This is a genomic window from Noviherbaspirillum album, from assembly GCF_035916955.1.
Classification (GTDB): Bacteria; Pseudomonadota; Gammaproteobacteria; order Burkholderiales; family Burkholderiaceae_D; genus Noviherbaspirillum; species Noviherbaspirillum album.
Map to the genome: position 1 here is coordinate 1 of NZ_JAWIIV010000005.1, position 57,671 is coordinate 57,671.

At 62.8% G+C, this 57,671-nt stretch carries 51 protein-coding genes and 1 riboswitch; of the genes, 27 read left to right on the plus strand and 24 right to left on the minus strand.

What is annotated here, in order from left to right; genetic code table 11:
• From RY831_RS07670 to RY831_RS07690, 5 genes are all read right to left on the minus strand, one after another.
• Positions 1-739: contractile injection system protein, VgrG/Pvc8 family (locus RY831_RS07670; protein ID WP_326505743.1), on the minus strand; the 739-nt coding region annotated here is incomplete at its 3' end.
• Positions 740-1,039: 300 nt separating this feature from the next.
• Positions 1,040-1,243, minus strand: a complete 204-nt coding sequence (locus RY831_RS07675) for a hypothetical protein (protein ID WP_326505744.1) — start codon at positions 1,241-1,243, stop codon at positions 1,040-1,042.
• A gap of 74 nt (positions 1,244-1,317) precedes the next feature.
• Positions 1,318-2,661 carry an ATP-dependent protease ATPase subunit HslU gene (gene hslU, locus RY831_RS07680; protein WP_326505745.1) on the minus strand — a complete coding sequence of 448 codons (1,344 nt, stop codon included), beginning with the start codon at positions 2,659-2,661 and terminating at the stop codon, positions 1,318-1,320.
• A 27-nt stretch (positions 2,662-2,688) separates the two neighbouring features.
• Positions 2,689-3,225, minus strand: a complete 537-nt coding sequence (gene hslV / locus RY831_RS07685; protein ID WP_326505746.1) for an ATP-dependent protease subunit HslV — start codon at positions 3,223-3,225, stop codon at positions 2,689-2,691.
• A 128-nt stretch (positions 3,226-3,353) separates the two neighbouring features.
• Complete coding sequence (locus RY831_RS07690; protein ID WP_326505747.1) at positions 3,354-4,622, minus strand: hypothetical protein; 1,269 nt, start codon at positions 4,620-4,622, stop codon at positions 3,354-3,356.
• On the opposite strand from RY831_RS07690, the gene RY831_RS07695 reads away from it, so the two are divergent.
• Positions 4,615-4,926, plus strand: coding sequence for a hypothetical protein (locus RY831_RS07695; protein WP_326505748.1), 312 nt, complete (start codon positions 4,615-4,617; stop codon positions 4,924-4,926). The two genes, RY831_RS07690 and RY831_RS07695, sit on opposite strands and share 8 nt — an antisense overlap.
• Positions 4,927-5,339: 413 nt before the next feature.
• On the opposite strand, the gene dksA is transcribed toward RY831_RS07695, so the two are convergent.
• From dksA to RY831_RS07740, 9 genes are all read right to left on the minus strand, one after another.
• The gene (dksA, locus tag RY831_RS07700) at positions 5,340-5,834 is read right to left on the minus strand and encodes an RNA polymerase-binding protein DksA (protein ID WP_192804995.1); all 495 of its coding nucleotides are present in this window, start codon (positions 5,832-5,834) and stop codon (positions 5,340-5,342) included.
• A gap of 620 nt (positions 5,835-6,454) precedes the next feature.
• Positions 6,455-7,519 (minus strand): CobW family GTP-binding protein, encoded by a 1,065-nt coding sequence (locus RY831_RS07705; protein ID WP_326505749.1) that lies wholly within the window; start codon positions 7,517-7,519, stop codon positions 6,455-6,457.
• 20 nt (positions 7,520-7,539) lie between these two features.
• Complete coding sequence (locus RY831_RS07710; RefSeq protein ID WP_326505750.1) at positions 7,540-8,049, minus strand: Fur family transcriptional regulator; 510 nt, start codon at positions 8,047-8,049, stop codon at positions 7,540-7,542.
• A 167-nt stretch (positions 8,050-8,216) separates the two neighbouring features.
• Entirely contained in the window at positions 8,217-9,419 is a 1,203-nt protein-coding gene (locus RY831_RS07715; RefSeq protein ID WP_326505751.1) for a class I SAM-dependent rRNA methyltransferase, read from the minus strand.
• Positions 9,420-9,503: 84 nt separating this feature from the next.
• Complete coding sequence (locus tag RY831_RS07720; RefSeq protein WP_326505752.1) at positions 9,504-10,472, minus strand: tyrosine recombinase XerC; 969 nt, start codon at positions 10,470-10,472, stop codon at positions 9,504-9,506.
• Between the two features lie 20 nt (positions 10,473-10,492).
• A complete protein-coding gene (locus RY831_RS07725) occupies positions 10,493-11,161 on the minus strand; it encodes a DUF484 family protein (RefSeq protein ID WP_326505753.1) in 669 nt (222 codons plus the stop codon).
• 200 nt (positions 11,162-11,361) lie between these two features.
• A complete protein-coding gene (dapF, locus tag RY831_RS07730) occupies positions 11,362-12,213 on the minus strand; it encodes a diaminopimelate epimerase (RefSeq protein WP_326505754.1) in 852 nt (283 codons plus the stop codon).
• Between the two features lie 38 nt (positions 12,214-12,251).
• Complete coding sequence (locus RY831_RS07735; RefSeq protein WP_326505755.1) at positions 12,252-13,157, minus strand: LpxL/LpxP family acyltransferase; 906 nt, start codon at positions 13,155-13,157, stop codon at positions 12,252-12,254.
• Positions 13,154-14,008 (minus strand): lysophospholipid acyltransferase family protein, encoded by an 855-nt coding sequence (locus tag RY831_RS07740; protein ID WP_326505756.1) that lies wholly within the window; start codon positions 14,006-14,008, stop codon positions 13,154-13,156. Before RY831_RS07740 ends, RY831_RS07735 begins: the two co-directional genes overlap by 4 nt.
• A gap of 224 nt (positions 14,009-14,232) precedes the next feature.
• Between RY831_RS07740 and metK the strand changes: the two genes are divergently transcribed.
• The 5 genes from metK to metF all read left to right on the plus strand — a co-directional run bounded on the left by metK (position 14,233) and on the right by metF (position 19,273).
• Complete coding sequence (gene metK, locus RY831_RS07745) at positions 14,233-15,396, plus strand: methionine adenosyltransferase (protein ID WP_326505757.1); 1,164 nt, start codon at positions 14,233-14,235, stop codon at positions 15,394-15,396.
• 43 nt (positions 15,397-15,439) lie between these two features.
• A complete protein-coding gene (locus RY831_RS07750; protein ID WP_326505758.1) occupies positions 15,440-16,387 on the plus strand; it encodes a M14 family murein peptide amidase A in 948 nt (315 codons plus the stop codon).
• Between the two features lie 97 nt (positions 16,388-16,484).
• Positions 16,485-16,562, plus strand: a riboswitch (S-adenosyl-L-homocysteine riboswitch).
• 33 nt (positions 16,563-16,595) lie between these two features.
• A complete protein-coding gene (gene ahcY, locus RY831_RS07755; protein ID WP_326505759.1) occupies positions 16,596-18,014 on the plus strand; it encodes an adenosylhomocysteinase in 1,419 nt (472 codons plus the stop codon).
• 81 nt (positions 18,015-18,095) lie between these two features.
• The gene (locus RY831_RS07760) at positions 18,096-18,437 is read left to right on the plus strand and encodes a phage holin family protein (protein WP_326505760.1); all 342 of its coding nucleotides are present in this window, start codon (positions 18,096-18,098) and stop codon (positions 18,435-18,437) included.
• Entirely contained in the window at positions 18,434-19,273 is an 840-nt protein-coding gene (gene metF / locus RY831_RS07765) for a methylenetetrahydrofolate reductase [NAD(P)H] (RefSeq protein WP_326505761.1), read from the plus strand. Before RY831_RS07760 ends, metF begins: the two co-directional genes overlap by 4 nt.
• A gap of 27 nt (positions 19,274-19,300) precedes the next feature.
• Here the strand turns inward: metF and RY831_RS07770 are convergent, their stop codons facing one another.
• On the minus strand, positions 19,301-19,855 hold the full coding sequence (locus RY831_RS07770; RefSeq protein ID WP_326505762.1) for a 5-formyltetrahydrofolate cyclo-ligase: 555 nt from the start codon (positions 19,853-19,855) through the stop codon (positions 19,301-19,303).
• A 296-nt stretch (positions 19,856-20,151) separates the two neighbouring features.
• On the opposite strand from RY831_RS07770, the gene RY831_RS07775 reads away from it, so the two are divergent.
• From RY831_RS07775 to RY831_RS07830, 12 genes are all read left to right on the plus strand, one after another.
• Positions 20,152-22,116, plus strand: a complete 1,965-nt coding sequence (locus RY831_RS07775) for a lytic transglycosylase domain-containing protein (protein ID WP_326505763.1) — start codon at positions 20,152-20,154, stop codon at positions 22,114-22,116.
• A gap of 130 nt (positions 22,117-22,246) precedes the next feature.
• Positions 22,247-22,960, plus strand: a complete 714-nt coding sequence (locus tag RY831_RS07780; protein WP_326505764.1) for a glutathione S-transferase family protein — start codon at positions 22,247-22,249, stop codon at positions 22,958-22,960.
• A 10-nt stretch (positions 22,961-22,970) separates the two neighbouring features.
• Complete coding sequence (locus RY831_RS07785) at positions 22,971-24,206, plus strand: multifunctional CCA addition/repair protein (protein ID WP_326505765.1); 1,236 nt, start codon at positions 22,971-22,973, stop codon at positions 24,204-24,206.
• A 450-nt stretch (positions 24,207-24,656) separates the two neighbouring features.
• Positions 24,657-26,489 (plus strand): thiamine pyrophosphate-binding protein, encoded by a 1,833-nt coding sequence (locus RY831_RS07790; protein ID WP_326505766.1) that lies wholly within the window; start codon positions 24,657-24,659, stop codon positions 26,487-26,489.
• Positions 26,490-26,526: 37 nt separating this feature from the next.
• Positions 26,527-27,375, plus strand: coding sequence for a citrate synthase family protein (locus tag RY831_RS07795; protein ID WP_326505767.1), 849 nt, complete (start codon positions 26,527-26,529; stop codon positions 27,373-27,375).
• A complete protein-coding gene (locus tag RY831_RS07800; RefSeq protein WP_326505768.1) occupies positions 27,372-28,208 on the plus strand; it encodes a citrate synthase family protein in 837 nt (278 codons plus the stop codon). Before RY831_RS07795 ends, RY831_RS07800 begins: the two co-directional genes overlap by 4 nt.
• A gap of 127 nt (positions 28,209-28,335) precedes the next feature.
• The gene (locus RY831_RS07805) at positions 28,336-30,438 is read left to right on the plus strand and encodes a TonB-dependent receptor plug domain-containing protein (protein ID WP_326505769.1); all 2,103 of its coding nucleotides are present in this window, start codon (positions 28,336-28,338) and stop codon (positions 30,436-30,438) included.
• Between the two features lie 127 nt (positions 30,439-30,565).
• Positions 30,566-31,843: a sulfotransferase family protein gene (locus RY831_RS07810; protein ID WP_326505770.1), complete on the plus strand. Its 1,278-nt coding sequence runs from the start codon at positions 30,566-30,568 to the stop codon at positions 31,841-31,843.
• Positions 31,840-32,529 carry an adenylyl-sulfate kinase gene (cysC, locus tag RY831_RS07815; RefSeq protein ID WP_326505771.1) on the plus strand — a complete coding sequence of 230 codons (690 nt, stop codon included), beginning with the start codon at positions 31,840-31,842 and terminating at the stop codon, positions 32,527-32,529. The genes RY831_RS07810 and cysC overlap by 4 nt, the downstream gene beginning before the upstream one ends.
• 192 nt (positions 32,530-32,721) lie before the next feature.
• Positions 32,722-33,750 (plus strand): ABC transporter substrate-binding protein, encoded by a 1,029-nt coding sequence (locus tag RY831_RS07820; RefSeq protein ID WP_326505772.1) that lies wholly within the window; start codon positions 32,722-32,724, stop codon positions 33,748-33,750.
• 60 nt (positions 33,751-33,810) lie between these two features.
• Positions 33,811-38,322: an EAL domain-containing protein gene (locus RY831_RS07825; protein WP_326505988.1), complete on the plus strand. Its 4,512-nt coding sequence runs from the start codon at positions 33,811-33,813 to the stop codon at positions 38,320-38,322.
• Between the two features lie 225 nt (positions 38,323-38,547).
• Entirely contained in the window at positions 38,548-39,237 is a 690-nt protein-coding gene (locus RY831_RS07830; protein WP_437126233.1) for a GNAT family N-acetyltransferase, read from the plus strand.
• A gap of 30 nt (positions 39,238-39,267) precedes the next feature.
• Here the strand turns inward: RY831_RS07830 and RY831_RS07835 are convergent, their stop codons facing one another.
• A complete protein-coding gene (locus RY831_RS07835) occupies positions 39,268-39,759 on the minus strand; it encodes an Lrp/AsnC family transcriptional regulator (protein ID WP_326505773.1) in 492 nt (163 codons plus the stop codon).
• 126 nt (positions 39,760-39,885) lie between these two features.
• Between RY831_RS07835 and phhA the strand changes: the two genes are divergently transcribed.
• On the plus strand, positions 39,886-40,779 hold the full coding sequence (gene phhA, locus RY831_RS07840) for a phenylalanine 4-monooxygenase (protein WP_326505774.1): 894 nt from the start codon (positions 39,886-39,888) through the stop codon (positions 40,777-40,779).
• A 94-nt stretch (positions 40,780-40,873) separates the two neighbouring features.
• Here phhA and RY831_RS07845 read toward each other — a convergent pair whose 3' ends face one another.
• The gene (locus RY831_RS07845) at positions 40,874-41,173 is read right to left on the minus strand and encodes an EF-hand domain-containing protein (protein WP_326505775.1); all 300 of its coding nucleotides are present in this window, start codon (positions 41,171-41,173) and stop codon (positions 40,874-40,876) included.
• Between the two features lie 226 nt (positions 41,174-41,399).
• Between RY831_RS07845 and RY831_RS07850 the strand changes: the two genes are divergently transcribed.
• A complete protein-coding gene (locus RY831_RS07850; RefSeq protein WP_326505776.1) occupies positions 41,400-42,584 on the plus strand; it encodes a GGDEF domain-containing protein in 1,185 nt (394 codons plus the stop codon).
• Here RY831_RS07850 and RY831_RS07855 read toward each other — a convergent pair.
• The gene (locus RY831_RS07855) at positions 42,572-42,901 is read right to left on the minus strand and encodes a hypothetical protein (protein WP_326505777.1); all 330 of its coding nucleotides are present in this window, start codon (positions 42,899-42,901) and stop codon (positions 42,572-42,574) included. The genes RY831_RS07850 and RY831_RS07855 overlap by 13 nt on opposite strands.
• A 329-nt stretch (positions 42,902-43,230) precedes the next feature.
• On the opposite strand from RY831_RS07855, the gene RY831_RS07860 reads away from it, so the two are divergent.
• A complete protein-coding gene (locus RY831_RS07860) occupies positions 43,231-44,004 on the plus strand; it encodes a DUF72 domain-containing protein (RefSeq protein WP_326505778.1) in 774 nt (257 codons plus the stop codon).
• Here the strand turns inward: RY831_RS07860 and queC are convergent.
• The 3 genes from queC to RY831_RS07875 form a co-directional block, all read right to left on the minus strand.
• On the minus strand, positions 43,974-44,681 hold the full coding sequence (queC, locus tag RY831_RS07865; protein WP_326505779.1) for a 7-cyano-7-deazaguanine synthase QueC: 708 nt from the start codon (positions 44,679-44,681) through the stop codon (positions 43,974-43,976). The two genes, RY831_RS07860 and queC, sit on opposite strands and share 31 nt — an antisense overlap.
• A gap of 110 nt (positions 44,682-44,791) precedes the next feature.
• Positions 44,792-45,529 carry a DUF3108 domain-containing protein gene (locus RY831_RS07870; RefSeq protein WP_326505780.1) on the minus strand — a complete coding sequence of 246 codons (738 nt, stop codon included), beginning with the start codon at positions 45,527-45,529 and terminating at the stop codon, positions 44,792-44,794.
• 29 nt (positions 45,530-45,558) lie between these two features.
• Entirely contained in the window at positions 45,559-46,803 is a 1,245-nt protein-coding gene (locus tag RY831_RS07875; RefSeq protein ID WP_326505781.1) for a DUF3108 domain-containing protein, read from the minus strand.
• Positions 46,804-47,029: 226 nt separating this feature from the next.
• On the opposite strand from RY831_RS07875, the gene RY831_RS07880 reads away from it, so the two are divergent.
• Positions 47,030-47,773 (plus strand): PhaM family polyhydroxyalkanoate granule multifunctional regulatory protein, encoded by a 744-nt coding sequence (locus tag RY831_RS07880; protein ID WP_326505782.1) that lies wholly within the window; start codon positions 47,030-47,032, stop codon positions 47,771-47,773.
• A 1-nt stretch (position 47,774) separates the two neighbouring features.
• Here the strand turns inward: RY831_RS07880 and RY831_RS07885 are convergent, their stop codons facing one another.
• Both RY831_RS07885 and RY831_RS07890 read right to left on the minus strand, forming a co-directional pair.
• Positions 47,775-49,022 carry an MFS transporter gene (locus tag RY831_RS07885; RefSeq protein WP_326505783.1) on the minus strand — a complete coding sequence of 416 codons (1,248 nt, stop codon included), beginning with the start codon at positions 49,020-49,022 and terminating at the stop codon, positions 47,775-47,777.
• Positions 49,023-49,166: 144 nt separating this feature from the next.
• Positions 49,167-52,454: a hypothetical protein gene (locus RY831_RS07890; RefSeq protein WP_326505784.1), complete on the minus strand. Its 3,288-nt coding sequence runs from the start codon at positions 52,452-52,454 to the stop codon at positions 49,167-49,169.
• Between the two features lie 299 nt (positions 52,455-52,753).
• On the opposite strand from RY831_RS07890, the gene RY831_RS07895 reads away from it, so the two are divergent.
• The 5 genes from RY831_RS07895 to RY831_RS07915 all read left to right on the plus strand — a co-directional run bounded on the left by RY831_RS07895 (position 52,754) and on the right by RY831_RS07915 (position 57,122).
• A complete protein-coding gene (locus RY831_RS07895; RefSeq protein WP_326505785.1) occupies positions 52,754-53,656 on the plus strand; it encodes a fatty acid desaturase family protein in 903 nt (300 codons plus the stop codon).
• Positions 53,657-53,671: 15 nt separating this feature from the next.
• A complete protein-coding gene (locus RY831_RS07900; RefSeq protein ID WP_326505786.1) occupies positions 53,672-54,364 on the plus strand; it encodes a hypothetical protein in 693 nt (230 codons plus the stop codon).
• 287 nt (positions 54,365-54,651) lie between these two features.
• Positions 54,652-54,822, plus strand: coding sequence for a hypothetical protein (locus RY831_RS07905; protein WP_326505787.1), 171 nt, complete (start codon positions 54,652-54,654; stop codon positions 54,820-54,822).
• A 297-nt stretch (positions 54,823-55,119) separates the two neighbouring features.
• The gene (locus RY831_RS07910; RefSeq protein ID WP_326505788.1) at positions 55,120-55,779 is read left to right on the plus strand and encodes a response regulator; all 660 of its coding nucleotides are present in this window, start codon (positions 55,120-55,122) and stop codon (positions 55,777-55,779) included.
• Positions 55,776-57,122, plus strand: coding sequence for an ATP-binding protein (locus RY831_RS07915; RefSeq protein ID WP_326505789.1), 1,347 nt, complete (start codon positions 55,776-55,778; stop codon positions 57,120-57,122). Before RY831_RS07910 ends, RY831_RS07915 begins: the two co-directional genes overlap by 4 nt.
• 59 nt (positions 57,123-57,181) lie before the next feature.
• On the opposite strand, the gene RY831_RS07920 is transcribed toward RY831_RS07915, so the two are convergent.
• Positions 57,182-57,568 carry a hypothetical protein gene (locus tag RY831_RS07920; protein WP_326505790.1) on the minus strand — a complete coding sequence of 129 codons (387 nt, stop codon included), beginning with the start codon at positions 57,566-57,568 and terminating at the stop codon, positions 57,182-57,184.
• Positions 57,569-57,671 lie beyond the last annotated feature (103 nt).

Sequence of the window (57,671 nt, forward strand, 5' to 3'; positions counted from 1 at the left end):
GGACGATGTAGTTCTCCGGCTCGTACTTTCCGCCGAGGCGGAACTGGACGTCGGCGATGCCCTGGTAGTCCTCGCGCAGAATGCGGTCGATGACTTGCTCGACGGTCTGATCCTGGAAGATGCGGCAGTTGACGCGGTGCGAGAGAAACGACATCCAGGGCAGGACTTCGGCGTGGTAGCAGGCGAAGCCGCCGTCGGCATGGGCGAAGGCGAAGTGATGGATGTAGCCGTTGAGGTAGTGCTCGCTGCCGTCGTCCTGCTCGATGCCGATGGTGACGTTCTTGCCGATGAGTTCCTTGAGTTCGATGCCGGCAGGGGTGGAGAGCAGCTGCAGGCGGATGTGGAAGGCTTCGGACAGCGCGGCATGGGCATGGAGCGTGTCGATGAGGAGCGTCTTGTCGGGCGACAGCGGGGAGTAGAAGCGCAGCAGGCGGTTGTTGTCGGTGAACTGGGGAATGTTGACTAGGGCGGCCAGGCTTTCCTCGGCGGCGTCGGCCTGTTCGGTGTTGGCGAAAGAGGGGAAGAAGGGAGTGGCCGGGGTGGCGAAGTCGCGGATGGCGTGGCCGTGCAGCGGATGGCCGGCGATGTGCAGGACTTCGGCGGCTTTGGCGGCGTTTGAATTGAGCCGGCCGGCGGTTGCGGTGAGGGCAGCGAGTGAAGCCGGCGATGGCGACGAGAAGGGAGGCGCTAGGTTATTGAGCGGATCCTGCTGGGGATCATCAAACGGCGTGAACGACATGTGTTTCTCCGGCGGTATTGCATTCCTACAGCTAGGGTTTGAGCGAGAGCTGCGCGGATGTTAAATGTAATGCAACTTAATAGTTGCCGGAATGGTAACACGGCTCAGGACATGTTATTGTATAAATTGCAACATTAGACGCAGATACGCGACACTTGAACAGGAAGGAAATGTGGGTAGGAGCATAAGCGGAGCCTGTGTGCGCGTTACACGTGGCTCGATGCCGGGTATGGCCCGATTGGAGGGATGTACGGGGATGTGCGGGGAAGCACTATGAAACGCTGTGCTTGGAGATCGGTATTACTTTTCTTCTTCGGATTGCCCCGCAAGCTTGCCGAACAGGCGTGCATGCAGGCTGAGACCGCTTGCATGTTTGGTGGCGGTGGATGCTAGGGCCTTGCGTTTCGCTCCCGCCGCGGTGGCGTTGCGCGCCTTCAGGGGCTGTTGGGACGGTTCGACGCGAATCGTCATTTTCTGCCGTTTTGCGAGCGCCTTGTTTGCCATGAGAGTGTCCTTCATTCCTTCCGCCCTGGTCCGTGACTTGGCAAAGCCTGCCATGGACTGGGGCGGAGTCGCGTTTACAGCACGTAGCGCGACAAGTCTTCGTCAATCGCGAGCGCACCGAGCTTCTCGTCGACATAGGCTGCATCCACAACCACCGTCTTGCCGGTGGATTCGCTGGCCGCATAGGAAATTTCCTCGAGCAGCTTTTCCATTACGGTGTAGAGGCGGCGCGCGCCGATGTTTTCAGTCTTTTCATTGACCGAAAAGGCGATCTCCGCCAGCCGCTTGATGCCCTCGCCGGTGAAGTCCAGCTTGACGTCCTCGGTGCTGAGCAAGGCTTCATACTGCCGGGTCAGGCAGGCATCGGTGCTGGTCAGGATGCGCTCGAAGTCGGCAATTGCCAGTGATTCCAGTTCGACCCGGATCGGAAAGCGGCCCTGCAATTCAGGAATGAGGTCCGACGGCTTGGCCAGGTGGAATGCGCCCGAGGCGATGAACAGGATGTGGTCGGTGCGGATCATGCCGTACTTGGTATTGACCGTGGTGCCCTCGACCAGCGGCAGCAGGTCGCGCTGCACGCCGGCGCGCGATACGTCGGCGCCGCCGACCTCGGAGCGGGTCGCGATCTTGTCGATCTCGTCGAGGAACACGATGCCGTTCTGCTCGACATTGGCAATCGCCTTCTGCTTGAGCTCGTCTTCATTGACCAGCTTGGCGGCTTCCTCGTCGAGCAGCAGCTTCATCGCTTCCCTGATCTTGACCTTGCGCTTTTTCTTGCGTCCGCCGCCCAGGCCGGAAAACATCGACTTGATCTGCTCGGTCATTTCTTCCATGCCGGGCGGGGCCATGATTTCCATGTGGGGCGCCGTCTCGGCCACTTCGATTTCGACTTCGCGGTCGTCGAGCGCGCCTTCGCGCAGCCGCTTGCGGAAGGTCTGGCGCGTCGCATTGCCGCTGTCGCTTTCGGCAGCCGCGCTCGGTGTCGAGCTGAAGCCGAAGTCGCGCGCCGGCGGCAACAGGATATCGAGCACCCGGTCTTCGGCCGCGTCCTGGGCCTGCGAACGCACCTTGCGCATTTCCGATTCGCGGGTCTGCTTGATGCCGATGTCGATCAGGTCGCGGATGATGGTGTCGACGTCGCGGCCGACATATCCGACTTCGGTAAATTTGGTGGCTTCAATCTTGATGAACGGCGCGTCGGCCAGCTTGGCCAGACGGCGTGCGATCTCGGTCTTGCCGACGCCGGTGGGGCCGATCATCAGGATGTTCTTCGGCGTGATTTCATGCCGCAGCGGATCCGCAACCTGCTGGCGGCGCCAGCGGTTGCGCAGCGCAATCGCGACGGCGCGCTTGGCGCGGGCCTGGCCGACCACGTGTTTGTCGAGTTCGGAAACGATCTCTTGAGGTGTCATGTTCATGATGGTTTGCACGACGCTGCGGCCGCGTTATTCCAGGGTTTCGATGGTGTGCGACAGGTTGGTGTAGATGCAGAGTTCGCCGGCGATGGTCAGCGCCTTCTTGACGATCTCGGCGGGCGCCAGGTCGGTGTTTTCCTGCAGCGCCTTGGCGGCGGATTGGGCATAGACGCCGCCGGAACCGATGGCGCCGACCCCGGCCTCCGGTTCCAGCACGTCGCCGTTGCCGGTGATGATCAGGGTCGCTTCGCGGTCGGCCACCAGCAGCATGGCTTCCAGGCGGCGCAGGATGCGGTCGGTGCGCCAGTCCTTGGCAAGTTCGACCGAGGCGCGCATCAGGTTGCCCTGGTGCTTTTCCAGCTTGCCTTCGAAGCGCTCGATCAGCGTGAAGGCATCCGCGGTGCCGCCAGCGAAACCGGCCAGCACCTTGCCCTGATACAGCTTGCGCACCTTGCGCGCGGTGCCCTTCATCACAACATTGCCAAGCGTAACCTGACCGTCCCCGCCTAATGCGACGCTACTGCCGCGGCGTACGGAAAGGATGGTGGTGCCGTGAAATTGTTCCATGGAGAATGCCTCTGATGCCGATAATTTCCCGCAGATGAGGGCAGGGCGCCAGAAAACAAGGTCGAAAAACACCTGCGCCAGCCCCTCGCCGGCGAACCGGCACGCGGAATGCGCGAATCGGCTGCTCGTTAGTTCTTGCGTGGAATGATGCGGATGATTTCGCCGAGGCCAATCACATCCAGCAAGACGCTGACGAGATGATTGACGTGATGGAATTCCACCACCTTGCCGCTGGTGCAGAAAGGGCTGAGGCCGGTAAGAAGCCGGCTCGCGGCGCTGAAGTCCATGCGTTCGAGGCAGGAGCAGTCGATGATCGCAGGGTCGTGTTCGTCGGAGTAGGCGGCGATGGCGAGAATGAGTTCGTCGACCTGGCCGGAGACGAGTGCTGGCATCATGAAATGCTCCGACTGCGAAGCCGATGATCCGGTGGGGGCCGTGACGATGCTTTTCGGTGGCGCGACAAAGGCTGGCGGCGATACCTCGAAGGTCACGCAATAGTCGATGCTCAGCTCTTCGAATTCACTTTCGCGGTTCAGCAGCTGCAGAACCTCGAGCAGCAGCAGCCAACACTCCTCGGTATCGTCGCGGCGGCCGACTTCGATAATGGAGCGAATCCGGTCGGCCAGCTCGGACGCCCCGACCAGCACCAGGTCATGACCGCTCTTCTGCAGCTTGCGCAGCGCGGCGAGAAGCAGGCGGCAGCCGGGCGGGTCCACTTCGGTGACCTTTGCAAATTCCAGGCGCAGGCTGCGGTGTTTTTCCGCCAGATTGCGGATGCGCTCGATCTGTTTCTCGCATCCGCCGTTGAGCTTGCCGGAAAACGGCACCGCCGGCGTCGAGCCCGCTGCATGCGCGGAAGCCTGTGCCTGGCTGCGCGGCTGTCTTGCCGTCCATGCGGGTGGCGAGGTTTCAAACCGGCTCGCATAGCCGACGGCGAGTTCTTCGAAATCGGCCTGCTTGCCGCTCACCTGGTGCAGGTCCAGCAGCATCAGCCAGGCAGTCTGCGGCAGCTCGCCGAAGTCATCTGAGGCGATCGCAGCCTGCAGCATCTGCGTGGCAAGCGAGGCCTGGCCGTTGGCATACATGATCGCAGCTTCCTCGACCACGGCGGCCGCTTCGGATGACGGCGCGGCGATGTTGCTGACCGCGGTCTGGCCGCCGAGCAGGAACTCCGTGGTGCTCCCCGCTTCAGGCCCGAGCGGCTGAAGGGTATCCGGGGCAGCCGAGGTGGCGTCGGGCGAGGACGGTCTGTCCTGCCTCGACGGCTTTTTCGGTGCGCCGTGCGATGCGGACTCCGCCCGGGACCTGGCCGGCGGGGTGTCCGGTGGCGTGTCCGCCGGGCCGGGTTTCCTGCGTGCGCGATGGCTCAGGGGCAGGTTGACGTATTCGATGGACATTTCCGTTTCGATCGCATCGATCTTCAATGCGGTCTGGATCGCGGTGCTGGCATCGCGTTTCGTCGCCGCGGTCTTGCCGGTGTTGCGCGAAGATGTGGACGCCGGGGATGCAGAAGAAGCGGAAGATGATGATGTGCCGCCGGAAGATCCCGAGGCCCGCTTCGCGCGGGAAGCATCCTTCTCAGCCGGCTTGGCCGGCTGTCGGTCCTTCTTCCCGAAAAGCGAAAAAATACCCACGTTATCCCTGGCTGGAAGTGTCGATGTCCAAAGCCTGTACGGCCGGAGGCAAATTACGAGTGTGTAAAGGTATCACATCCCCATGCAGAGTTGTCATAGGGAAGCAGCAAGTGATGACTTTTTGTCACAATAATGCTGGTCCAGATGGTTGGCTTGCCGTAGCTCCAACTTGTACCGGCCAGCGATGTCAGCTGATACCAGTCGCTGTTTTTCCCGGAAGCGGCTGCGCAGCCTGCAACCGGTTTGCGCTTGGACTGTGACGCGATGTCCCGTAGCAGCGAAGATGAACGTAGGGGCGGGCGAGAGCGGATGCAGGCGAAACGGGTGAAGAAGCCAATCCTTATACCAATCCCAAGTCATGACATGGGATGGGTATAAACCCCGCAAAGCAAACAAGCGTACGTGCCTGGGGCATCGTACGCTTGCATTGGGGTGGGAGGCCGGCCGCCGGGTCCCGGCGCTAAATCAGCGATCAGTCGATTAATCGCCGTAGAGTTTTTGCTTCAGTTCGCGGCGCTGCTGCGCCTCGAGCGACAGCGTTGCGGTCGGACGGGCCAGCAGCCGCGGAATGCCGATCGGCTCGCCGGTCTCCTCGCACCAGCCGTAGTCGCCGGCGTCGATGCTGGCGATCGCCTGCTGCACCTTCTTGAGCAGCTTGCGCTCGCGGTCGCGGGTGCGCAGTTCGAGGGCGTGCTCTTCCTCAATGGTCGCCCGGTCGGCGGGATCGGGAACAAGAACGGTCTCGCGCAGATGTTCGGTGGTCTCGCCGGCGTTTTTCAGCAAGTCGCGCTCGAGCTGCTGCAAGCGCGCCTTGAAGAAGGCCAACTGCGCCTCGTTCATGTAATCCTTCTCGTTCATCTGAAGGATCTGCTCTTCGGTCAACAGGGTGCCATCCTGGACGGCCGGTGTGGGTTTAGTTGTTTTGGTAGCCACTTCGCTTACTTTCGAAACTACGGGTTTTTCCATTGTATCCATTAATCCATCCCCTGCATTGTTACCGCTCATGGAAGGGCTGGACGTCTCTTTGGAACCGACTTTTGAAGCGGAATTACCGGAGGGCCGCTTCAAATCCGTCGCTGCCGCCTTGCTCGCTTTCGGGGCCGCGTCGGTCACGGACTTTTTCTGCACCCGGGCGGGTGCCGCCGCTTTCGAAACCGTCCCCTTGGCATTCGCCACGCCCGCCGTCTTCGCGGCGGGTTTTAAGTTGCTTTTTACCGTGCTTTGGGGTGGTTTGGCAATCGATTTTGTTGCCGCAGCGGCAGATTTAACGGCGGAGGCAGTCTTGGGAGCCGGGGCGGCCGCGATCTTTTTCCTGGCCAAGCCCGGACTGCCGGTCTTGGGGGCGGCCGTTCGGACCAGCGCCGCGCTGCTGCCGGCGCTTTTGACGACGCTGCGTTTCGAGGCGGATTTGATGACCGTTGCGTTCATGGTGACCTCGCTAAGTGAACCGCCCGACTGTCAGCTCCCGGCCCGAAATTCTTGTTTTGCCTGCGCTGCCGGCATTTTCGGACTTCATCAAGCGGTATACGACGTCCTTCTCATCTTGCCAAAGCACATTCCCGATTACATAAATAAAAATCAAAACCGGCAGCAGTTTATACCAAACACTGCTCCAGGCCCTGCAGGATGGATTCTTTTGGCAGATTTTTACCGATGAACACCATCTTGCTGCCGCGAACTTCCCCTTCGGCCCATTTAGCGCCGATATCGGTACCCATCATCTGATGTACGCCCTGGAAAAGCACCTTGCGGTCCGCATCCTCCATCCATAACACGCCCTTGTAGCGCAGCATGCGCGGTCCGAACACCTGCACCACGCCGCCGAGGAATTCATCCAGGCGGGAGGTGTTGAAAGGGCGGTCGCTGCGGAAGACGAAGGCGGCGATATCGTCGGAGTGATGGGCATGATGGTGATCGTGATGCGCATGATCGTGCCCGCAATGTTCGCCGCACGCGTGGTCATGTTCATGCTCATGGTCATGATGAGCATGAGCATGCTCTTCGTCGGACAGGAAATCGGGATCGATTTCCAGCTTGTCGTTGAGGTTGAAGCCGCGCAGGTCGAGCACTTCCGAAATCGGCACCTTGCCGAAATCGGTTTTCGATATCGGCGCCCGCGGGTTGATGCGTTTGAGTCGCGCGCCGAGCGCGGCGACGGCATCCTTGTCGACCAGGTCGGTCTTCGACAGCAGCAGCTTGTCGGCGAAGCCCACCTGGCGCTGCGCTTCCTCATGCTCGTCGAGCTGGGACATCGCATGCCGCGCATCGACCACGGTGACGACCGCATCGAGCAGGTAATGCCCTGCCACTTCATCGTCCATGAAAAAGGTCTGCGCCACCGGTCCCGGATTGGCCAGGCCGGTGGTTTCGATGACCACATGGTCGAAGTCGAGCTCGCCGGCCTCGCGCTTCTGCGCCAGCGTCCCGAGCGCGACGATGAGGTCGCCGCGCACGGTGCAGCAGATGCAGCCGTTGCTCATCTCGACGATCTGCTCCCTGCTGTCCTGCACCAGGATTTCATGGTCGATGTTCTCCTCGCCGAATTCGTTCTCGATGACGGCGATCCGGTGGCCGTGCGGCTCGCGCAGGATGCGGTTGAGCAGGGTGGTCTTGCCGGCGCCCAGGAAGCCGGTGAGTATCGTTGCGGGAATCAGTTTCATCGCTTGTTTCCTTGCTTGCTTCACTGGGCGCAGTCGGCGCACCAGCCCTTGATGGTGAATTCGATGTCATGGCTCTGGAAGCCCTTGCCCAGGCTTTCCTCGAGCGCGTCGCGCAGCAGGCCGGCTTCGCCGATGCTGTCCAGGCAGAACACCTTGGCGCAGCGGGTGCACTTGAAGTGGCCGTGCTGGTGGTGCCTTACCTCGGGGTCGGGCGAAGCCGCATGCTCGGTGCCGGCGCTGTAGCGGAACACGCGGTCGTCGCCGGCGATCTTGTGCGCCAGGCCGGCATCGATCAGACAATCGAGCGCGCGGTACAGCGTCACCCGGTCCATGTCGGTGAACGCATCCTGCATGTCCTGGTGGGAAAATGCGCGCGGCGCATCCAGCAGTGCCGCCAGGACATTGACGCGCGCGGCGGTGATGCGCACCGAAGCCTGGCGCAGCTGCGCTTCGGCCCGAGCGGCGGTTGCTGCGGTTGCGGCCTTTGCCGCGCGGGTGACGGAATTTTTCACGTTTGTGGTCTTTGCCATGCTGCAAACAAGACTGGGTGAGGTCGGGCATGCATCGGCATGCACCGGCATGTATATCGCCGGTACCTGTCGTCGGCACCGGAAGGGGAAATTATGACGCAATTTGCAATCCAGTTGCACAAATTGCTGTAAAGCCTGAAATCCCCGCTATGGAAGGAGCATCGATGTTATGCCTTTTGCAATAGAACGCCCTTCAGGTACTCGCCTTCGGGAAAACTGGTTGTCATCGGATGATCGACGCCGGCCGACAGTCTTCTCAATATTCTCGCATCCACTTTCGCGTCATTGGCCGCGCCGGCGACGATCTTCTGGAACAGGTCGGCGCTGATGGCTCCGGAGCAGGAATAGGTGAACAGCAGTCCGCCCTCGCGCAGCAGCTGGAAGCCCAACAGGTTGATGTCCTTGTAGGCGCGCGCGGCGCGCTCGACATGGTCCGGCGATGCGGCGAATTTCGGCGGATCGAGCACGATCAGGTCGAAGCTGCGGCCCTGTTCGCGGAAGGCGCGCAGGGCCTTGAAGACATCGGCATCCTGCCACTCGGCGCGGCCGGCGTCGAAACCGTTCAGCTCGACGTTGCGCCGGCCGATCGCCAGCGCTTCTCCGGATGAATCGATCGACGTCACGCTGGTGGCACCGCCCTTGAGCGCCGCCAGCGAAAAGCCGCCGGTGTAGCAGAAGCAGTTGAGCACCTCGCGCCCGGCCGCGTGCTCCATGACAAGGCGGCGGTTGTCGCGCTGGTCGACATAGAAGCCTGTCTTGTGCCCGGTCTTGATATCGACCGCATAGCGCACGCCATTTTCGGTCACCAGGGTTTCCGCTCCCGGTTCGTCGCCGACAAGGGGGCCGGTGACCAGCGGCATGCCTTCGCGCTCGCGTACCGAGGCGTCGGAGCGCTCATAGACATTGGGGCAGCCGGTCTCGGCGACGAGCGCCTGCACGATCGGCCCCTTCCATGCCTCGACGCCGGCCGACTGGAACTGGCAGACCAGATGACCGGCCTTGCCGGCGTACCAGTCCACCACCAATCCCGGGAAGCCGTCGGCCTCGCCGAAGATGAGGCGGATCGCATCCGTGTCCTTCACCATGTTCATGCGGTGGGCGAGCGCCTTCTTCACGCGGCGCTTGATCATCGCATGGTCGATTGCCTCGTTCTCATTGAAGCTCCAGACGCGCGCGCGGATCTGCGACTTCGGGCTGAAGGCGGCGCGCGCCAGGAACTGGCCGGAGGCCGATTGCACGACGGCGGTGGCGCCGGGCTTGTTTTTCTCATCGGGTTTGCCTTCGACGCGCTCGATCGCGGTCGGGAAAATCCATGGGTGGCGGCGCAGCAGGCTTTTTTCCTTGCCGGGTTTGAGTGTGATGGTCAGCATGGGGAAGTCCGATTCATGAAGGTTGCCGTTCGCGCCAAGTATCGATGGATGATGGATGCGCGCGATGCCGGCGGTTGGACGGGGTCAGCCCTGTGGCTCGGATTTCTTCCTGGCGCGCGGATGGGCTGAATCATAGACCGCGGCGAGGCGCTGGAAATCGAGCGAGGTATAGACCTGGGTAGCGGCGATCGACGCATGGCCGAGCATTTCCTGCACCGCCCGCAGGTCGCCGGACGATTGCAGCACATGCGATGCGAATGAATGGCGCAGCACGTGGGGATGCACATTGGCGGGAATGCCGAGCGCCTGCGCATGCTTTTTCAGCCGCGAGTGCACGATGCCCGGCGTCACCCGCTTGCCGCGCTCGGTCAGGAACAGCGGATGCGGATCCAGCTTCACGTGCGTCTCGCGCACCGCCACCCAGGCGCGCAGCGCTTCCAGCGCCGGCTTGCCGATCGGCACCTTGCGCTGCTTGCTGCCCTTGCCGGTCACGTTGACTTCGGCTTCCGCGAAGTCGATCCAGCCGGCGGATTGATACTCGCCTTCGCGTACATAGCGCAGATCGAGGGAAGTCAGTTCCGAGACACGCAGTCCGCTGGAGTACAGCAGTTCGAACATGGCGCGGTTGCACAACTGGGTGGGCGCCTGCGCATCGCGTCCCGGCGTGCTTTCGGCGACCACGCGGATCGCGTCGTCGGCCGACAGGGCTTTCGGCAGCGGCTTGCTGCGCTTGGGCGCCTTGACGCCGTCGACCGGGTTGGCCGGTAGCGGCTCCTGGTCGGACAGCCATTCGAAAAAGCCGCGCCAGGCGGACAGCTTGCGTGCGATCGAGCGCGGGTTCAGTCCCTGGCCGTGCAGCTGGGAGGCGAACTTGCGGATATGGAAATGCCCGACTTCCGACATGGGCGGCGCGCCGGGCAGCTTGTCGACCATGTCGGCCAGCACCAGCAAGTCATGCCGGTAGCTCGTCACGGTATGCTGGGCCAGCTTGCGCTGCTTTTCCAGGTGATCGAGATAGGCGGCGAGGCGAGCCCGGTTGCTCTCGGAATTCACGATGTCTGGTTCGATTGCCGTCAGTCCAGCAGGCAGGCCATTGCGGCGCTGGCGGTTTCACCGATCTTGGACAGGTAATCGGTGGCCATGTCGGCGGTGAAGCGCTGCGGATCGGCCGAGCCGAGCACCAGCAGGCCGAAGGCTTCCGGCGCACCGCCGATGCGCAACGGCAGCATCGCGATCGACTGTACCGATGCGGCATCCTCCAGCCAGGAAGCGGCTTCGAAATCCTGGTTGGCGCCGCAATAGGGAGCGGTCAGGCCATTGCAGAAGATCTTCGCATCTTCCGAGACCTCGGCAGCAAACCAGGTATGTGCATAATCCTCGGCCACGCCCCAGATGCGTAGCGTCGCCTGCGGCACCGAGAAAATCGACTGCAATCCGCTGATCAGCGTGTGCGGCATGTCGACATCGTTGCGCGCCAGCAGCAGCGAACGGGTCCATTGCAGGAATTTTTGCGTGATGGCATCGTTTTCCTCCGCGATGCGCAGCAATTCCGCCAGACGCAGCTCATGCAGCTTGATCTTCTCGCGCAGCACTTCCATCTGGCGTTCCTGCAGCGACACCGCACGCCCGGCCAGCGGGCTGGTCAGCTTGACCCGGGACAGGAGTTCGCTGTGCTCTTCGAAGAAATGCGGATTGTCGGACAGGAAATTGGCGACGGCGTTGGAATCCAGTTCGTAAGTCATAGGGGAAGGTTCGGTGATGGTCGCAGCATTCAACAGCCGGAAGTTTTTGCAACAGATGCATGCCGGCCAAAGATAGAGCCGTGATTTTACCCGACAACCCGGCCGAAAAGACCGCGCCGGCTGCCGGGCTGCAACATCCCGCATGCAATATGCAGGATGCAATTTGCAATAGTCGGCGGCCCGGAAGCGTTCCGTCTTACTCAGACTTCGATTTCGCCTTCGAACACGGTGACCGCGGGTCCGGTCATCATGACGGGCCTGCCTTCGCCCTGCCAGGCGATCGACAGGTCGCCGCCGCGGGTCGATACCTTGACGGGCGAGTCGAGCAGGCCGCGGCGAATGCCGGCGACCACGGCCGCGCAGGCGCCGGTGCCGCAGGCCAGGGTTTCGCCGGCGCCGCGCTCGTAGACCCGCAGTTTGACCGCATGGCGGTCGAGCACCTGCATGAAGCCGGCATTGACCCGTTTCGGAAAGCGGGGATGATGCTCGATCAGCGGGCCTTCCTGGTGCACCGGCGCGGTCTCCACGTCGTCGACCACCTGCACCGCGTGCGGGTTGCCCATCGAGGCGACCGAGATCCAGCGGTGTTCGCTGTTGATGTCCAGCGGCCACACAATATCCTGATGTACCTGGCTGCCCTGCAGGCCGCCGGCGTCGAACGGAACGCGCTCCGGTTCGAGGATGGGCGCGCCCATGTCGACCGTGATGCCGCCGTCGGCTTCCAGCGTCGGCTCGATGATGCCGGACATGGTTTCCACCCTGATCGACTGCTTTTCCGTCAGGCCCTTTTCCGTGACGAAGCGGACAAAGGCGCGCGCGCCGTTGCCGCATTGCTCCACTTCGCCGCCATCGGCGTTGTAGATCCGATAACGGAAATCCACGCCGGGCGACTGGGACTTTTCCACCACCAGCATCTGGTCCGCGCCGACGCCGAAGCGGCGGTCGGCCAGCGCCTTCCATTGCGCAGGCGTGAAGTCGATGTGCTGGCTGATGGCGTCGATCACGACGAAGTCGTTGCCGGCGCCGTGCATTTTGGTGAATTTGAGTTTCATGACATCGATTATAAACAGGCGCAGACGCGTTCAGGATTTCAGGATTCGAGCGGCATCTGGCCGGGGCCGCCCTTTGCATACACGCTCGGCACGCCCGGCGGGCGCGTCTTGAAGCGCTTGTGCGCCCAGAAATACTCTGATGGCGCTTCCAGGATCCGCTCTTCGATGAAGGCATTCATGCGCCGCGTCGCCTCGACCATGTCGTCGCCGGGATAATTTTCCCAGGCCGGGTAGAAGCGCACCTTCCAGCCGCGGTAATTCGGCAGATAGGTGGCGATCACGGGAATCACCTTGGCGCCGGTCATCGCCGCGATGCGCCCGGGCGCCGTCAGGGTGGCGGCGGGAATGCCGAAGAAGGGAACGAATTCCGCATCCTTCTCACCGAAATCCATGTCGGGCAGCATGAAGAACGGCATGCCCTGGCGCAGCGCGCGGATGATGGGCTTGACCCCTTCGCCGCGCGAAAACAGCTTGATGTCGGCATTGAAGCGGGTGCGCCCCTTGCGCAGCGCCTGGTCGAACACTTCATTCTGCTGCCGGGTATAGATGGAGCAGGCGGTCGGGCCCTCCAGCATCACGGACAGGCCGGCCACGTCCAGGCAGACGAAATGCGGGCAGAGCAGGATGGTCGGACCCGATGTCATTTCGGCCACCGGCATGGCCGGTTCGACCACGATCAGGCGCTCCAGGCGCTGGCGCGGGGCCCACCACAGCAGGGCGCGCTCGAGCACGCTGCGCGCGTAGTTCTGGAAATGCCGGCGAGCGAGCGAGCGCCGCTCGGCCTCGGGCAATTGCGGCATGCACAGGCGCAGATTGGTCAGCGTGATGTCGCGGCGCGCTTTCATTATGAGGAACAGCATGCTGCCAACCGCTTCCCCGAGACGGCCAAGTATGGGCAGCGGCAGCCAGTGCAGCAGCCACATCAATCCAAGCAACAGTTTCATCGGGCGGATTCCTGCAGATCGGGCGCTGGAACGCCGGCCGGCACCTTGTACCGGTTGTAGCTCCAGAAATATTGGGAGGGACAGCGCGCGATCAGTTGCTCCATCGCGGCATTGATCGCGCGCGCATGCTGTTCCGGCGACTCGCCGAGCGCCTGCTCGAAGGGCACGAAACGCATCACGTAGCCGGCGCCGCCCGGCAGGCGCTCCGCATAGGTAAGGATGATGGGCGCGCCGGACATTTGATGCAGCTTGCCGGGAAGCGTCATGGTATAGGCCTGCCGGCCGAAGAAGGATGCCCAGACGCCTTCGCCGTTCTGCGGCACCTGGTCGGGCAGCACGCCCACCGGCTGGCACTGGCGCAGCGCCTTGAGCAGCATGCGCACGCCCGACAGGTTGGCCGGCGCCAGGCGCAGGTCGCCGCGCGCCCGCGCCCCTTCGATCAGCGGCTTGAGCGCCTGCTTCTTCGGCGGACGGTAGAGCACGGTCAGGGGCGTCTTGCTTGCAACGATCTGCGCGGTGATTTCGAAACACCCAAGATGCGGCGTCAGGAATACGACGCCCTTGCCGGCGTCGAAGGCTGCCTGCACCAGTTCCCAGTTCTCGATGCGGGTGCTGGCGATCACTTTCCGCTGCGGCGCACACCAGATGAACGGCAGTTCGAGCACGTTCTTGCCCGCTTCGCGCACGGCGGCAGACAGGTGATCGCCGAAGCCGGCGGCCTCGATGTTGTTTTTCAATCTGCGGCGGTAGGAGGGCGAAACCAGGTACACCAGCCAGCCGAGCGCCGCGCCGACGGCATGCAAAACGGGCAGCGGCAGCCTGGAAAGCAGGCGGAAGAGGGCGACGAGCATCAAATGGGGAGTGAGAAAATTTGTGATTTTTTTCCAGACGCGTAAAATATCACAACGCTGTCCGTTTCCTTTCCGCGCAAATTGTTGCGGCAGGGAATTTTCAGGCAGTGCCGCCGAGTTAATAGACAACTTGCGAGGCGGCTTAAAAATTTCGCTAAAGCGTCGCAGGCTCATTGGTTTGGCCGCGACATGGTCAAATCAATCATTTTCATGGGGAGCCTGCGATGGCAAACGAATATCTCTTTACTTCGGAATCGGTTTCCGAAGGTCACCCGGACAAGGTCGCCGACCAGATCTCCGATTCCATTCTCGATGCAATCCTGACGCAGGATCCGAAAGCCCGTGTGGCGGCCGAAACGCTGACCAATACCGGCCTGGTCGTGCTCGCCGGTGAAATCACCACGCACGCCAACGTCGACTACATCAGCGTCGCGCGCGACACCATCAAGCGCATCGGCTACGACAACGCCGACTTCGGCATCGACTACAAGAGCTGCGCGGTCATGGTCTGCTACGACAAGCAGTCGCCCGACATCGCCCAGGGCGTCGACGAAGGCAAGGGCATCGACCTTGACCAGGGCGCCGGCGATCAGGGCCTGATGTTCGGCTATGCCTGCGACGAGACGCCCGAGCTGATGCCCGCCGCCATCTACTACTCGCACCGCATCGTCGAGCGCCAGTCGCAGCTGCGCAAGGACGGCCGCCTGCCGTGGCTGCGCCCGGACGCCAAGTCGCAGGTCACGCTGCGCTACGTGGACGGCGTGCCGGTGGCGATCGACACCATCGTGCTGTCGACCCAGCATGCGCCCGAGATCGAGCACAAGGCGATCGAGGAAGCGGCCATCGAGGAAATCATCAAGCCGGTGGTGCCGCAGGAATGGCTGAAGAATACCCGCTACCTGATCAACCCCACCGGACGCTTCGTCATCGGCGGTCCGCAGGGCGACTGCGGCCTCACTGGCCGCAAGATCATCGTCGACACCTACGGCGGCGCGGCTCCGCACGGAGGCGGCGCGTTTTCCGGCAAGGATCCGTCCAAGGTCGACCGCTCGGCTGCCTATGCCGGCCGCTACGTGGCCAAGAACATCGTCGCCGCGGGCCTTGCCAAGCGCTGCCAGATCCAGGTGTCCTACGCGATCGGCATCGCCAAGCCGACCTCGGTGATGGTGACCACCTTTGGCACCGGCAAGATCAGCGACGAGCTGCTGGCGCAGCTGGTGCAGGAACTGTTCGACCTGCGTCCGAAAGGCATCGTGCAGATGCTGGACCTGCTGCGTCCGATCTATGCCAAGACCGCCGCCTACGGACACTTCGGCCGCGAAGAGCCGGAATTCTCGTGGGAGCGCACCGACAAGGCGGCCGCCCTGCGCGCGGCGGCCGGACTCTGATACTGTCGGGCATCGCTTGTCCATGCAGCAGTGCCGCTACCCCATGCCGAACCTGCAAGCTCTGCGGGCCGCGGCTGCGGCCATTGGTGTGATTGGTGTGGTCGCAGCATGCCTGCCGGCGCATGCCAAGAACGCGGGCGCCGCAAATCCCTTGCCCGCCAAGCAGGACTGGTGCGAGAGGGTGACGCCGCGCCTGCCAGGCGTCAGCGTCGCGGATTGCCGGGCAAGCGGGCTGCAGCCCACCGGGGCTTCGTCGCGCAAGGGCATTCCCATCCTCATGCGCACCGTGCCGGCGAAAACCGCCCGGTCGGGCGAAGCCAGGCGCGTGCTGCTGCTGGGCGGCATCCATGGCGACGAGCTGACTGCCGCCGCCATCGTCTTCCACTGGATGAAGTGGCTGTCCATGCCCGAGGCGCAGGCAATGCACTGGCATGTGGTGCCGGTCATGAACCCCGACGGCCTGCTTGCGCGGAAGCCGCAGCGCGTCAACGCCAACGGCGTCGATCTCAACCGCAACTTTCCGACGCCGGGCTGGGAAAAGGATGCCCGGCACTACTGGATGAAGACCACCGGCAGCGATCCGCGCCGCTTTCCCGGCCAGTCGCCGCTGTCCGAACCCGAGACGCGCTGGCTCGATGAAGAGATGGAACGCTTCCGGCCGGACGTGATCATTTCCGTGCATGCGCCGTTCGGCGTGCTCGATCTCGACGGCCCTGCCAAGGCGCCGCGCAGCTTCGGACGCCTGTATTTCAATCGCGTCGGGATATATCCGGGATCGCTCGGCAATTACGGCGGCATGCACAAGAACGTGCCGGTCATCACCATCGAGCTGCCCAATGCGCTGGCCATGCCGAAGACCGACGAATCGCGCCGCATCTGGACCGACATGCTGGCCTGGATAGGGCGCAGCGTGCCGCCGCAAAAGTCGAACTCGGCGAATCCGGGCGCGCCAGGCCAGCAGGGTCCGAAGAAGGCGCTTGTCGAGCACTAATCACTAACAAAGCGAAGAAGGCGAATAAAGCGTCACGCAGTCCCCGGTTTTTTCGCAGCCTGCCCTGAACGGCAACGCGACTACGGTATAATCTCGGCTCCAAGGAGCGTTGCAGCACGATGTTTCCGACATCGTGTCAGGCTTGGATATCTTTACGCAACGGCGCTCACGTTACTTTTTTCTATTTTCAACAGGAAAGGAGGGCGTGATGAGCGCCGTTATCTCGAACACAACTTCCCAGGATTTCTTCGTCGCCGATCTCAGCCTGGCCGATTGGGGCCGCAAGGAAATCAAGATCGCCGAAACCGAAATGCCCGGCCTGATGGCAATCCGCGAGGAATTCGCCGGAGCCCAGCCGCTCAAGGGCGCGCTGATCACCGGCTCGCTGCACATGACCATCCAGACCGCGGTGCTGATCCAGACGCTAGAGGCGCTGGGTGCGCGCGTGCGCTGGGCCTCCTGCAACATCTACTCGACCCAGGATCATGCGGCCGCGGCCATTGCCGCCAACGGCACGCCGGTGTTCGCCTTCAAGGGCGAGAACCTCGATGAATACTGGGACTTCACCCACCGCATCTTCGAATGGCCGAACGGCGAGTTTTCCAACATGATCCTCGACGACGGCGGCGATGCGACGCTGCTGCTGCATCTCGGCACCCGCGCTGAAAAGGACATCGGCGTGCTGGCCAACCCGGATTCCGAAGAAGCGGTCTGCCTGTTCAATTCGATCAAGAAAAAGCTCGCCGCCGACCCGACCTGGTACTCGACCCGCCTTTCCAAGATCAAGGGCGTGACCGAAGAAACCACCACCGGCGTGCATCGCCTGTACCAGATGCACAAGGAAGGCAAGCTGGCTTTCCCGGCGATCAACGTCAACGATTCCGTCACCAAGTCCAAGTTCGACAATCTGTACGGCTGCCGCGAATCGCTGGTAGACGGCATCAAGCGCGCGACCGACGTGATGGTAGCGGGCAAGGTTGCCGTGGTCGCCGGCTACGGCGACGTGGGCAAGGGTTCCGCGCAGGCGTTGCGCGCCCTGTCGGCCCAGGTATGGGTAACCGAAATCGATCCGATCTGCGCGCTGCAGGCGGCAATGGAAGGCTACCGAGTCGTGACCATGGACTATGCCGCCGAGCATGGCGACATCTTCGTCACCGCCACCGGCAACTACCATGTGATCACCCATGAGCACATGAAGAAGATGAAAGACCAGGCCATCGTCTGCAACATCGGCCACTTCGACAATGAAATCGAAGTCGCCGCGCTGAAGCAGTACACCTGGGAAAACATCAAGCCGCAGGTCGACCATGTGATTTTCCCCGACGGCAAGCGCATCATCCTGCTGGCTGAAGGCCGCCTGGTGAATCTCGGCTGCGGCACCGGTCATCCGTCCTACGTGATGAGCTCCTCGTTCGCCAACCAGACCATCGCCCAGATCGAGCTGTTCACCAATACCGCGGCCTATCCGGTCGGCGTCTACACGCTGCCCAAGCACCTCGATGAAAAGGTCGCGCGCCTGCAGCTCAAGAAGCTCAACGCGCAGCTGACGGAACTGACGGAAGAGCAGGCCAGCTATATCGGCGTGAAGACAACCGGCCCGTACAAGCCGGATCACTACCGCTATTAAGAAGCGCTCTGGAGGCGGCGCGACGGCCCCTAGGTCATTGCACCGCCTCGTTCCCTGCATCGCCGGCGAGAGGAGGTCGACATGCGTTTGCTGCTTACCTGGCTGATCAATGCCGCGGCATTGTTCGCCGTGCCGTTTCTGATGAAGACGGTCTACGTCGAGAATTTCATCGTCGCGCTCGTCGCGGCGCTGGTGCTGGGCCTGGTCAATGTGCTGATCAAGCCCATCCTGGTGCTGCTGACGCTGCCGGTCACGGTGCTCACGCTCGGCCTGTTCATCTTCATCGTCAACGGCCTGATGTTTTGGGTGGTAGCGAATTTCGTCAGCGGCTTCTATGTCGCCAGCTTCTGGTCGGCGGTCGCGGGCGCGCTGCTGTACAGCCTGATCTCGTGGGCACTCTCTGCTCTACTGCTCAAAAAATGACACAAAAGAATTTCAGCATCGAGTTTTTCCCGCCGAAGACGCCGGAAGGCGCGGAAAAACTGCGCGCCACGCGCGCCAAGCTGGCCGAGCTGCGGCCCAAGTATTTTTCGGTGACCTTCGGCGCCGGCGGCACGACCCAGAAGGGCACGCTGGAAACCGTGATCGAAATCCAGCGCGAAGGCCATGACGCCGCGCCCCACCTGTCCTGCATCGGCAGCTCGCGCGACAGTCTGCGCGCCATTCTGGGCGAGTACAAGGCCAACGGCATCCGCCGCCTGGTGGCCCTGCGCGGCGACCTGCCGAGCGGTTACGGCGCTTCGGGCGAATTCCGCTATGCCAACGAGCTGGTGGAATTCATCCGCGCCGAGACCGGCGACTGGTTCCATATCGAAGTGGCCGCCTATCCGGAAATGCATCCGCAGGCGAAGTCGCCGCAGGACGACATCCAGAGCTTCGCCCGCAAGGTGAAGGCCGGCGCGAATGCAGCGATCACCCAATATTTCTACAATGCCGACGCCTACTTCCGCTTCGTCGACGACACGCGCAAGGCGGGCATCGACGTGCCCATCGTCGCCGGCATCATGCCGATCACGAACTACTCGCAGCTGATGCGCTTCTCGGACATGTGCGGCGCCGAGATTCCGCGCTGGATCCGCCTGAAGCTGGCCAGCTTCGGCGACGACACCGAATCGATCAAGGCCTTCGGCCTCGATGTCGTGACCGGCCTGTGCGAGCGCCTGCTCGACGGCGGCGTGCCCGGCATGCATTTCTATTCGCTCAACCAGGCCGCGGCGACGACGGCATTGTGGAAGCGGCTCGACCTGTCGAATCGTTGATGGATGGAACACCCGGCTGCCGGGTGTTCAAAACTGCATGGACTCGGTGATCACCCGGTCCAGCGCGATATCGAATGCATCGGCTTCGAATGCCGTCAGCGACGATGCATACGCAATTCCCACCGCCAGCGGACGCGGCGCCTGCGCCAGCGTGCGGTCGTAGAATCCACCGCCGTAGCCTAGCCGGAAGCGCTGGGCATTGAATCCCACGCAGGGCACCAGCACCGCATCCGGGCGAACTTCGCTGCCGCGTGCCGGAATGGCTATGCCGTACCGGTCCTTCTCCATTGCATCGCCCGGCGTCCAGGCCATGAAGCGCAGCGGCGCATCCTTGTCCGTTACTACTGGCAGGGCCAGTGCCATGCCGAGTTGGCAAAGTTTTTCATAAACATGCCGCAGGTCGGGCTCGCCGCGTATCGGCCAATACACGCCCAGCGTCTTGACGGGATGTTCAATGCACCACGCTTCGAGATGCTCCGCGATGCGATAGTCCAATGTTTGTCGAACTTCGGTGGACATTGCTTGTCTGTTGGCAAGCAATGTCTTTCGCAAGGCGGATTTGGTCGAAATGGCATTCGGCATGTCGTGGTCGGATGGTCGTGATCGCGCATGCTATTCTAGTGGTGCGAGTTATAAATTTGTTGGTCAAATGATGAGCGAGAATCGTGCCGATACCGCGTCAACAATGCGCGCAAGGCCTCGGCCTTGCTGTGCTTGTTTCCTTGTCTCGGCACGATTTCGCCACGTTTGCCTTCAACAAATTTCCAACTCACCCCACTAGAGCATCCCTTTTGCGCGCAACCCGGTTACCCGGACTGTCCCGGCTGCGGTTCGCGTCATGCTCGAATCAGACACGTATTTTTTGAAAGCGGTTTTAGATGTCTCATATGAAATGGATGGCGGGCGTTGCAATCGCCGCAGCCTCGGTCATGCTGCTGCCGCAGGCAGCCCTGGCGAAGAATCCGGCGCCGCAGCGCGCCGCGCCTGCATTTGCTTCCGATGACGATGTCTTCATTGCCTTGCGCGATGCTTCGCGCGGCGGCGATCTGGCCCGCGTCGAGGAACTCGCTGCCAGGCTTGGCAATTATTTCATGCCTTCCTATGTCGATTACTACCGGCTGCGCCCCCGACTCGCCACCGCTTCGGAACAGGAAATCCGCGGTTACCTGACGCGCTACGACGGCCAGGCCATCGCCGACCGCCTGCGCAACGACTGGCTGCTGGAACTCGGCCGCACTCGCAACTGGGCACTGTTCGACGAGCAGTATCCGCTGTTCGCTCTCAACGACGATACGCAGCTCAAATGCTATGCGCTGATGTCGAAGGCGCTCAAGGGCCAGAACGTCGCCGATGACGCGCGCACCGTGCTGGTCGGCCCGCAGAACTACGGCGAGGCCTGCCCGGCCCTGGTGGCAACGCTGGTCCAGGTCGGGCAGTTCACGCAGGATGACGTCTGGGCGCAGATCAGGTTGATCGCCGAATCCGGCTTCTCCGGCACGATCCGACGCCTCGCGCCGCTGACCGATGCCAGCGAAACCGCGTTGATGCAGGCGCTCGACAAGCCGGACGCAGTCGTTGCGCGCGGCCCCGGCAGCACCCGTGCGAGCCAGGAAGTCTTCATCCTCGCGCTGGGGCGCAGTGCCAAGAACAATCCCGATCGCGCGGTCGATGCGCTGGTTGCCGGCGCCAGCCGCCTGAGCGAACGTGAGCGCGCGCAGGCCTGGGCGCAGATCGCGCTGCCGGCTTCGCTCAAGCTGCTGCCCGAGGCGGCCGTGTACTGGCACCGCACCGCGGGTGCGACGCTGTCGCTGGAAAGCCATCAATGGAAAGCGCGCGCGCTGCTGCGAGCCGGTGAATGGAAACAGCTGAAAACCGCCATCGAAGCCATGCCGACGGCGCTGGCCAGTGACGGGCCGTGGGTCTACTGGCTGGCCCGCGCTTATCGCGCGGAAGGCAAGACCGAGGAAGCGACCAAGCTGTTCGAATCCATCGCCGACCAGAACCATTTCTACGGCCAGCTGGCGCTGGAGGAACTCGGCCGCAAGATCAGCGTACCGCCGCGCGCGCAGGCCGTCACCGCGGAAGAGATTGCGCCAATGGCAAGCAATGCGGGCTTCCAGCGCGCGCTCAAGTTCTTCGACCTGAACATGCGCTTCGAAGGCTACCGGGAGTGGAACTGGGAATTGCGCAGGATGAACGACCGCCAGCACCTGGCGGCGGCGGAATTCGCGCGCCAGAAGAATGTGCTCGACCGCATGGTCAACACTTCCGACCGCACCAAGACGGAATTCGACTTCACCCAGCGCTTCCCGTCGCCGTACCGCGACGTGATGCAGGCGTCCACCGAGCGCCTCGGCCTCGACATGGCCTGGGTGTATGGCCTGATCCGCCAGGAGTCGCGTTTCATCCTGAATGCGCGTTCGCATGTCGGTGCCTCCGGCCTGATGCAGCTGATGCCGGCGACCGCAAAGTACGTCGCACGCAAGATCGGCCTGGACGGCTTCACCCAGAGCCAGGTCAACGACATACAGACCAACATCACGCTCGGCACCAACTATCTGAACATGGTGCTCAACGACCTGGAAGGGTCGCAGGCGATGGCGACCGCGGCCTACAACGCCGGCCCGGGCCGTCCACGCGCATGGCGTTCGACGCTGCAGCGCCAGGTCGAGGGTGCGATCTTCGCCGAGTCCATCCCGTTCAACGAGACGCGCGATTACGTCAAGAAAGTGTTGTCGAACGCGACATACTATGCCGCATTGTTCGAAGGCAAGCCGCAGTCGCTCAAAGCCCGCCTCGGCACCGTCGCGCCCAAGGGATTCGTCCCCACCGAACTGCCGTGATGTCGCTACGGTAGCCGCGCCGGTTTGCAAACCGGCGCAAAAGCATTATCCTCGGATGCCGCGCTGCAGCGAACCTCGCCGCAGCGCGGCATTTTCGCATCGCAGCTTCGTTAAATTTGGGATAAGACGTATGCAAAGCACAGAACTCGATCCAACCCTTGAGCAAACCCTCGACGCCGCAGGCAGGGCAGGCTTGAAACTGGTGATCGGCAACAAGAATTACTCTTCCTGGTCGATGCGCCCATGGGTGGCGATGACCGCGTTCGGCATTCCCTTCGAGGAAGTGCGCATCTCCCTCGGCCGTCCCGACACCTCCACCCGCATCGCCGAACACTCGTCCGCCGGGCGCGTTCCCATCCTGATCTGCGGCGAAACCAAGGTCTGGGACTCGCTGGCCATTTGCGAATACCTGGCCGAGCAGTTTCCCGACAAGGGATTGTGGCCGCGCGACGCCGATGCCCGCGCGATCGCCCGTTCGGTCTGCGCGGAAATGCATTCCGGCTTTACCGCGCTGCGCTCGTCGATGTGGATGAACATCCGCGCCAGCTTTCCGGGCAAGGGCCGCACTACGGAGACGCAGTCCGACATCGCACGCGTCTGCGAACTGTGGGAAGACTGCCTGGCGCGCTCCGGCCCGCACCAGTTCCTGTTCGGCGAGTTCTCGATCGCCGATGCCTTCTATGCGCCGGTGGTGATGCGCTTCCGCACCTACGGCGTCTGGCTGCCGCCGGCGCTGCAGGCGTACATGGACCGCGTGGTCGCGCATCCCGCGGTCGCGCAGTGGATGCGCGAAGCCATGGACGAGACGGACCGTCTCGAAAAATACGACAGCTATCCGGACTGATGGTGCGGCGATGAAGACGTATGTGGTCGGCGGCGCGGTACGCGACGCCTTGCTCGGCTTGCCGGTGCAGGACCATGACCATGTGGTCGTGGGCGCGACGCCGGAACAGATGATCGCAAACGGCTTCACGCCGGTCGGCAAGGATTTCCCGGTCTTCCTGCATCCGAAGACGCACGAGGAATACGCTCTGGCCCGCACCGAGCGCAAGACCGCGCCCGGCTACAAGGGCTTCGTGTTCCATGCCGACGCCGACGTCACGCTGGAGCAGGACCTTGTGCGGCGCGACCTGACCATCAATGCGATGGCGCGCAGCGAGGATGGGAAGGACGGCATCATCGTCGATCCTTTCGGCGGACAGAAGGATCTGCAGGCGCGGGTGTTCCGCCACGTATCGGCGGCCTTCGCCGAAGACCCGGTGCGCATCCTGCGCGTGGCCCGCTTCGCCGCCCGCTTTCACGATTTCACGGTGGCGCCGGAAACCAACCGCCTCATGCGCGACATGGTCGTGGCCGGCGAGGTGGATGCGCTGGTGCCGGAACGGGTCTGGCAGGAATTGTCGCGCGGCCTGATGGAGGCGCGGCCCTCGCGCATGTTCGAGGTGCTGCGCGACTGCGGCGCGCTGGCGCGCATCCTGCCGGAACTCGATGTGCTGTGGGGCGTGCCGCAGCCGGAAAAGCATCATCCCGAGATCGACACCGGCGTGCACGTGATGATGGTGATCGATCACGCGGCGGCGCAGGGATTCGACCTGCCCATCCGCTGCGCGGCGCTGCTGCACGACCTCGGCAAGGGCGCGACGCCGCCCGGGGAATGGCCGAAGCACTACGGTCACGAGGGCCTCGGCGTCAAGCTGGTGGACCAGGTCTGCAAGCGGCTCAAGATTCCGAACGACTGCCGCGACCTCGCGGTGATGGCCGCGCGCGAGCACGGCAACGTCATGCGCGCGCTGGAAATGCGGGCCAACACATTGGTGAGCTTGCTGGAGCGCTGCGATGCCTTTCGCAAGCCGCAGCGCTTTCTCGACATGGTGCGCGCTTCCGAATGCGATCACCACGGGCGCGCCGGTTTCGGCGACGCACCCTTTCCGCAGGCGGCCTTCCTGGAATCGGTATTGCGGGCCGCGCAGGCGGTCAATGCCGGAGAAATCGCCAAGCGCTGCGCCGGAGAATCGCAGCGCATTCCCGAAGCCATCCATGCGGCGCGCGTGGCGGCCGTCGCCGCGCTCGTCCGGCCGCAGGCTCAATAACATGTCGGCAGGGTGCAGCGACTGCTGAGCCTGCTGTCATGGATGCCGTGAGTGTCGTAAGTGTCGTGAGTGTCGTGAGTGTCGTGAGTGTCAAAAGGTCATGAGCCTGATACCGCCCCGTAAAAAATTTCCCTGAATTAAGGTTTCTGCATGGAACGCTTTCGTGCAGGCTGCATCCAACCTCCTTTGTGACTTTCGGTAGAACGCTTTGATGTGTTCCATGTCGCGCCCGCGGCTGAAGATTGTCTTGCCGGCAAAGCATGGGTACGGTTAGAGAGCGAAATAGCGGCGTATACCATCGGTATTGATCGCATGAACATCGCGCGTCTTGCTGTACGATGGCCGCGCTAAAAATTGCGCATACGTCTGCCGGTATCAACGCAATTGCGTGCTATGCCGCCTCGGGCAAGGGGATGCGGCGGCCAAACATCATTCAGGGATAAATTCGACATGCGCATTACCACTCCGCTTGTGTCCGGAACAGCCGACCGGCGGATCTCGACGGAAGGGCAAATCCACGACGCTGCCGATCTGATTGTTGCCGCTCTTGCACAGCTTGGGGTCGAGTATGTGTTCGGCGTGCCCGGCGGCGCGATCGAACCGCTCTACAACGCTCTGGCGCGCAGCAGCAGGCTCGGCGGCCCGCGGCCCGTGCTGGCGCGGCATGAGGCCGGCGCCGCTTTCATGGCCGACGGCTATGCGCGCGAGACCGGAAAGCTGGGCGTCTGCTGCGGCACCTCAGGTCCCGGCGCGACCAACATGATCACCGGCGTTGCATGCGCCTATGACAATGGCGTCCCGATGCTGGTGCTGACCGGGCAGCCGGCGCTGCCGAATTTCGGCCGGCGCGCATTGCAGGAATCGAGCTGCACCGGCATCGATACCGTCGCCATGTTCAGCCACTGCACCCGCTACAACACGCTGGTCACGCACCCCGAGCAGGTGGAGCACAAGCTGGTGGCCGCATTGATGCACGCGACACGCACTCCGAACGGGCCGGCCCACCTGAGCATCCCGCTCGACATCCTGAAAAGCCCCGTGTCGAGGCCCGGCATTGCTTACGACATCAACAGTGTGCTCAAGCCGGCCGCCATGATCGACGAGCAGGCGGTCGGCATGCTGAGCGAGCAATTGGAGCAGGCGAAGAATCCGCTGCTGCTGATCGGCGGCTCCTGCGGCGAGGCGATCGAGGCACTGCTCGGCATCGCCATGCACAGGGAAGCCGGTTTCATTGTCTCTCCCGATGCCAAGGGCTTGATCGACCCGCGCCATCCGCTGTATCGCGGCGTGTTCGGGTTTGCCGGACATGCGTCGGCGGAAATGGCGCTGCGCGACAAGTCGGTCGACCTCATCGTGGCCTTCGGCTGCAGCATGAACGAATGGACCAGCGGCGGCTGGAGCGACGCGCTGCTCAACCACCGGCTGATCCATGTCGACGAATGCGAGGAGCACCTGGTGCGCACGCCGATGGCCAGGCTGCATGTGCGAGGGCGCCTCTCTGCCGTCGCCGCACGGCTGGCCGAACGCATGCGCGTGCCGGTCTCGGCGATGCGTGCATCCCTGTCGGTGCCCGCGTCTACATCTGCACCGGTGCTGGGGCTCGCCGCGCCCGACGGCATCCGGCCGCAGCATCGCGTTGCGCCGCCGTCACTGCATGAAGGCACCCACGGCGGCCCGGTCAAGCCGCAGCAATTGATGCATGAACTCGGCCGCCTGTTTCCCGCGCATACCCGCTATCTGGCCGATTCCGGCAACAGCTTCGCCTGGGCGATCCATTACCTGTCGCCCAGTGCGGTCGAGCCTGGCGCGCCGTCCCTCGGCAAGGGCGGCTGGCTGCGCGTGACCATGGACTTTGCTCCAATGGGATGGGCCATCGGCGGCGCGGTCGGCACCGCGCTCGGCAATCCCGATGCGCCGGTGGTCTGCATCACTGGCGACGGCAGCATGCTGATGAATGGCCAGGAAATCTCGGCTGCCGTTGCGGAAGGGCTGAACGTGGTCTTCGTGGTGCTCAACGATGCGGCGCTAGGCATGGTCAAGCACGGGCAAAGGCTCGCTGGCGCCGAGCGCGTAGCGCACCAGCTTCCGCCGACCGATTTCACCGCGCTGGCACATGCGATGGGCGCCAATGCGCATACGATTCACAGGCTGCAGGATCTGGCCGAGCTCGATATCGATGCGATGTTCGAGCGCCGCGGACCGACGCTGCTCGATGTGCGCATCGATGCGGAGGAAGTGCCGCCGATGAGCCTGCGCATGCGCGTGCTGGGCACCGCGGTCTGATCCGCCCGGTCCGTCCGATCGGCCCATCCGCACAACCATGAAAGACAAAGAAGTGAGCGACAAGCCCCTACCGCTGATCCATACCGAAATCTGGAATGAAGAGCCCGAGCCGGACAACCGCTTCGCCACCCGCGCAGCCTATGTCCGCGGCTACGACGTGTTCGGTGAAATGGTCGGCAACGCGCGCTGGGTCGAAATGCTGTTCCTGCTGCTGCGGCCCGAGCTGCCCGAGCCGTCCGCCCTCGACCTGCTCGAGGCGCTGGCGGTGGCGCTTGCCAATCCGGGGCCGCGCGATCCTTCGGTGCATGCGGCCATGTGCGGCGGCATCGCCGGCTCCAATGCGGCAGCTTCGCTGATGGCGGCGCTGGCGGTCGGCGCCGGACGCTATCACGGCGCGCGCGACGTGCACGATGCGATGCTGGCCTGGGCTGCCTGCGGCATGGACATCGAGGCATGGCGCAGGCACATGCGGCAGGCCATGACCGATAGCGATGGCGATGCCGTGATCGAGGTCTGGCCGGCACGCGAGCATCCTCCCGGCTTCGAGCCGCATGCCCTTGCCTGCGCCACCTCGACGCGGCAACTGCTGGCGGCGCTGGCGCGCATCGGCAACACGCCGCGCCTGAACTGGCTGGCGGAGCATCGGGCGGCGCTCGAGGATGCCGCCGGCATGCCGCTCGAGCAGAGCGGGGTGGCTGCCGCAGCCTTCTGCGATCTCGGGTTTGCGCCGGAGGAGGGCGAGATGCTTTTCCTGCTGCTGCGCCTGCCCGGCGCGGCCATGCATGCGCTCGAACAGCAGCGCAAGAAATACACCGAATTTCCGTTCTACGCGCTCGAGCTGCAGGACGGCAAAACCGAAAGCACGCAGGAAAGCGAGCAACCATGAACACCCGGATGAAAGGCCCCGCGATGAAAGGACCCGAGCTGCTTGCCGCCGAAGCCGGCATCCTGCGCACACGCGTCGGCGCCTGCTGGCCGGGTAGCCACGCGATATTCCGCGGCCACGACCTGCACCAGCAATTCCACGATGCCGACTGGATGGATCTGTATGTGTACGGCATCACCGGGCGCCGCTTCACCCCGCAGCAGCTGCGTCTGCTGCATGGCATCTGGGTCAACACCAGCTATCCTGATACCCGCCTGTGGAACAACCGCGTCGCGGCGCTGGCCGGCAACGTGCGCAGCTCGCCGGTGCTCGGCCTGAGCGCCGCGCTGGCGGTGTCGGAAGCCCGCATCTACGGCGGCGGACCGGGGCTGCGCGCGATCAATTTCTTTTACCGTGCGCGCAAGGCGGTCGACGGCGGCCAGCCGCTGCGCGCATTCGTCGAGAGCGAACTGGCCTCGAAGCGCCATCTTTACGGCTACGGCCGTCCGATCGAGGCGCATGACGAGCGTCTGCCGTTCCTGTCGGGCCTGGCCCGTTCGCTCGGGCTGGCCGACGGTCCGGTCTTCCGCATGGCGCACGAGATCGAGCGCATCCTGACCACCGAGCTCGGCAAGCCCGCGCTGCGCATGAACTATGCGGCAATGACGGCCTCGCTGGGCGCGGACATGGGCCTGTCGGCGCGCGAGTTCCAGATTTTCAGGGTGCCGCTGTTCCTGGCCGGCATGCCGCCATGCCTGGTGGAGGCGGCGCAGAAACCGGAGGGAAGCCTGTTCCCGACTCCCTGCGACGGCATTGCCTATACCGGGGTTGGAAAAAGGGCATGGCGAAAATGATCAGGCTGTCGCGGGAGCGTGACGCAGTGCGGAATATTTGCTTGCGGGAATGGACTGTTACAGGGCGTTGCACTAGACTGTTACCGCCCTGCAACCGCTCTGCACAATCACAGGCCGGAGGAATTCCTTGAAAACCTTGTATGCGCTTCCTCTGACGCTTGCCACGCTTCTGCTCGCCCATGTTCCCGTTGCCCACTCCGCCGATGCCGGCGAAGAGGAAGACCTGGCGCTGGTCTACGGCGACAAATCCACCATCAGCATCGCCACCGGCAGCAAGCAGCAGCTGCGCCGCGCGCCGGCGGTCGCCACCGTCATCACCGCCGAGGATATCGCCGCCATGGGCGCGACCGACCTCGACGAAGTGCTGGAAACCGTGCCCGGCATCCATGTCAGCAACGCGCCCAACACCTACAGCTCGCTCTACCTGATCCGCGGCATCTACAGCGGCCAGAATCCGCAGACCCTGATGCTGCAGAACGGCGTGCCCATGACAACCCTGTTCCAGGGCAACAAGGGCAATATATGGGGCGGCTATCCGGTCGAGAACATCGCCCGCATCGAAGTCATCCGCGGACCCGGCTCGGCGCTTTACGGCGCCGATGCCTATTCCGGCGTCATCAACATCATCACCAAGAACGCGGCCGAGATCGGCGGCACCCATGTCGGCGTGCGCGCCGGTTCGTTTGACACCCGCAGCGCCTGGGTGCAGCACGGCAGCAAGGCCGGCGACCTCGACATTTCCGCCTACCTGCGCGCCGGCAAGACCGACGGCCAGCGCCGCATCATCGAGGCCGATGCCCAGACGGCGCGCGACCGCACGGCGCGCACCTCGGCCAGCCTGGCGCCGGGACCGGTGAATGTCGGCTACGATGCGATCGACGCCAACCTCGGCCTCGGCTACCGGAAATGGCGCCTCAACGTCGGCTACAAGCAGCGCGACGACCTCGGCACCGGCGCCGGCATTTCGTCGGCGCTCGACCCGGTCGGCAAGGAAAAGAGCGAGCGTTTCAATACCGACCTGTCCTGGGCCGATTCCCAGCTGGCTCCCGGCTGGGGAGTGGGTGCCACCGTCAGCTATTTTGAATACCGCCAGCGCATCCCGGTCGATCTGCGGCTGTGGCCGCCGGGTACGCGCTTCCCGACCGGACTGTTCCCGGAAGGGATGATCGGGCATCCCGACACCTCGGAAAGGCAGATGCGGCTGTCCGCCTTCGCCACCTATTCGGGCTTCGACGACCACAGCATCCGCGTCGGCGTCGGCCACGACGACCTGAACCTGTACGAGACGGCAACCTACAAGAACTACATATTCGACGCGGCCGGCATGCCCATCCCGGCCGGCCCGGTGGCCGACTATTCGCTGATCCAGCCCTTCATGCTGCCGCAGCGGCGCAAGCTCGACTACGTCTATCTGCAAGACGAATGGCAGTTCGCGCGCGACCTGACGCTGACCGCCGGCGTGCGCCACGACCGCTATTCCGACTTCGGCGGCACCACCAATCCGCGCGTGGCGCTGGTCTGGGACGCGGCGCTCGACGTCACCGCCAAGCTGCTGTACGGCCGCGCCTTCCGGGCGCCGTCGTTCTCGGAGCAGTACAGCATCAACAACCCGGTCCAGCGCGGCAACCCGGACCTGAGCCCGGAAACCATCAGCACGCTGGAGGCGGCATTCGCCTGGCAGGCGCGGCGCGATCTGCAGCTCAACCTGAGCGTGTTCCGCTACAACATGGACGATATCATCCGCACCGTGCCCAATCCGGCGCCGGCTCCGGGATCGACCTTCAGCAACACCGGCGGCCAGCACGGCCACGGCATGGAACTCGAGGCGGTATGGGATGCCACCCGCACGCTGCGCCTGTCGGGCAACTATTCCTATCAGCGCTCGATCGATGAATCGACCGGGCGCGATGCCGGCTACGCGCCGCACCATCACCTGTACGGGCGCGCCGACTGGCGCTTCGCCAGCGGCTGGATGGCCAGCACCCAGCTCAACTGGGTAGCCGACCGCAAGCGCCCGGCCGGCGACCGCCGCCCCCCGGTTGCCGATTACAAGACCTTCGACCTGTCGCTGCGCAGCTTGCGCGGCAACAACAAATGGGAATTCGGCGCCACCGTGCGCAACCTGTTCAATGCCGACGTCCGCGAGCCCAGCCCCGCTCCCGGCCTGATTCCGAACGACTTGCCGCTCGCCCCGCGTGCCATTTACCTGCAGGCGGTCTACAGCATGTGACGGGCGCGCCCCGCGCAACCTGCATGAACGAAGTATGAATGCATCAACCGCGGATGGGCCCATGCCCCGCCCATCCGCATAGCCAGGAATGGCCGCTGCGATCCAGCCCCGCCTTCCACGAAAAAACATGGATACCAAACCCAGCACCGCCTATCAGCCGCCATTCGTCCGCCAGTTCAACCGCCGCACACGCGCCTGGAACGTCTTCGGCATGAAGAAGATCGACCTGTCCGAAGCGTCGCTGATCGCCGCCGCGCGCGCCGAGACCGGCCTCGAACGCTTCGGCGACGAAAGCTTCCTGGCGCCGCTGCGGGCCCTGCTGCATTCGCTCGAGACCGAAGCGCAACTCAATCCCTTCGGCCGCTTTAATGCGCGCATGCGCACCATCCGTTCGCTCAAGAACCGGCTGTGGGCGAATGCCTGTTTCGAGGCGCATCCGGAAATCCTGGAGCGCGAGATCGAGGCGCCGATCGTCATCGTCGGCCCGCACCGCTCCGGCACCACGCGGCTGCAGCGCATGATGGCCACCGACGCGCGGCTGCAGCATCTCTCCACCTGGGAAGGCTTCAACCCGGCGCCGCGTCCCGGCCAGCCCGACATGGGCCGGCAGGCGCGCTACGAGGAAGTGAAGAACTTCCTGGCGCTCGGCCGGCAGGTGTATGCCGGCGGCTATGTCGCCCATCCGATGGACGCCGACTGGCCGGAAGAGGACATGCTGCTGATGAACCATTCGTTCTGCGGCTTTTCGGTGCTCGGCATGTTCAACATTCCCGGCTATTACCGCTGGTTCCTCGACTATGACAAGAGCGACGTCTACCGCTATACCGCCAAGCTGCTCAAGCTGATCGCGTGGTCGCGCGCCCGGGAACAGGAGCAGAATCAGGAGCAGAGCGCGCGCTGGGTGCTGAAGAATCCGCAGCACATGCTCGATCTCGGCACGCTGGTCAAGGTCTTCCCGGATGCGAGGCTGGTGTTTACCCACCGCGACCCGATCAAGACGGTCGGCTCGGTGATGTCGCTGATGTGGCATTTCGCGTCCCAGCACACCGACCTGCCATGCCGGGCATCGACGCGCGACATCTGGATGGACTTCTGCGAGCAATCGGCGCAGCGCGGCATCGCGGGACGCGAACACATTCCCGCCGCTCAGCAGATCGACGTGCATTACGAGGAAATGAACCGCGACTGGCGCCTGGTGATGCGGCGCGTCTACGCATTCGGTGGCGTCGAATTCACGCCGGCCGTCGAGCAGGCCATGGCGCAGTGGCTGGCCGACAGCGACAGGGACAATCTGCATGGCGGCCATCGCTATGCGCTCGAGGACTTCGGCACCAGCGCCGCCGAGGTCGACCGCCGCATGATGTTCGTGCGCCGGCGCTACGACATTGCCTACGAGGGAAAATGAACAAGGTCACGATCATGCGCCAGCCGGCGAAGGTGCAGCCGGAACAGGCTCCTGGCACACGGGAGCAGCCGGTCGCCGGCCACATCGCCTGGCAGGAGGGCAAGGTCGACGCCGCGCAGCGCGCCTGGCTGCTGGGGCAGTTGCCCGCCACCGTCTGGCTGACCGGCCTGTCGGGTTCCGGCAAGTCGAGCATCGCCTTCGAACTCGAGCGACGGCTGGTGGCCGCCGGCCATGCCGCCTATGTGATGGATGGCGACAACGTGCGTCACGGGCTGAGCCGCGATCTCGGCTTTTCGCCGCAGGACCGCAATGAAAACATCCGCCGCATCGCCGAGGTGGCCAAGCTGTTCAACGAAGCCGGGCTGATCGTGATCACCTCCTTCATTTCCCCGTATCGCCAGGACCGCGACATGGCCAGGCAGATCATCGGCGAGGAACGCTTCATCGAGACCCACCTGTGCACCTCGCTGGCCGTGTGCGAGCAGCGCGATCCGAAGGGCTTGTACCGCAAGGTGCGTTCGGGAGCGATCACGGAATTCACCGGCATCAGCGCACCGTATGAAGCGCCGCTGGAGCCCGCATTGCGCATCGATACCGAACAGTCGTCGCTTGCGCAATCGGTCGATGCCATCTTGCACAGGCTGCAGGATTTCCTGGGAAGCGCGCCGACGATGCAGGCCGTCTGAACGGCAGAACGGCACAACGGGTGGCAGCTGCCCCATGGCATCGACCCAGGCAAGACGGCTTGCGCGAAGCAACCGGAGAAATTGCAGGGTTGTTGCAGAAGGGCATGTTTTATCGGCTATGCTGTTCTGTCTTCGGCTGTCTTCGGCTGTCTTCGGAACAGAGTGACTCTTAGTTTTAACAAGAATATGAAAATGACCGGGAAGATGTTCAGACGCAGGGCGTGGTCCCGCGCACGCGCATGCTGCGCGGCGCTGGGCCTGCTGTCGGCCGTCGTTTCCGGGCAGGGCATGACCGCGCCGCAGGGCGCCGCGCAGGCCGAGGCCGGCGAGACAAGACGAATGGAGCCGCAGGCTCCCGGTTCGATTGCGGTGGTGTATCCGATCCTGGGCGAGCCTTATCACAGCATCTTCGCAAGCATCATTGACGGCATCGAAGACAATGCCAAGTCGGCAATGCGCACCTACCCGGTCGCCGCCAATACCGATCCGGCCGAACTGAATGCGCAGCTCAGGCGCAACGGCGCCAAGGTCGTGATCGCCCTCGGCCGCCAGGGACTCAAGGCGGCATCCGCGCTGGACCGCGAATTGCCGCTGGTCGCCGGTGGCGTGCTGTCCGTGCCGGAAGCCGACAGCCGCGCGATGACCGCCATCAGCCTGACGCCCGATCCGGCACTGCTGTTTGCACGCCTGAGAAGCCTGCTGCCCGGCATCAGGCGAGTCGTCGTCGTCTATCATCCGCAGAACAATGAATGGCTGATCCGCCTGGCCCGCGAAGCGGCGCGCGCGCAGGGCCTTGAACTGGTGGCGCACGAGGCGCGCGATCTCGCCAGCGCGGCCCGCCTGTACGAAAGCACTTTCGCATCCAGCGACAGCAAGCGCGACGCCATCTGGCTGCCGCAGGATTCCACGACAGTGGATGAAACCACCATCCTGCCGCTGGTGCTCAAGGAGTCGTGGAACCGCAATATCGCCGTCTTTTCCAGCAGTTTCCTGCACGTGAAGAAGGGCGCACTGTTTGCGCTCTATCCGAATAACCTCGAACTCGGGCGCTCGCTGGCCTGGTCTGCGCTCGCCCATCTGTCCGGCGACCCGCGCCGGCGGGGCATGCTGCCGCTGCGCGATGTCCACATTGCGGTCAACGTGCGTACCGCCGGCCACCTCGGGCTATCGCTCAGCTACCAGCAGCAGCGCGCCTTCGATGCGATCTTTCCCGAACCATGATGGAACGGAGTTTCGATATGTCCAGCCAGCAGCGCAGCAAGCTGCAACACCGGCGTGACGATGCGCCTCATCCTGTTTTTCCTGCCGTCCATGTTTCGTAACTATCTCAGTCGCACCGGCTTCCGCCGCCAGCTGACCGTCGTCGTCAGCGCCGCCATCCTGGGGCTGGCCCTGTTTTCCTCCCTGATGAATTCCTGGGAAGCTAGCCGGCGCATGGAAGACTACATGGTCGAGCAGGGCCAGCGCATCGCCGAGAACCTGGCGCGCCAGAGCATACTCGCGCTGCTGTACCGTTCGCCCGACAACGTGCGCGAGGGCATCGCCACCACGCTGGCTTTTCCGGACGTGCTGCGCGTCGAGATCACCGACACGGCCGGCGCCTCGCTGCATGCGCAAAGCAAGCCGGGGGTCACCGTCGAGACTGTTGCCGCCCAGCAGGCGCAAGGCTTGCGGGCGCCGTCCACGCGCGCAGTCCTCGCCGGAGATACCAGCGGCGAGTGGCATTTCAGCGCGCCGGTCTACGGCGGCCAGTCCGACAGCTCGCCCTTCGAAATGCAGGAGCGCGAACCGCAGCTGCTGGGCCATGTGCACGTGGTGGTCGGCAAGGGCACCCACAACCGGCTGGTCGCTTCGCTGCTGGTTGGCAATCTCGCCATCACGCTGTCCTTCGCCGCGGTCCTGCTCGGCATCATGCGCCTGCTGGCGCGCCACATGATCCGGCCGCTCAATGCCCTGTCCAAGCTCATGGGCCGCGCCGAATCGGGGGAATCGGGCATGCGGGCCGTGCCCGGCGGGCCGCGCGACATCGTCGAGATGGCGCATGCGTTCAACAAGATGATGGACGTGCTGGAAGAGCGCGAAGCCGAGCTCAAGCAGTCGCGCGACGAGGCGGTGCGCACCGCCCTCGGCAAGACCCAGTTCGCCGCCACCGTCAGCCATGAAGTGCGCACGCCGCTCAACGGCGTGGTCGGCATGCTCGACATGCTCAAGGAAATGCGCCTGCCCAAGCGTCAGCAGGAATGCGTGGACATCGCCTGGAATTCGGCGCGGTCGCTGGTCGAGCTCATCAACGACATCCTCGATTTTTCAAAAATGGAAGCCGGCAAGCTGGAGCTCGAAGCGATTGACTTCGACCTGCGCAAGGTTATCGAGGAAGTCATCGAACTGCTGGCCAAGCAGGCGCAGCAGAAGGGGCTCGAGATCGGCTACCTGATGGCGCCCGGCGTGCCGGAGCGCATACGCGGCGATTCGCTGCGCATGCGCCAGGTGCTGCTCAACCTGATCGGCAACGCGGTCAAGTTCACCGAACACGGCGAAGTCTCCGTACGCATCCTGGCGGCGCCCGACCGCGAAGAACATTTCGGCCTGCGCTTCGAAGTCATTGATACCGGCATCGGCATGAACGCCGATGCGGTCAAGCACATCTTCGAATCCTTCGCCCAGGCGGACCGTTCAACAACCCGCAAATACGGCGGAACCGGCCTGGGCCTGGCCATCTGCAGGCAGCTGGTGGACCTGATGCAGGGCGACATCGGCGTTTCCAGCGAACCCGGCAAGGGCAGCACCTTCTGGTTCACCGTCCGCTGCGCGGCCGCCGCAACCCAGCCTCCGGCCCGCGAATATCCTGGCCTGCAGGGCATGCGCGTGCTGGTGATCGACTCCAGCCTGATCGTGCGCAGCTTCATTACACAGAGCCTGGAAGCGGCCGGCATGCGCTGCAACACCGTGCTGAACGGACCCGAAGCGATGTCCGAACTCGCGCGCGCGGAGCAGGCGAGGGCGCCCTACGCGCTGGTGGTGATGGATGCGGAGGTCACCGACGACCGCGGCACCGACCTGGTGCGCCGCCTTCGAATCGAGATCGGCGCGGTGGTGCCGCGCATGCTGGTGCTCGACCGCTACGCCACGCCGATGGGCAACAGCGCGCTCGGCGCCGATCTTTATCTCGGCAAGCCGCTGCGCCTGGAGCGGCTCATGGATGCGGTGCAGCGCCTGCTGCCGCAAGCGCCGGCGGTAACGTCCGCCCCGTTGCAGACTGCACCCGCGCTTGCTGTCGCCGCCAAGGATTACCGCGTGCTGGTGGCCGAAGACAACCGCACCAATCAGATGGTGGCGGGCGGCATGCTGTCGATGAACGGCTGCGAATGCCAGTTCGCCGCCAACGGACGGGAAGCCGTGGAAGCCGCCCGCACCGGCCGCTTCGACCTGATCCTGATGGATTGCAGCATGCCGGAAATGGATGGCTACGAAGCGACCGCGCATATCCGCAACTTCGAGGAAACGCTGGGGCTGCGCACGCCGATCATTGCCATGACGGCCAATACCCAGCCGGGCGATGCCGACAAGTGCCTGGCAGCCGGCATGGACGATTACCTGGCCAAGCCGATCACGCTGGCCGAAGTGCGCCAGAAACTGGAACGCTGGCTGTCCCGTCTCGAGCCGAGCGGCCGCGCCATGCTGCCCGAAGTCGAGACCGGCGACGGCGACGGCAGTCCCATCAATGACGAAGTCTTCGAGAAACTGCGTGAAATCCTCGGTCCGGCGCTGCAGCAGACCGTGACGCCCTTCCTCGAAGACACTCCTGCTTACCTGGACCAGCTCGAACAGGCGGTCCGGGACGGCAACGCCGACGGCGCGCGCGCCATGGCGCACTCGATCAAGGGCAGCAGCGGCAATCTCGGCGCGATAGCGCTGGCGCAACTGGCCAAGGAGGCCGAGGAGCTTGCCATCGACCGCAGGCTCGATGCCATCAAGCCGCTGGTGTCACGCCTGCGCTCGGCCTTCGACGCCGTATCGGCAGTGCTCGGCGTGGAAGGCATGATCACGGAGCGGCACAGTGCGCGCGATGCGGAAGACCTGCCGCTGGTGCTGGTGGTCGACGACGATCGCAGCACGCGCAGCTCGCTGCGCCACACCCTGCAGCGCGACGGCTTCCGGATCGAGGAAGCGGCAGACGGCGCGCAGGCCCTGCATATGCTCAAGCGCATCCAGCCCGACGTGATCCTGATGGACGCGGTCATGCCGGTAATGGACGGCTTCACCGCCTGCGCCCGGGTGCGCGAACTGCCGAACGGAAATGCCATCCCGGTGTTGATGATCACCGCGCTGGAAGACAACAATTCCGTCGAGCGCGCCTTTGCCGCCGGCGCCAGCGACTACATTCCCAAGCCGATCCATTTCGCCGTGCTGTCGCAGCGCGTGCGCCGCATCATCGAAGCCAACCAGGCGGAAAAACGCATCCGCCATCTCGCCTACAACGACCTGCTGACAGGCCTGCCCAACCGTGCGCTGTTCATGGATCAGCTTGGCCGCCGCATCGAGCAGGCGCGCGTGGCCGGCGAAGCGGTGGCGGTGCTGTTCCTCGATCTCGACCGCTTCAAGAACGTCAATGATTCGCTTGGCCATGATGTCGGCGACCGCCTGCTGATCGCCGTGGCGCAGCGCCTGCGCCGCAGCGTGCGCAATGCCGACTGCGTCGCCCGTCTCGGCGGCGACGAGTTCACCGTGGTGCTGGCCGAAGTGATCGGGCCGAATGCGGCCGTGTCCGCGGCGCAGAACATCTGCCGGGCATTGTCGACGCCGTTCCAGATCGACGGCCATGACATTTTCGTTTCCACCAGCGTCGGCATTTCCATGTATCCGCATGACGCCACCGATGTCGGCACGCTGCTCAAGCACGCCGACACCGCGATGTACCGCGCCAAGAAGACCGGCAGCGGTTTCCAGTTCTTCGAAGCGTCGATGGAGCACTCGATTTCCGAGCATGTGCGCATGGAAAACGATCTGCGCCGGGCGCTCGAACGCAACGAGCTCGAGGTGTACTACCAGCCGCAGGCGCGCGTCAACAGCGGCAGGATCGTCGGCGCCGAGGCGCTGGTGCGCTGGCGCCATCCGACGCGAGGCATGGTCTCACCCGCCGAATTCATCCCGCTGGCCGAGGAAACCGGCCTGATCAATCCGCTCGGCGAATGGGTGCTGCGCACCGCCTGCCGCCAGCTGCAGGCCTGGACAGAGGCGGGGCTGCCGCCGATCCGCGTGGCGGTCAACCTGTCGGTCAAGCAGTTGCTGAAGAAGGATTTCGCTGCCAGCGTCGAGCAGGCGCTCAACGACACATTCGTACATCCCAGCATGCTGGAACTTGAAATCACCGAAAGCACACTGATGGAGAATGCCCAGGATACGCTCGAGGCATTGCACCGCCTGCGCGACCTCGGCGTGCGGCTGTCGATCGACGATTTCGGCACAGGCTATTCCTCGCTGTCCTACCTGAAGCGCTTCCCGGTCGACATCATCAAGATCGACCGCTCCTTCGTGCGCGATGTGCCGCACGACGCCGACGATGCCGCCATCGTCACCGGCATCATCGCGCTGGCGCACAGCCTGCGGCTGGAAGTCGTGGCCGAAGGCGTGGAGACGGCGTCCCAGCTGGAATTCCTGCAGGAGCGTTCGTGCGACATGATGCAGGGGTATTACCTCAGCAAGCCGGTGCCGGCGGAGCAGTTCGCGCGCGAGATGCTGGCCACGGAATCGCCGCGATGGCAGAGCGCGAGTCCGACGCTGCCGGGCTTCTGACAGGAAAATTGAGAAACAGCATGGTTCAGGCTTTTCCGGTCTCCCGCTTCCCCGCTTCCCTTGCCGCCGGCTGCGTGTGGACTTTATGCCACGCATGCCGCCGCCGCATACCCGTTCTATTGAGACTGGTCAACGCGGCCGCATATTCGAAGGTGTCGGCGACAATCATTCGATGTATCGCCTACAATGGATTTGTGCGTTGCACAATATCTTGCAGGAGTCGACATGGATTCATCTGAACTGGAAGGCATGATGCCCGATACGATTACCGCTTCCTCATCCGGCAAATCGCGTTCCGCCGTACGGGTCAAGGAACTGTCCGAGCGCGACCGCCGCCGCCTGCTGATGCATTTTCTTGCGCTCGACGACAGCGACCGCCTTTTGCGCTTCGGCACGGTATTGCCCGACGAACTGATCACGCGCTATGTCCAGCGCCTGGATTTTTCGCGCGACGCAGTTTTCGGCGTCTATGACGACAACCTGCGCCTGCTTGGCGTCGGCCACCTTGCGTTCACGCCGAAGGAGGCTTCGCCGACGCTGACCAATGCCACGCTCAAGGCGCGCATCGCCGAATTCGGCGTGTCGGTGGCGTCCAGCGCGCGCGGCATGGGGATAGGCTCCAAGCTGTTCGAGCGCGCCGCCATCCACTGCCGCAATGAAGATGTCGATACGCTGTACATGCATTGCCTGTCGTCCAACCAGACCATGATCCATATCGCCTACAAGGCGGGCATGGAAATCCACCGCGAATACGGCGAGGCCGATGCGTATCTCAAGCTCGGGCCGGCCAGTCCCGGCACCATGCTGGCGGAAGCGGTGGAAGAGCAGTTCGCCTTCCTCGACTACGGAGTCAAGGCCAATACCAAGGCCGCGCTGAAATGGCTGCGCAAGCTGCCGAGCTGGAAAAACAAGTAGCCAGCGGCACGCGGCCCCTGGTAACCCGCGCTACACCAGCGGCAGGGCCGTCGTTTCCTTGATCTTCTGCAGCGCGAAGCTTGATTTCACATCCGTCACCGCCGGATGCCTGAGCAGTGTTTCCATCATGAAGCGCGAAAAATGCTCCATGTCCTCGACATGCACCCGCAGAAGATAGTCGAGATCGCCGGTCATCGCATAGCAGGCCACCACCTCCGGCCAGTTGGCCACCGATGCGGAGAAGTCGGCCAGCGGCGAACGCCCGGCCGGCGCCGGCAGATCGCTGTGCTTTGTCAGCCTCACGTTGACATAGGCCAGCAGGCCGAGACCGATCTTGTCGGCGTCGAGCAGCGCAACATACTGGCGGATGACGCCCGATTCTTCCAGGTTCTTGATGCGGCGCAGGCAGGGCGAGGGCGACAGATTCACGCGCTCGGCCACTTCCTGGTTGCTTAGGCGGCCGTCTGATTGCAATATGGAAAGGATTTTCCGGTCGGTCTTGTCCAGATCTACTTTTGGCATGGTATGTTCTGATAGTGGAATTATGCGCAATATTATTGCTTATTCCATTGAGCATTGAGCATAGTTTGCAATTTTATGCTTGCGTTCCTTGACTATACTGATTCGATCAGATCAAGGAGACGCGCCATGAACACCACAGTCGATCAAGCCGATTTTTTCAAAACCCTGGAAGAGAAATCGGACAACGGCGCATTGCGCGGCGATTACAGCCGCTGCGACGCCAACTATGTTGTCCAGCAGGACTGGAACGCCTATACGCCGGAGCAGCATGAATTGTGGCGCCGCCTCTATCAGCGCCAGGCCAAGCTGATGCATGGCCGCGCCTGCGACGTGTTCATCGAAAGCCTGGCCAGGATGGATGCGGCCGACGGCATTCCCCGCTTCGACCAGACCAGCGAGGCGCTGCGCAAGGCCACCGGCTGGGAACTGGTGGCGGTGCCCGGACTGGTGCCGGAGCTGACCTTCTTCGAGCATCTCGCCAACCGGCGCTTCCCGGTCACCGTCTGGCTGCGCGAGCCGCATGAGTTCGACTATATCGTCGAGCCCGACGTGTTCCATGATTTCTTCGGGCATGTGCCGCTGCTGTTCAACCCGACCTTTGCCGACTACATGCAGCAATACGGCAAGGGCGGCCTGAAGGCGCTCAAGCTCGATGGCCTGACCCACCTGGCGCGGCTTTACTGGTACACGGTGGAATTCGGCCTGATCCAGACCGAGCAGGGGTTGCGCGCGTATGGCGCCGGCATCCTGTCGTCCGGCGGCGAAGTGGAATACTGCCTGACCGATCCTGCGCCGCGCCGAATCGCATTCGACGTCGAGCGCGTGATGCGCACGCTGTACAAGATCGATTCATACCAGGAAACCTACTTTGTCATCCGTGATTTCCAGCAGCTCTTCGACGGAACGGCGCCGGACTTTTCGCCGCTCTATGAACGGCTCGGGAAACTGCCCGACTTCGCGGCCGATACCCTGCTGCCGGGTGAGACCAATATTGCGCCCAACGGCAGCAAGGGCGCGTAGGCTGCGGTTAGGTTAGTTACTCGTTTTTGCTGCACGTTGCTGCAGCTCGCACGCAGCCGCCGACGGCGGGCTGCGGCGTTCTGTTTCAATGCAATCAGCTTGCCAGGCGGCTGCGCAGCAGCGCACGCACTTCTTCGCGCGTCAGCTTGCCGTCGCCGTTCTGATCCAGCTTGCCGAAATGCGTCAGGACCCGGTCCATCTGCGCACTTTGCGCCTCCGGCCGGCTCAGCGCGCCATCTCCATCCTTGTCCGCCGCCTTGAACCGCTCGTCGAATTTGGCCAGGTAGCGCAGCGGCTTGGTCTCCTGTACGGGTGGATTGTTTGCTTCGGTGGCGATGGCAAGTCCGGCCCCGAATACCGTGCCGACAGCCATGCATGCCAGGATGAATTGCATCGTTTTCTCCGATATTTGCTGCAGGTCTCGGATTCAATGTAAGCAGCGGGCAGGTATTTCACACCGGCATTTACGCCTTGTTACATACCAGTGATGGTTTATTTCAAGGACGACAATAAAAGGTAGCCTGCCTCATCATCGCACCATGGCGGGGCTCAATAATTTCTTGCGTGCATTTGTAGGGCGCATTACATTGAAATCGTAATTTCCGATTGGAAATAGAACGATGCAATCCATACAAGCCGCTCACTCGGACGTCAGGGAAGGAAAGCGCCAGCGCCATCGCCTATACATGGCGCGCCTGCTGATTCTCAACATGGCCATCGAAAGCGCCGAGCTTGCCCTGTTCGCCATTGCCGGCACAATTCCGGTGTCCATCGCGGTGCTGTTTCTCGCAGTCGGCTTTGCGGTGTCGTCAGGCTTCTACCTGGTCTTCCGGCTCGGCCTGAACCTGCGCTTCAAGCAGAAAAACCTGCTCATTCCGCAGTTGCTGGTATTCGGCGGCATACAGATCGTTTTCATGTTCCTGGCACCCAAGCTCTCCATCCTTTTCCTGCTGGTGCTGGTGGTGCTGTCCGGCTACGCGGCCATCGAATTCAATCCGCGCCAGTACACCATCGGCTGGCTGGTCTATGGCGCGGCCACGGCGCTGGCGATGATCCTCCTGGGAGACCGCTTCGACTATCCCGGCCATGCGGACATGGAGGTCGGCCTGGTCTGGCTGTTCTTCTTCATGACCCTGCGCAGCCTGACATTGGCCAACGCGAGTTTCAGCCGGCTCAGGGAAAAGCTGCTGGAGAAGAACCGGCAGCTGGAGCAATCGCTGCATCGCATCGAAGACATGGCCAACCGGGATTACCTAACCGGCGTCCATAACCGCCGTCACTTCATGAGCCTGCTGGAGATGGAGCTGCAGCGAAGCGCGCGCAGCGGCAGGGCGTTCTGCCTGGTCATGCTGGACCTGGACTGGTTCAAAGCGATCAATGACCGCTTCGGGCATCCGGTCGGTGACGTGGTGCTGCAGCGGCTTTGCCTGCTGGCGGGCGACAATCTTAGGGCGGTCGACCAGGTCGGCCGCATCGGCGGCGAGGAATTCGCCATCCTGCTGCCGGATGCCTCGCTCGATTCGGGCTACACCACCATCGACCGGCTGCGCGCCGCCGTGCATGCCTACGACTGGCAACAGGTCGCCGACGGCCTGCAGGTCAGCTTTTCCGCCGGCGTGGCGGCCTATGGCGCGGGCGACAGCGTGCACATGATGATCAAGCGCGCCGACGATGCGCTCTACGAGGCCAAGCATGCGGGCAGGAACCGCGTGCAGCAGGCGGGCGCCATGCAGGAAGCGCAGGGACGGCCTGATCCGGAGCAGTTGGAGCAGCTTGAGCCGGGGCGGGTGAATCAGGCCAGCTGATACTGCAGCGCCGACAGTTCGATGTGGGTAAGGATGACGGCGCTCTTCAATTCGTAGTTCATGCCGTCGGCGGGATGCAGCCTGTGCTGCGCTTCGTCGCTGATGCGCGCGAGATCGTCGACGGTCTCCCGCACACCGCGTTCGTCGAACGAGCGCAAGGCGTGCTGCGCCTGGGCGGACCGCTGGCGCATGCGCCTGACGCACTCCTTCAGCTCCGACGGCACGCTATCGTCCGAATGACAGGCGCGTACCGCATGGAAGATGGTGCGGTCGATGAAGACCAGGCGTTGCCGGATTTCCTCGCGCTGTGCTTTCATTCATGACTCCCTGTCGAACTTCCCGGATTGGCTGAAGCCTTTGAATCCCGGAACAACCGCATGCAATGCGGCTGGCCGTCGAAGTAAGCGCATACCCGAATTGGATGGGAGGGGCTGCATGAAGTTCCGGCCCGCATCCCTTGCGATGTTTCGCATGGCATCACATTGCCTCGCCGAGCATGGTGGCCCGGCGCGCGAGCATGCGACACCATTCTGCCTGCGCTTCTGACGCGGATCAATTCGCACTGCACAATGCCCTGCGTTGTGGTCAAACCGGAAAGGAGTGTCGTGCCAAGCTCATGTGAATTCAAAGCGACCCGGAATGCCTCATGCAAAACCAATCGAAATCATCGTTCATGATAGGTTGTGCCGGCTGGAGCCTGTCGAGCGCTGTCGCCGGGCATTTCCCCGAGGAGGGCAGCCATCTCGAGCGCTACGCACGGGTTTTGCCCGCGGTGGAAATCAATACCTCCTTCTACCGGCCGCACCGGCCGATCACCTATGCACGCTGGCGCGATAGCGTGCCCGAGGATTTCCGCTTCTCAGCCAAGGTGCCGAAAGCCATCACGCATGAGGCGCGGCTGCAGGACGCAGGCGAGCTGCTCGAACGCTTCATCGGCGAGGTCCGGCACCTGGAACACAAGCTTGGCTGCCTGCTGGTGCAATTGCCGCCCAGCCTGCGCTTCGACGCGCCGGTGGCGCGCCAGTTCTTCCAGCAACTGAACCGGCTGACCGATGTCGATGTCGTCTGCGAGCCGCGCCATGCGACCTGGTTCACGCCGGCGGCGGCCGACATGCTGCATGGCCGCAACGTAGCCTATGTGCAGGCCGATCCGGAGGTCATGCCATTGGAGAATATTGCCGCGGGCGCCGGCGTCGTCTACCTGCGCCTGCACGGCTCGCCCGAGATGTACCACTCGTCGTATCCGGAAAGCTATCTCGACGCGCTGGCCGCGCGCATGCAAAACGAAGCCGCCAAGGGCCGCAAGGTATGGTGCGTCTTCGACAATACGGCCAGCGGCGCGGCCGTGCCGAACGCCTTGTCGCTGCTCGAACGACTCGATCAGCTCGATCAGACGGCGGCCGCCGAGTATTCCCGGTAGCCGCGCGCCCGCAATTCGCAGGCCGGGCAAGTGCCGCAGCCGTAACCCCAGTCGTGCAGGGCGCCGCGTTCGCCGAGATAGCAGGTATGCGTGTCCTCCCGGATCAGGTCCACCAGCGGCTGCCCGCCGAGATCATGCGCCAGCTTCCAGGTTGCCGCCTTGTCGATCCACATCAGCGGCGTCTCCAGCTTGAGCCGGGTGGCCATGCCGAGATTGAGCGCGACCTGAAGCGCCTTGACGGTGTCGTCGCGGCAGTCGGGATAGCCGGAAAAATCGGTTTCGCACATGCCTCCCACCAGCACGTCGAGACCGCGCCGGTAGGCCACGGTCGCCGCCACCGTCAGGAACAGCAGATTGCGGCCGGGCACGAAGGTATTGGGCAAGCCGTTTTCCTGCATGGCGATGGCCACGTCGCTGGTGAGCGCGGTGTCGGAAATCGCCGAAATCAGCGACAGGTCGATCATGTGGTCTTCGCCCAGGCGCGCATCCCAGCCGGCCGACAGGCCGCGCGTCTTCTGGAGCAGCGTCGGCCGCACGCGCAGCTCCACTGCATGGCGCTGGCCGTAGTCGAAGCCGATGGTCTCCACGCGGGCATAGCGGTCAAGCGCCCAGGCAAGGCAGGTGGTGGAATCCTGTCCGCCGCTGAACAGGACGAGTGCGCCGTTGTTTGATGTCATGAAATGAATTGAACCGGAAAATGTTGGATGACGCATGCGGATACGAGCCCGCAGCATAGCCGATTAGGACGCCGCGGACATATGCGGCTGCGCATGTCCGCATAAAGCGGTCACGAAGGCTGGCGGCTGACCTGCTGCAGCGTCTGCTCGATATAGTCGCCGTTGTCGTCGCTGTAGCGCAGGCGGGCCGGAAACCATTCCATCGAAGGCGCCAGCCAGATGTCGAGCTGCTGGTCCTTCGATCCGGCCTGGGCCGCTCGCTGCACATGCACGGTGGCGAGCTCGCCGAGCGGCGTGGAAATCTTTTCCTGCTTGACCACCTTGAAGGTCCAGGCATCGACATCGCGCTGCCCGGCCACCGACACGTTCCATGACGCGCCGGGCTTGAACTTGCCGGGCGCGGCGCGGGCAATGGAAATCATCTGCCAGAGCACGCTGCTGCGGTCCTGTTCGCCGCCCTTGAGAGGCTGGGCCTGCTCCGACGTGCTGAAGCGGATGGTCTTGGCGGCGCGGTCGAAGCTGGTGGTGGTCGGCTCGCGGCGCAGCCGCTTTTCGGTGAAGACATCCGGCGCCAGGCCGAACGCATCGATCGCGCCTTCGCTTCGCGTATCGAGAATCTTGCCGATCAGCGCCGCGCGCGCTTCGTTGCTGGTCGCGAAGCGTCCCGCGCCCGATTTCCAGCGCACCACCGCGTCACCCTCGACCGGAATGCCTTTCTGCTTGGCCTTGATGGCATAGGTGAGCTGCGCGTTCGGCGGCGGGTTGATCTTTTGCCTGGCGGCCGGCACGCCTTGCGCATGGACGGAAAAGGCGGCGCACAGAAGCAGCGCGGCGGAAGACTTGCTCAAGAGAGAATTCATCATCGATTGAAAGTGTGTCAGCGTTGAATGTCCGCAAGCGTCATGTCGAGCATGTCGCCATTGGGCGAGCTATGGCGGATGCGCAGCGGATACCACTCCTGCTGCGGCGCGAGCCAGAATTCGATGGTTTGATCGAAGCTTTTCTGGCGCGGTGCGCGCACCAGGTGCCATGCGGCCGCCTTGCCCGCGGCGGTCGTTATTTCTTCCAGGCCGAGAACGCGTATGCGCCAGGGCTCCGCATCGCGGGCGCCGGCGACGAAGACCTCGAACTCGGCGCCCGGCGCAAAGCGGGCAGGGTCGGCCCGGCCGATGCCGGCGATCTGCCACATGACGCTGGCACGGTCCTGTTCGCCGCCCTGGTAGGGATAGGTTTTTTCGGATGCGGAAAAACTGATTTTGCCGTTGTCATGCTGGAAGTGAGTATGCGTCAGCGACTTGTTGCGAGGTTTTTCGCTGTACAGCAGCGGCGCAATGCCGAACTCGTTGATCCTGCCTTCGCTGCGGAAGTTCAGTACCGTGATCTTCACCAGGAGCAGCAAGGTGCTGGCTTCGCCGCTCATGCTGTAGCTATCGGGGCCGGCTTCCCAGCGGAAATTGCCGCTGCCATACCATTTCTGGCCCTTGACCAGGGCCTCGACGTCGTAATCGAGCCGGGCCGAGGGCGGCAGGTCGACCTTGTAAGGCTGTGTCGTCTTCGGCATCTCCGGCAGTGACTCCGCCGCCGGTCCGGTTTGCTCCTGTCCGGCATCGGCATGGATGGCTTCCGCGGCTGCACCTGCAATAACTTCCGCATCTGCAGCCGAATCGGCATCTGCAACGGCGTCCGGCGCGTCGGGTATCAAAAGCGGCAACGCTTCGACGCTGGTGCCCGGCGCTTCCATCCCGGCAGGAGGAAGCACGGCCGCGGTTTCCTGTGCTGCGGCAGCGACTGGAGGAACGATTTCATCTTTCTGTATGGACTTCTTCGGCCGGCTTTTTTTCGGCTTGGGTTTCTTCGGAGGCGGCAAGGCAGGTTCTTCCTGCGCTGCAGGCACCGCCGGCGGTACGGGCGCGGAAGCAAGGAGCGAGATGGTCGTGACGGCCGGCGCGGGCGGATTGCGCCACGCCGGCACGTCCAGCCTGCCTTCGGCCCAGCGGAATGCGAACAGATGCGCCAGGACCGATGCGCAAACCAGCACGATCGCGCGCCGCCTGAGCCGCTGCCGCCGCTTGTCCTTCACGTCCTTTGCATCCCTTATATCCGTCGAAAGAAAAATCGCCATGGCGCTAGTGTATCAACCTCCGGGACGTTCACCCGACGCATCGCACGGCATTGCCCCGATGCATCGAGGCGACTGCATCAATCCGGGCTGCATTTGCGTCGCCGCACATGTCGGCATTCGAGAGCGCATGACAGCAGTTGCGCCCGGGTGCATACTCTGCTGATTGTTGTTTTGATCAATAAATCGTAGTTGTCGATATGGTTGTTTTAACAAGCGGAGGTTTTTCATGAGCAAACCAGACACGCCAAATTTCCCGGGCATGTCGGCGATGACCGACTCCCTGGACTTCGTCAAGACCCTGTGGGGCAGCATGGGAGTACCCGGCATGAACATGCCGGGCATGAATGCCTCCGGCATGAAGATGCCCGGCATGGGGCTTCCCGGCATGGTGATGCCAACCCTGTCGGTAGAGGAAATCAACAAGAAGATCGCCGATCTGAAAGCGGTGGAGAACTGGCTGACGCTCAACATGAACATGCTGCGCGGCACGATACAGGCGCTGGAGGTGCAGGCGGCCACCATCTCCACCCTGCAGACCATGAGCGAAAGCTTCGCCGCCTCGATGCAGCCTGCGTCGGGCAACGATCAGGGCAACGGCCACGCGTCGCCGTCGGCTTTTTCCGGCGGCAACGGTAGCGGCAACGGCGCCGGCGTTCATTCGGGAGACGCAAAGGCGCACGGCGCGCCGGAGCCGACCAGCAAGGACCAGAGCGATGCGGCAGCCCTGACCGCGCCGCTGATGAACGCCGCGGCATGGTGGACCATGCTGCAGGATCAGTTCAAGCAGGCCGTCAGCAACGCCATGACCGACATGCCCAAGCCTGCGGAAAGCACGCCGAAAGGCGATACCAAGGCATCGACCAAGCCCAAGGCCGACAGCAAGGGGGAGAGCGGGTCCAAACCGGCAAAGGCAGCGACGCAAGCAACGACATCGGCAGCCGCGCCGCGCAAGCCCAAGGCTGCCAAATAGTCTAGTTCTCCTGCCTCGCAGCGGCGGCCGGCTGCGCCACGGTCAGCCGCCGCACGATCCACAGGCTGGCAATGCCGCAGGCCACGGCAAGATAGCCGACCAGGTTGAAATGCTCGATCTGTCCGGCGGGATTGCGCGAGATGATCAGGCCGGCCACCAGCGAGGCCAGGCCCGACGACATCATCTGCACCGACGAACTCAGGCTCATGAAGGTGCCGCGCACCTGCGGCGCCGCTGCCGCGGTGATCATCGCCATGCCGGGAATGAAGCGGCCCGGCACCAGGATGAAGAATACGGTGGAGTTGATCAGCACCAGCCACCATGGCACCGGCACTAGGTGCGTGGTCACCAGAATGGGCACGAACGAGGCCAGCGCGATGATGCGGAACATGCGCTGCTTGCCGTGCCGGTCGGCGAGCCGGCCGATCAGCCGTGATGTGAAAAAGGTCGCCGCGCCGCCGCACAGGTAGATCAGCGCGATGAAATTGTCCTGCAGGCCGAGGTTCGCGGTGTAGTACAGCGCGATATACGGTACGACGGTAAAGCCGCCGAACATCAGCAGCGACATGAACAGATAGGCGCGCCGGTGATTGGGCTCCTTCGCCACCGCATGGATCTGCCTCAGCACATTGCCGCGGATGCCGCGCTGCAGATGCGCGGTCAATGAGGGCAGCATCCGATGCGCGGCGGCCAGGACGACGCCCGACAGCAGCACGATGAAAAGAAAGGGCGCCCGCCAGCCCAGCATGTCGAGGTGCGAAGCCAGGAACAATCCGAGCGGCACGCCGGCCACGGTCGACAGCGAAAAGGCCGCCATCACCGTGCCCATCGCCTGGCCGCGCCGCTCGAAGGGCACCACGTCCGCCACCATGGTCTGCACCATCGCCCCGAGAATGCCGCCGAATGCGCCGGCCAAGGCGCGCGCGGCCAAAAGAAAAGCGAAGTTCGGCGCCAGCGCGCAGCAAAGGGTGGCGAGGATGAACAGCACGTACAGGACGAGCATCAGCGTGCGGCGGTCGAAGCGGTCGACATAGGCGGCAGCCAGCAGGCCCGAGGCCGCCGCGGTGAAGGTATACGACGACAGCAGCAGGCCGAACTGATGGGTGTCGATCCGCAGCACGCGGATCAACTGCGGCCCGAGCGGCATCATGATCATGAAATCCAGGATATGCGTGAACTGGATGGCGGACAGCACCAGCAGGAAATGGCGTTCCTGCTTCTGCGATAGCGTAGGTGAGGAGGAATTCAAGTGTCGGTCAAATTTGTGGGGGCGTCGCGCCGGCGCGCGATCGTATCGTTGCTGGAGGGTTGCGGGCCTGGTGGCGGAGGCCGGAAGCACGGCGCCATATGCAAGCGGTCAAGGCTTGCCGCATTGTCGCATTGTTGCGCAAGGTCAGCTCGGCTCCAGCCGCCGGCCATCCGCGTCGGCACCGAATCTCATGATGATTTCATTGAAGGTCTCCAGCTCCAGCCCCAGGTTCACCGCAGGCAGCCGGGGAGGAGCGTCGATCCCGCGTGGGGCCGGTTCCCGCCTTTCATCCGACGGCGCGGAATCGATGAGTGCGCGCCTTGCTTGTGCAATCTGGTCTCTGGCGGACTCCAGGTCGCCACGTGTTTTCTTCAGTGACCTTTGCGCAATGCCCTGCGCAGGCGGCCCCAGGAAGATGAGACCCGCCTGTCTTGCCGCAATCGCGGCTTCTCCCAAGATATAGCGGGACTTCTGTAGGGAAGTCGCCTTCTTGTAGCGAACACGATGAAAGGCTGAGGTTTCCTTCAGGTTGATATCAATTGGTGCAAGGCTTTCGGTATTTTCGGTATTTGCCGGCGCGCTGCCTTGCTCTTCGGCCTGCGCATCGAATATCAGGCGCAAGCCGTCCGGCACGAATTCCATCCCGGACATCGTTTCAACCAGTTCGCCGGCCCGTTGGTCGAGAATCTTGTCGAATTCGTCGAGCTTGTTTCTCACGCTGGCCAAGTCCTGCGCGGCGTCTTGCTGAACGCTAGAAGGTTCCGTGTACGCTCCAGCCAGCGGTTCTTCGGTAATCGACCAGTCTGCGCCTCGCCGCGAAACGCCTGCCGAAATGTCCCCTGCCGTACTGCTTTCCCCCGCCGTATCCGCCGTTCTGCGCGCGGCATTTTCCGGGAACAGGGAGTCGCTTGGCAGATGCATCCCGGGCATCGCCCCCATCGCACCCCGGAGCGGCTCGATGGTCTTGAGCAGCGGCTGCATCGCGCGCTTTTGAAAGGCTGTCCTGTCTCCGGTGCTCAGCGGCGCGGCGGGCGTGGCATTCATGGCGAGCGCGGTGACCAGCTTGAAGTCGAGAACGCGCGGACCTTGATAGGTGCCATTTGCCTTGGCGGCAACGATTTGCAGATCGGCTGCCTGCACCGCGGCCCCCACTCCCATGGTGATCGCATTGGCACCCAGGTTCAGTAGGGTATAGCGCTTGTCCTCGCCTTCGGTAAGTTTCTTGGCCAATAGCGTTGCGCGAACCTGCTCCGCAGCGTCTCCCTGGAACAGCGCGTGGACATCGCTGTCATCGATTCTGGCGAACGCAGCCTTGGCGACGCCGTACATGGGGGCGCTTATGTCATGACCATTGTCATCGACTTTCATTTTGCTGCATGCCAGTTCGAAATAGGCGAGGTCGCGCAGAGCTTGCTTCAATTCGCTTCTGGCGTGGCCCAGCCTTTGCCGGCGCCGCAGCTCGCTTTCCTGTGGGGCGCTATTCGATTCCGGTGCCGCCTCTCCCAGCACATGCCTGCGGGCGCGCGCCACATTGCCTGCGAACATGCGCTGTGTCGCTTCAAGAATGCTGTTCGATACCGGCTCTTGCTCTCTCAGCACATGCTTGTGCGCGCGTGCGACCTTGCCCGCGAGCAGACGCCGTGTCGTTGCCATCTTGATTTCTATCTGGGCGCTCCAGCCCTGGACCATGGGCTCGATGGCCAGTTTGCCGGCGTGGGATTCATAATATTGAAGCTTCGCCGACTGCACGGCGGCATGTTTGTCGTTGTCGGAATCCTCGCCATTCCCGATCTGCAGTTTTTGCGCGTGGTGAGCGCAATACGCGTCCCAGTTTTGGCGTGCCGTCAATCCTTCAGTACCGCCATTGGTTTCCCTGGCTTTGTCCTTCGCTTTTGAAGCTTGCCGGAGTTTGCCTTCCGCTGTTGCGATTTCATTCAGCCTGTCGAACAGCGCCTGCTTGGGGCTTCTCGCTTCCGGATTGCCGCCCGCGGGCTTGGTGCCGGACTGTTGCTTGCAAGCCTTCCGGTATTCCTCATAGGCTTCCGCCCGCAGCCGTATGGAATCATCCTGTGCCGGGTCAAGCACTTCCGTGAGCTTTGCCAGCGCAATGATTGCGCGCCGCGCCTTGGCTTCGCCATCCTTGCTGGGTCCGCTGCTGAGCTGGTAGCCGAGATACAGTAGCAAGGATGTGGTGGCTGCACCGGCAAGAACTCCGCCGGTGACGGCACTGACGATGATCTCCGGCGTCATGATGGCTACGCCGCTCGCCGCCACGGTGAGCAAGGTGCCTGCCGATCCGGCATAGAGATTGCGCTCGTTTCCGCGGAACTCGACCGCAACATTTTCCCTCGCTGCCTTGTAACGCGCCTTCACCATCACTTTATGACACAGCCGCGCCATAACCAGCGACAGATCGTCGCGGGCATCATTCACCGCCTCCGGGCTGGCGACGGCATGGCCGGATTGAAGCGCATTCAGAGCAGCAAGCGCTCCGCCAAGCTCTTCGATATCTTTTTTCACGCGCGGCAACTCTCTTAAGACGGACCAGGAAGCCTGCAACAGGTTCGGCGCATTCCTTGCCGATCTTGCCGCGTCCGCTCGACCTAGGGAAAGCACATCTTCCGTTCCCGCATTGCGCAGGCGGCGCTCGCCCGAACCGGCTACCGCCGCCGTCGTAGAGACGTGCGCTCCGAAGCGAAACGCGGATACGATCGCCTTGCTCGCCGGATCGGGAATGAGCAATTGCAGCGCGCCCAGCAGATTGGTGAGCGCTGCGAGGAAGTAGGATTCGTGGCGATGCAGGGCACCGGTGCCGGTATTCTTGAATGTGTCGAGAACATCATCGATATCGTCTTCCCCGACTGCGCGCAGAAACGCCTTGACGATCTCGTCGTTGTACTCCTGGCGGGTACGCTTTGCGCCGGGAAGCAGCAGCTGTTCAGGATGGTCTTGCTGCAGCTTTTTCCTGTGCTTGAGCTCGTAAGCCAGGGCCAGCATCCGGGAAATTTCGCAGGCGCTTTCAACATGGCGAGGCCAGGCCCGCGGGTCGCTCGACGCAGGCGGACTTGCCGCCGGTTTGCCAAGTCGTTGGGTCTGCTGCGATTGATACTTTATCCAGTCATTGCAAATATCCGCGGCATTTTCACTCCAGCTCGCTTTCCGGTACTGCAGCGCCGGCGGATGCAATACGGCTTTCCTGTCCACGAACAGCTGATGCAGTCGCCTGCGCATCGCCGGGCTTTCATGCAATGTCTTCCTCCCTTGTTGGGAGACCCTTGCGGCGCTTCCTTCTCCACCGGCCGCAACGGCCTCGCCAGTTGCATCGATTGCGGCACCTGTGCGCACCGGGGCCGGACCCGGCGCGGATGCGCCAAACTCCGGCGCTTTCTCCGGACGCCACCAGCTTTCCATTTTCCTGCCAATTGCCGACATTTGTTTTCCTTTCGGCCTTCCGCCATGCATGGGTACTCGCGGAGGCGACTATAGGTAGCGCGGCACGGCATCTGGTTCCATGGGGCCGGTTAATTCAATGTCATCGCGACTTGGAATTTCATGCTGCTGACACATTCGGCCTTTAGCATCCAGCCTTCATGTCAAAACTGCATCAAAAAGTCAAATACAAGGAAGTTGCCAGCATGGATGCCTCATCGATTCTGCAAGCACGGTCACAGATTCTTCTCGATCGAAATCTGCTACAGCAATTCTCGAAAAGAGCGCCGGGACGCTTGCTGTTGCATACTTTGGCGGAATGGTTGTGCATCGTCGCCCTGATCGCTACTGCAACGCATGTCCAACATGTTGCCGTCAGCCTGGCCTGCATGCTGCTGATCGCAGCCCGCCAGCATGCATTGCTGATATTGATGCATGAATATGCGCATCATCAGTTCAGTCGCAGGCATGCATGGCTCAACGACATGCTCGGCGACGCGCTGACAGCCCTGCCGTTCTTCATTACGGTGCACGGTTTCCGGCGCAACCATATGCCGCATCACCAGCATGTCAACACGGTAGCGGATTCGAACTGGATTGCCGCGATCAAGCGGCCGCGCTATCAATTTCCCAAATCGAAGGCGCAAACCTACGCCGAAATGGTCAAGCATGCGCTGGGCCGGTACACATTGGAAGAACTCAACCGCTACACCGTCGATGCCGGCATGGCCACCAACCTGTCTCCCGCGAGCAGCCGCTTTCGAATGGTCTATGCGGCGCTCGTTCTTGCGCTGCTTGCGGTCTTCGATCTATGGTGGACCGTGCTGCTCTACTGGCTTGTCCCGATGGCCACCTTCCTGATGGGCATTCTGTATGTGCGTGACCTGGGCGAACATTTCGGAATGCCGTCGCAAGGTATCGCCGGATCGCGCACCGTACTAAGCAACTGGATCGGACGCCTGTTCATTTGTCCTTACGGCGTCAACTACCATGCGGAGCATCACCTGTACCCCTCGGTGCCTTTCCATCGCCTCGCGTCCTTGCACGAGGTGCTGCGGACCGATGATTACTATCGCAGGCACGCCGTGCTTGCGCATGGCTACCTGACCGGCCTGGTATCCCAGCTGGCGCAATCGGCAAGCGGCCCGGCGCATGCCGCATCGATCGCCGAAGCCGGCATCGCCGCCTCAATTGATGCATCGTGAATACACGGGTGTGTCATGAAAATAATTTCACGTTATCTTCGTCCGGAAGATATTCCCGCGCTGCTGGTGCTGGAGCGGGCAAAATGGGAATCGCATCAGGCTGCGGATGCCGCAAGCCTGATGCTGCGTATCGAAACCTTTCCGCAGCTTTGCATCGGCAGCTTTTGTGCGGATTCCGGCAGGGCGCTGGCGTCGTTGTTCATGCGTCCAGTGAGCGCGCAAGCCTTCGTCGCGCCGACGCGCTGGGAAAACGCCGCCGATGTGCGCCTGCATCACGGCGCACCGGATGCCGGCGATGCGCTGTTCGGCATCAGCCTCAGCAGCCTCGACAGCAAGGCGGTTACGCAGATATTCCGTTTCTTCCATCCACGCGCGCTGAAGGCTGGTTGGCGCGACATCTACCTCGGCTCGCCCATTCCCGGCTTCAGGAAAGCGCGCGCGCAAAATCCCGGCCTGCAGGTATGGCAGTATGCGCACGCGCGGCGCGGCCTTCGCGTAAATGAACCGCTCGATCCACAGCTGCGCTATTACTTCAGGAAAGGCTTCAAGGACATCGTCTCCATCCAGGAAAACTACTTTCCCCATGAGGACTCCCTGAACTATGGCGTTATAGTGCGCGGCTCCATTCCATTGTCAGCTCCGAAGCAGCTCTGGCGACATACGCCGATATGCATACTGCAGACTTTTTCACTGCTCGCGCTGCGCTAAGTCCACAAAGTCCACTAGCTTAATGGCGAACGTAGATTCACCGATGAGGATTTTCTCTCATGCAATGAATGTGGATGTCTTCACTACAACAAATTGACAATTTCCAGATACGGTCCTCGAAACCCGTCGGAAGTGCGCATAACCCGGGGCGTCTAAGGTTGGCTTAAGCTTCCCGTGCCACACTGCTGCCATACAGCATGCATGGCGCCATAGTCGATGCATGGACTGCGTAATCAACGGAGCGCCGGAGCGCCGGTTCGACATACCTGACTCATCATTGAGGGCCTATGACCACACAAATTGCAATTGCCAATGTCAGCGCAGCATCTTCCCGCAATTCCATTTCGCCCGCAGTGAAAACCGGCCAGAAGACCCCTGCGCTGGCGACACGCGGTAGCCGGGTGCAGCGCATCGAACTGGAGCGGCGCGATCGTTTCGGCCGCTTCGGCCGCCGCTGATCCGCCTGTCTCTTCGTCCGCATCAACAACGATCTCAAACAGGTAACTGTGCTGCATTAATGCAGGCGCCTGTTCTATTGAATCGCTTGCCAAAGAGCCGGCAGAACAGCGCCGGCATCCTCGTTTTCCGTTCTCCTTTCAGATACTATCCACGGCACTGGCATCGTGCCGCCCTGCGCGATTCCTGCCTGATTTGCCAGCCGCAGAACAAACCTGCATGCACAGAGGCGGCCGTGAATTCCTAAATGGTTCTAGAATCGAAGCTTTCCCGCACAGGAACGGCAAGCTCGGCACCACATGAAAATTCTGCTAGTTGAAGACGATGCAATGATCGGCGAAAACATCCAAATTGCATTGGAAGGCGAGGATATTGCCGTCGATTGGGTCAAGGACGGCGAAGCCGCCGATATTGCGTTGGCAACCCATAACTATGATGCCATGCTGCTCGATCTCGGCCTGCCGGGAAAGGACGGCATGGAATTGCTTCGCAGCCTGCGCGCACGCGCCAACAGCACGCCGGTGCTGATTGTCACCGCGCGTGACTCGGTTCCCGAGCGCGTGCTCGGTCTGAAAACCGGTGCCGACGACTATCTCGTCAAGCCCTTCGATGTCGAGGAACTGCTCGCCCGCCTGCATGCGCTGGTCCGCAGATCGCGCGGCATGACGGAGAGCAGCTATCGACATGGCAACATCGAAATCAATGTCGAAACCCGGCAGGTCATGGTGGACGGCAGCCAAGTCATTCTTTCGTCGCGCGAATGGTCCATCCTCGATGCGTTGATCGCACGGCCAGGCGCGATTTTGTCGCGCGGCCAGCTGGAGGAGCGCTTGTACGGCTGGTCTGGCGACGTCGAGAGCAATGCCATCGAAGTGTACGTGCACGGCTTGCGCAAGAAGCTTGGACAGCAGTTCGTGATCACGGTACGCGGCCTCGGCTATATGGTGGGCAAGCCATGATGCGTTCGCTGCGAATCCGCCTGATCCTGCTGCTCGGCGTGGCCATTCTCGGCGCGGCGGCGCTGCAATTCACCGTCTCGCTGCGCGAGGCCATGCAGGAAGCCAACAAGCTGTTCGACTATCACATGAAGCAGATGGCTTTCGCCTTGCGCGACACCGCGCTCGACGATACCGAGTGGTACACCTCGTCCAAGCCGAGCACCAATTTCGATTTTGTCATCCAGATCTGGGGTGATGATGGCGTGCGCGTATTCCAGCGGCGGCCGTATCTGTTCCTGCCGCAGCAGGGGGCGCTGGGCTTTTCCACGGTCTCTCTGAACAACGGCGACTGGCGCGTGTTTGCCATCGAGAACCAGTCCAAGCGCATCCAGGTCGCGCAAAAGATGGAGACCCGGCGCGATCGGGCGATATCGCTGGCCATGCATTCGCTGTGGCCGATTATTCCGGTGTCGCTGATGCTGTTCGCCGCCGCGTGGTGGGTAGTGACTTCCGCATTAAGTCCGCTCAACCGCATCGGGCATGACCTGGCGCACCGCAATACCGATTCCACGGAGCCCGTATCGGATGAGGGCGTGCCGCAGGAAGTGTCGCTGCTGGTGGCCGAACTCAACCTGCTGCTGACGCGCATGGGCAGCGCGCTGCAGTCGCAGCGCAATTTCGTCGCCGATGCCGCCCATGAACTTCGCTCACCGCTGACTGCGCTCAAGCTGCAACTGCAGACCCTGACCCGGGCCAAGGATGACATGGCGCGCGCGCAGGCAGTCGCCCGGCTGCAGGGCGGCGTGGACCGCGCATCGCGGCTGGTCGAGCAGCTCCTGGTGCTGGCTCGGCAGGATCCGATGTCGGTGCCCGCAAGCGATACCGTGGTAGACCTGCAGGCCTGCATCGAATACGCGGCCGCCGACGTGGCGCCGCTTGCTTCTTCCAAGAACGTGGAAATCCGGCTCGACGCGGCCCTGCGCGCCAGCGTGGAAGGCGATGCCGAAGCCCTGCGCATGATGACGCGCAACCTGCTCGACAACGCCGTTCGCTACACGCCCAACGATGGCAGCGTCGCCGTCGCCATTTCCAGCGCCAATGACAAGGCTTGCCTGACCGTCGAGGATTCCGGGCCTGGCATTTCCGAAGACAACAGGACACGCGTGTTCGACCGCTTCTACCGCGTGCCAGGCACCAGTGCGGGCGGCAGCGGGCTGGGACTTGCGATCGTCAAGGCGATCGTCGATCGGCACCACGGCAGCGTGGAACTCGGCCGCTCTGCGCTGGGTGGACTCAAGGTCGCGGTGGAGTTCCCGTTGCACCAGACGGTACGCAGGCCGGAACCGGTCGCCGAAGCGGTGTAGTCGGTAAAGTCTTAAGCTTCCCCTAAGCTAATTCGGGCATGATGAAGCCGTACTGTCACTCAGCAGGTGGCATTGAAGGTTCCCTTTTGGCTCGGCAGGTCTCTGGACCGCCGAGCCATTTTTTTTATGGCCGCCGAGGCAGGCCGCCGCTCCTGGAATGCAAAAGCCCGCTCCTTGTGGAAGCGGGCTTTCATGTCTCTCCTCAACTCCTGAGAATGGATTTTTTTAACTGCAGCCAGATTCTGCATCATTTTTGTTCGTTTGAAAATGGTCGGCCGCCAAGCCAGGAACAATGAAAGTTCTTTCCCTCCATTTAAGTTTCCCCTAAGCATAGTCGTGCAACATGAAGCCGTTCGTGACTGAGGCAACACTGTTTTGCCCAGCACCGCCAGGCCGAAAGCGCCCCAGCAATGCTGCAGCGGAAGCAGGCCTGCCGCCGATGCCATGGCGGCATTCCCGCCATGCCGGCTGTATTTGTTCAACTTCAATAGCACGCGGATGCGTGCACAGGCGCGTTCTGTACGTCGTATGCCATGCATCGCATGGCGT

Coding starts and splice junctions, on each gene's coding strand:
- RY831_RS07675 (WP_326505744.1), bottom strand. CDS start 1,243: ATGGCAAACAAGGCGCTCGCAAAACGGCAGAAAATGACGATTCGCGTC.
- hslU (WP_326505745.1), bottom strand. CDS start 2,661: ATGAACATGACACCTCAAGAGATCGTTTCCGAACTCGACAAACACGTG.
- hslV (WP_326505746.1), bottom strand. CDS start 3,225: ATGGAACAATTTCACGGCACCACCATCCTTTCCGTACGCCGCGGCAGT.
- RY831_RS07695 (WP_326505748.1), top strand. CDS start 4,615: ATGGACATTTCCGTTTCGATCGCATCGATCTTCAATGCGGTCTGGATC.
- RY831_RS07690 (WP_326505747.1), bottom strand. CDS start 4,622: ATGTCCATCGAATACGTCAACCTGCCCCTGAGCCATCGCGCACGCAGG.
- dksA (WP_192804995.1), bottom strand. CDS start 5,834: ATGGATACAATGGAAAAACCCGTAGTTTCGAAAGTAAGCGAAGTGGCT.
- RY831_RS07705 (WP_326505749.1), bottom strand. CDS start 7,519: ATGAAACTGATTCCCGCAACGATACTCACCGGCTTCCTGGGCGCCGGC.
- RY831_RS07710 (WP_326505750.1), bottom strand. CDS start 8,049: ATGGCAAAGACCACAAACGTGAAAAATTCCGTCACCCGCGCGGCAAAG.
- RY831_RS07715 (WP_326505751.1), bottom strand. CDS start 9,419: ATGCTGACCATCACACTCAAACCCGGCAAGGAAAAAAGCCTGCTGCGC.
- RY831_RS07725 (WP_326505753.1), bottom strand. CDS start 11,161: ATGACTTACGAACTGGATTCCAACGCCGTCGCCAATTTCCTGTCCGAC.
- dapF (WP_326505754.1), bottom strand. CDS start 12,213: ATGAAACTCAAATTCACCAAAATGCACGGCGCCGGCAACGACTTCGTC.
- RY831_RS07735 (WP_326505755.1), bottom strand. CDS start 13,157: ATGAAACTGTTGCTTGGATTGATGTGGCTGCTGCACTGGCTGCCGCTG.
- RY831_RS07740 (WP_326505756.1), bottom strand. CDS start 14,008: ATGCTCGTCGCCCTCTTCCGCCTGCTTTCCAGGCTGCCGCTGCCCGTT.
- metK (WP_326505757.1), top strand. CDS start 14,233: ATGGCAAACGAATATCTCTTTACTTCGGAATCGGTTTCCGAAGGTCAC.
- RY831_RS07750 (WP_326505758.1), top strand. CDS start 15,440: ATGCCGAACCTGCAAGCTCTGCGGGCCGCGGCTGCGGCCATTGGTGTG.
- ahcY (WP_326505759.1), top strand. CDS start 16,596: ATGAGCGCCGTTATCTCGAACACAACTTCCCAGGATTTCTTCGTCGCC.
- RY831_RS07760 (WP_326505760.1), top strand. CDS start 18,096: ATGCGTTTGCTGCTTACCTGGCTGATCAATGCCGCGGCATTGTTCGCC.
- metF (WP_326505761.1), top strand. CDS start 18,434: ATGACACAAAAGAATTTCAGCATCGAGTTTTTCCCGCCGAAGACGCCG.
- RY831_RS07770 (WP_326505762.1), bottom strand. CDS start 19,855: ATGCCGAATGCCATTTCGACCAAATCCGCCTTGCGAAAGACATTGCTT.
- RY831_RS07775 (WP_326505763.1), top strand. CDS start 20,152: ATGTCTCATATGAAATGGATGGCGGGCGTTGCAATCGCCGCAGCCTCG.
- RY831_RS07780 (WP_326505764.1), top strand. CDS start 22,247: ATGCAAAGCACAGAACTCGATCCAACCCTTGAGCAAACCCTCGACGCC.
- RY831_RS07785 (WP_326505765.1), top strand. CDS start 22,971: ATGAAGACGTATGTGGTCGGCGGCGCGGTACGCGACGCCTTGCTCGGC.
- RY831_RS07790 (WP_326505766.1), top strand. CDS start 24,657: ATGCGCATTACCACTCCGCTTGTGTCCGGAACAGCCGACCGGCGGATC.
- RY831_RS07795 (WP_326505767.1), top strand. CDS start 26,527: ATGAAAGACAAAGAAGTGAGCGACAAGCCCCTACCGCTGATCCATACC.
- RY831_RS07800 (WP_326505768.1), top strand. CDS start 27,372: ATGAACACCCGGATGAAAGGCCCCGCGATGAAAGGACCCGAGCTGCTT.
- RY831_RS07810 (WP_326505770.1), top strand. CDS start 30,566: ATGGATACCAAACCCAGCACCGCCTATCAGCCGCCATTCGTCCGCCAG.
- cysC (WP_326505771.1), top strand. CDS start 31,840: ATGAACAAGGTCACGATCATGCGCCAGCCGGCGAAGGTGCAGCCGGAA.
- RY831_RS07820 (WP_326505772.1), top strand. CDS start 32,722: ATGACCGGGAAGATGTTCAGACGCAGGGCGTGGTCCCGCGCACGCGCA.
- RY831_RS07825 (WP_326505988.1), top strand. CDS start 33,811: ATGCGCCTCATCCTGTTTTTCCTGCCGTCCATGTTTCGTAACTATCTC.
- RY831_RS07830 (WP_437126233.1), top strand. CDS start 38,548: ATGGATTCATCTGAACTGGAAGGCATGATGCCCGATACGATTACCGCT.
- RY831_RS07835 (WP_326505773.1), bottom strand. CDS start 39,759: ATGCCAAAAGTAGATCTGGACAAGACCGACCGGAAAATCCTTTCCATA.
- phhA (WP_326505774.1), top strand. CDS start 39,886: ATGAACACCACAGTCGATCAAGCCGATTTTTTCAAAACCCTGGAAGAG.
- RY831_RS07845 (WP_326505775.1), bottom strand. CDS start 41,173: ATGCAATTCATCCTGGCATGCATGGCTGTCGGCACGGTATTCGGGGCC.
- RY831_RS07850 (WP_326505776.1), top strand. CDS start 41,400: ATGCAATCCATACAAGCCGCTCACTCGGACGTCAGGGAAGGAAAGCGC.
- RY831_RS07855 (WP_326505777.1), bottom strand. CDS start 42,901: ATGAAAGCACAGCGCGAGGAAATCCGGCAACGCCTGGTCTTCATCGAC.
- RY831_RS07860 (WP_326505778.1), top strand. CDS start 43,231: ATGCAAAACCAATCGAAATCATCGTTCATGATAGGTTGTGCCGGCTGG.
- queC (WP_326505779.1), bottom strand. CDS start 44,681: ATGACATCAAACAACGGCGCACTCGTCCTGTTCAGCGGCGGACAGGAT.
- RY831_RS07875 (WP_326505781.1), bottom strand. CDS start 46,803: ATGGCGATTTTTCTTTCGACGGATATAAGGGATGCAAAGGACGTGAAG.
- RY831_RS07880 (WP_326505782.1), top strand. CDS start 47,030: ATGAGCAAACCAGACACGCCAAATTTCCCGGGCATGTCGGCGATGACC.
- RY831_RS07890 (WP_326505784.1), bottom strand. CDS start 52,454: ATGTCGGCAATTGGCAGGAAAATGGAAAGCTGGTGGCGTCCGGAGAAA.
- RY831_RS07900 (WP_326505786.1), top strand. CDS start 53,672: ATGAAAATAATTTCACGTTATCTTCGTCCGGAAGATATTCCCGCGCTG.
- RY831_RS07905 (WP_326505787.1), top strand. CDS start 54,652: ATGACCACACAAATTGCAATTGCCAATGTCAGCGCAGCATCTTCCCGC.
- RY831_RS07910 (WP_326505788.1), top strand. CDS start 55,120: ATGAAAATTCTGCTAGTTGAAGACGATGCAATGATCGGCGAAAACATC.
- RY831_RS07915 (WP_326505789.1), top strand. CDS start 55,776: ATGATGCGTTCGCTGCGAATCCGCCTGATCCTGCTGCTCGGCGTGGCC.
- RY831_RS07920 (WP_326505790.1), bottom strand. CDS start 57,568: ATGGCATCGGCGGCAGGCCTGCTTCCGCTGCAGCATTGCTGGGGCGCT.